Source organism: Mycolicibacterium agri, from assembly GCF_002553505.1.
In the GTDB taxonomy this organism is placed as follows: domain Bacteria; phylum Actinomycetota; class Actinomycetes; order Mycobacteriales; family Mycobacteriaceae; genus Mycobacterium; species Mycobacterium agri.
The window spans coordinates 1-57671 of record NZ_PDCP01000020.1 but is presented as its reverse complement, the minus strand read 5'-3'; the positions used below and the strand labels follow the sequence as shown (position 1 = coordinate 57671).

Annotated in this window: 50 protein-coding genes (1 of these 50 running past the window's edge); 20 read left to right on the top strand and 30 right to left on the bottom strand. The window is 67.6% G+C overall.

What is annotated here, in order from left to right; genetic code table 11:
• The 5 genes from CQY20_RS13240 to katG all read left to right on the top strand — a co-directional run.
• Positions 1-1856 carry the 3' portion of an arabinosyltransferase domain-containing protein gene (locus tag CQY20_RS13240; RefSeq protein WP_234816231.1) on the top strand. 1540 nt of this gene lie to the left of the window's left edge, so only the last 1856 of its 3396 coding nucleotides appear in the window; the start codon falls outside the window, past its left edge; it ends in the stop codon at positions 1854-1856.
• Complete coding sequence (locus CQY20_RS13235) at positions 1853-5041, top strand: arabinosyltransferase domain-containing protein (RefSeq protein WP_097940589.1); 3189 nt, start codon at positions 1853-1855, stop codon at positions 5039-5041. The genes CQY20_RS13240 and CQY20_RS13235 overlap by 4 nt, the downstream gene beginning before the upstream one ends.
• Positions 5042-5051: 10 nt before the next feature.
• Positions 5052-5966 carry an MBL fold metallo-hydrolase gene (locus CQY20_RS13230; protein WP_097940587.1) on the top strand — a complete coding sequence of 305 codons (915 nt, stop codon included), beginning with the start codon at positions 5052-5054 and terminating at the stop codon, positions 5964-5966.
• A gap of 67 nt (positions 5967-6033) precedes the next feature.
• Positions 6034-6450 (top strand): Fur family transcriptional regulator, encoded by a 417-nt coding sequence (locus tag CQY20_RS13225; RefSeq protein WP_174814763.1) that lies wholly within the window; start codon positions 6034-6036, stop codon positions 6448-6450.
• Between the two features lie 36 nt (positions 6451-6486).
• Positions 6487-8736, top strand: a complete 2250-nt coding sequence (katG, locus tag CQY20_RS13220) for a catalase/peroxidase HPI (protein ID WP_097940541.1) — start codon at positions 6487-6489, stop codon at positions 8734-8736.
• A gap of 133 nt (positions 8737-8869) precedes the next feature.
• On the opposite strand, the gene CQY20_RS13215 is transcribed toward katG, so the two are convergent.
• From CQY20_RS13215 to glf, 13 genes are all read right to left on the bottom strand, one after another.
• On the bottom strand, positions 8870-10423 hold the full coding sequence (locus CQY20_RS13215; protein WP_097940540.1) for an acyl-CoA carboxylase subunit beta: 1554 nt from the start codon (positions 10421-10423) through the stop codon (positions 8870-8872).
• A complete protein-coding gene (pks13, locus tag CQY20_RS13210) occupies positions 10420-15825 on the bottom strand; it encodes a polyketide synthase Pks13 (protein ID WP_163701124.1) in 5406 nt (1801 codons plus the stop codon). The genes CQY20_RS13215 and pks13 overlap by 4 nt, the downstream gene beginning before the upstream one ends.
• A gap of 21 nt (positions 15826-15846) precedes the next feature.
• Entirely contained in the window at positions 15847-17736 is a 1890-nt protein-coding gene (gene fadD32, locus CQY20_RS13205) for a long-chain-fatty-acid--AMP ligase FadD32 (protein ID WP_097940539.1), read from the bottom strand.
• A gap of 286 nt (positions 17737-18022) precedes the next feature.
• Positions 18023-19030 (bottom strand): carboxylesterase Culp6, encoded by a 1008-nt coding sequence (gene culp6 / locus CQY20_RS13200; protein ID WP_097940538.1) that lies wholly within the window; start codon positions 19028-19030, stop codon positions 18023-18025.
• Positions 19031-19072: 42 nt separating this feature from the next.
• On the bottom strand, positions 19073-19555 hold the full coding sequence (locus tag CQY20_RS13195; protein ID WP_234816230.1) for a DUF732 domain-containing protein: 483 nt from the start codon (positions 19553-19555) through the stop codon (positions 19073-19075).
• A 25-nt stretch (positions 19556-19580) separates the two neighbouring features.
• On the bottom strand, positions 19581-20462 hold the full coding sequence (locus CQY20_RS13190) for an alpha/beta hydrolase-fold protein (RefSeq protein WP_097940537.1): 882 nt from the start codon (positions 20460-20462) through the stop codon (positions 19581-19583).
• A 138-nt stretch (positions 20463-20600) separates the two neighbouring features.
• Entirely contained in the window at positions 20601-21668 is a 1068-nt protein-coding gene (locus CQY20_RS13185; protein ID WP_097940536.1) for an esterase family protein, read from the bottom strand.
• A 127-nt stretch (positions 21669-21795) separates the two neighbouring features.
• Positions 21796-22755, bottom strand: a complete 960-nt coding sequence (locus tag CQY20_RS13180; RefSeq protein ID WP_097940535.1) for an alpha/beta hydrolase — start codon at positions 22753-22755, stop codon at positions 21796-21798.
• Positions 22756-22929: 174 nt separating this feature from the next.
• The gene (aftB, locus tag CQY20_RS13175; protein ID WP_272938810.1) at positions 22930-24939 is read right to left on the bottom strand and encodes a terminal beta-(1->2)-arabinofuranosyltransferase; all 2010 of its coding nucleotides are present in this window, start codon (positions 24937-24939) and stop codon (positions 22930-22932) included.
• Entirely contained in the window at positions 24917-25825 is a 909-nt protein-coding gene (locus CQY20_RS13170) for a decaprenyl-phosphate phosphoribosyltransferase (protein ID WP_097940583.1), read from the bottom strand. The genes aftB and CQY20_RS13170 overlap by 23 nt, the downstream gene beginning before the upstream one ends.
• Positions 25826-25863: 38 nt before the next feature.
• On the bottom strand, positions 25864-26388 hold the full coding sequence (locus tag CQY20_RS13165; RefSeq protein WP_097940534.1) for a phosphatase PAP2 family protein: 525 nt from the start codon (positions 26386-26388) through the stop codon (positions 25864-25866).
• Positions 26381-28270 (bottom strand): glycosyltransferase, encoded by a 1890-nt coding sequence (locus CQY20_RS13160; RefSeq protein ID WP_097940533.1) that lies wholly within the window; start codon positions 28268-28270, stop codon positions 26381-26383. Before CQY20_RS13160 ends, CQY20_RS13165 begins: the two co-directional genes overlap by 8 nt.
• Entirely contained in the window at positions 28267-29469 is a 1203-nt protein-coding gene (glf, locus tag CQY20_RS13155; protein WP_207767274.1) for a UDP-galactopyranose mutase, read from the bottom strand. The genes CQY20_RS13160 and glf overlap by 4 nt, the downstream gene beginning before the upstream one ends.
• A gap of 158 nt (positions 29470-29627) precedes the next feature.
• Between glf and CQY20_RS13150 the strand changes: the two genes are divergently transcribed.
• Together CQY20_RS13150 and CQY20_RS13145 are read left to right on the top strand one after the other, a co-directional pair.
• Positions 29628-30557: a hypothetical protein gene (locus CQY20_RS13150; RefSeq protein WP_097940531.1), complete on the top strand. Its 930-nt coding sequence runs from the start codon at positions 29628-29630 to the stop codon at positions 30555-30557.
• A 229-nt stretch (positions 30558-30786) separates the two neighbouring features.
• On the top strand, positions 30787-32382 hold the full coding sequence (locus CQY20_RS13145; RefSeq protein ID WP_097940530.1) for an N-acetylmuramoyl-L-alanine amidase: 1596 nt from the start codon (positions 30787-30789) through the stop codon (positions 32380-32382).
• On the opposite strand, the gene CQY20_RS13140 is transcribed toward CQY20_RS13145, so the two are convergent.
• From CQY20_RS13140 to CQY20_RS13125, 4 genes are all read right to left on the bottom strand, one after another.
• On the bottom strand, positions 32383-33198 hold the full coding sequence (locus tag CQY20_RS13140) for an HAD family hydrolase (protein WP_097940529.1): 816 nt from the start codon (positions 33196-33198) through the stop codon (positions 32383-32385).
• 42 nt (positions 33199-33240) lie between these two features.
• Entirely contained in the window at positions 33241-34017 is a 777-nt protein-coding gene (locus tag CQY20_RS13135) for a lysophospholipid acyltransferase family protein (RefSeq protein ID WP_097940528.1), read from the bottom strand.
• A gap of 5 nt (positions 34018-34022) precedes the next feature.
• The gene (locus CQY20_RS13130; RefSeq protein WP_097940527.1) at positions 34023-34796 is read right to left on the bottom strand and encodes a lysophospholipid acyltransferase family protein; all 774 of its coding nucleotides are present in this window, start codon (positions 34794-34796) and stop codon (positions 34023-34025) included.
• Positions 34797-35004: 208 nt separating this feature from the next.
• Complete coding sequence (locus CQY20_RS13125) at positions 35005-35478, bottom strand: hypothetical protein (RefSeq protein WP_133119070.1); 474 nt, start codon at positions 35476-35478, stop codon at positions 35005-35007.
• 230 nt (positions 35479-35708) lie between these two features.
• On the opposite strand from CQY20_RS13125, the gene CQY20_RS13120 reads away from it, so the two are divergent.
• Complete coding sequence (locus CQY20_RS13120; protein ID WP_097940525.1) at positions 35709-37259, top strand: MBL fold metallo-hydrolase; 1551 nt, start codon at positions 35709-35711, stop codon at positions 37257-37259.
• On the top strand, positions 37256-37594 hold the full coding sequence (locus CQY20_RS13115; RefSeq protein WP_097940524.1) for a hypothetical protein: 339 nt from the start codon (positions 37256-37258) through the stop codon (positions 37592-37594). Before CQY20_RS13120 ends, CQY20_RS13115 begins: the two co-directional genes overlap by 4 nt.
• Here CQY20_RS13115 and CQY20_RS13110 read toward each other — a convergent pair.
• The 3 genes from CQY20_RS13110 to serS form a co-directional block, all read right to left on the bottom strand.
• Positions 37591-38166 (bottom strand): hypothetical protein, encoded by a 576-nt coding sequence (locus CQY20_RS13110; RefSeq protein WP_097940523.1) that lies wholly within the window; start codon positions 38164-38166, stop codon positions 37591-37593. The genes CQY20_RS13115 and CQY20_RS13110 overlap by 4 nt on opposite strands.
• An 11-nt stretch (positions 38167-38177) precedes the next feature.
• Positions 38178-39329 (bottom strand): zinc-dependent alcohol dehydrogenase, encoded by a 1152-nt coding sequence (locus tag CQY20_RS13105; RefSeq protein WP_097940522.1) that lies wholly within the window; start codon positions 39327-39329, stop codon positions 38178-38180.
• Between the two features lie 97 nt (positions 39330-39426).
• Positions 39427-40683 (bottom strand): serine--tRNA ligase, encoded by a 1257-nt coding sequence (gene serS, locus CQY20_RS13100; RefSeq protein ID WP_097940521.1) that lies wholly within the window; start codon positions 40681-40683, stop codon positions 39427-39429.
• Between the two features lie 82 nt (positions 40684-40765).
• On the opposite strand from serS, the gene CQY20_RS13095 reads away from it, so the two are divergent.
• The 3 genes from CQY20_RS13095 to CQY20_RS35455 are packed head-to-tail and all read left to right on the top strand — an operon-like array spanning position 40766 to position 42928.
• Positions 40766-42310, top strand: coding sequence for a septum formation family protein (locus tag CQY20_RS13095; protein WP_097940520.1), 1545 nt, complete (start codon positions 40766-40768; stop codon positions 42308-42310).
• A 4-nt stretch (positions 42311-42314) separates the two neighbouring features.
• Positions 42315-42665, top strand: coding sequence for a metallopeptidase family protein (locus CQY20_RS13090; protein ID WP_097940519.1), 351 nt, complete (start codon positions 42315-42317; stop codon positions 42663-42665).
• Positions 42666-42718: 53 nt separating this feature from the next.
• Positions 42719-42928, top strand: a complete 210-nt coding sequence (locus tag CQY20_RS35455; protein ID WP_097940518.1) for a hypothetical protein — start codon at positions 42719-42721, stop codon at positions 42926-42928.
• Here CQY20_RS35455 and CQY20_RS13080 read toward each other — a convergent pair.
• A complete protein-coding gene (locus CQY20_RS13080) occupies positions 42883-43569 on the bottom strand; it encodes a histidine phosphatase family protein (RefSeq protein WP_097940517.1) in 687 nt (228 codons plus the stop codon). The two genes, CQY20_RS35455 and CQY20_RS13080, sit on opposite strands and share 46 nt — an antisense overlap.
• Positions 43566-44513: a prephenate dehydratase gene (pheA, locus tag CQY20_RS13075; RefSeq protein WP_097940516.1), complete on the bottom strand. Its 948-nt coding sequence runs from the start codon at positions 44511-44513 to the stop codon at positions 43566-43568. Before pheA ends, CQY20_RS13080 begins: the two co-directional genes overlap by 4 nt.
• A gap of 113 nt (positions 44514-44626) precedes the next feature.
• Here pheA and CQY20_RS13070 point away from each other — a divergent pair, with 113 nt between their 5' ends.
• The 3 genes from CQY20_RS13070 to CQY20_RS13060 are packed head-to-tail and all read left to right on the top strand — an operon-like array spanning position 44627 to position 47451.
• The gene (locus CQY20_RS13070; protein ID WP_097940515.1) at positions 44627-45430 is read left to right on the top strand and encodes a DUF2470 domain-containing protein; all 804 of its coding nucleotides are present in this window, start codon (positions 44627-44629) and stop codon (positions 45428-45430) included.
• A 5-nt stretch (positions 45431-45435) separates the two neighbouring features.
• Positions 45436-46200: a CPBP family intramembrane glutamic endopeptidase gene (locus CQY20_RS13065; protein ID WP_097940514.1), complete on the top strand. Its 765-nt coding sequence runs from the start codon at positions 45436-45438 to the stop codon at positions 46198-46200.
• Positions 46201-46221: 21 nt separating this feature from the next.
• Positions 46222-47451: an LCP family protein gene (locus CQY20_RS13060; RefSeq protein WP_097940513.1), complete on the top strand. Its 1230-nt coding sequence runs from the start codon at positions 46222-46224 to the stop codon at positions 47449-47451.
• A gap of 17 nt (positions 47452-47468) precedes the next feature.
• Here CQY20_RS13060 and CQY20_RS13055 read toward each other — a convergent pair whose 3' ends face one another.
• The 3 genes from CQY20_RS13055 to CQY20_RS13045 are packed head-to-tail and all read right to left on the bottom strand — an operon-like array spanning position 47469 to position 49784.
• A complete protein-coding gene (locus CQY20_RS13055; protein WP_097940512.1) occupies positions 47469-48305 on the bottom strand; it encodes a glycerophosphodiester phosphodiesterase in 837 nt (278 codons plus the stop codon).
• Positions 48306-48309: 4 nt separating this feature from the next.
• Positions 48310-49416, bottom strand: a complete 1107-nt coding sequence (locus tag CQY20_RS13050; protein WP_097940511.1) for a DUF4328 domain-containing protein — start codon at positions 49414-49416, stop codon at positions 48310-48312.
• Positions 49417-49439: 23 nt separating this feature from the next.
• A complete protein-coding gene (locus tag CQY20_RS13045) occupies positions 49440-49784 on the bottom strand; it encodes a rhodanese-like domain-containing protein (protein ID WP_097940510.1) in 345 nt (114 codons plus the stop codon).
• Between the two features lie 359 nt (positions 49785-50143).
• On the opposite strand from CQY20_RS13045, the gene CQY20_RS34840 reads away from it, so the two are divergent.
• The gene (locus tag CQY20_RS34840) at positions 50144-50296 is read left to right on the top strand and encodes a hypothetical protein (protein ID WP_165789256.1); all 153 of its coding nucleotides are present in this window, start codon (positions 50144-50146) and stop codon (positions 50294-50296) included.
• A gap of 76 nt (positions 50297-50372) precedes the next feature.
• Here the strand turns inward: CQY20_RS34840 and sodN are convergent, their stop codons facing one another.
• On the bottom strand, positions 50373-50795 hold the full coding sequence (sodN, locus tag CQY20_RS13040) for a superoxide dismutase, Ni (protein ID WP_097940509.1): 423 nt from the start codon (positions 50793-50795) through the stop codon (positions 50373-50375).
• 22 nt (positions 50796-50817) lie between these two features.
• On the opposite strand from sodN, the gene CQY20_RS13035 reads away from it, so the two are divergent.
• From CQY20_RS13035 to CQY20_RS13020, 4 genes are all read left to right on the top strand, one after another.
• Positions 50818-51159, top strand: a complete 342-nt coding sequence (locus tag CQY20_RS13035; protein WP_371871051.1) for a S24/S26 family peptidase — start codon at positions 50818-50820, stop codon at positions 51157-51159.
• A gap of 114 nt (positions 51160-51273) precedes the next feature.
• Positions 51274-51807: a peptidase gene (locus CQY20_RS13030; protein WP_097940508.1), complete on the top strand. Its 534-nt coding sequence runs from the start codon at positions 51274-51276 to the stop codon at positions 51805-51807.
• 260 nt (positions 51808-52067) lie between these two features.
• Positions 52068-52775 carry a TMEM165/GDT1 family protein gene (locus CQY20_RS13025; protein ID WP_097940581.1) on the top strand — a complete coding sequence of 236 codons (708 nt, stop codon included), beginning with the start codon at positions 52068-52070 and terminating at the stop codon, positions 52773-52775.
• Positions 52776-53164: 389 nt separating this feature from the next.
• Complete coding sequence (locus CQY20_RS13020) at positions 53165-53563, top strand: helix-turn-helix domain-containing protein (protein ID WP_097940580.1); 399 nt, start codon at positions 53165-53167, stop codon at positions 53561-53563.
• 50 nt (positions 53564-53613) lie between these two features.
• On the opposite strand, the gene CQY20_RS13015 is transcribed toward CQY20_RS13020, so the two are convergent.
• From CQY20_RS13015 to CQY20_RS13000, 4 genes are all read right to left on the bottom strand, one after another.
• The gene (locus CQY20_RS13015) at positions 53614-54783 is read right to left on the bottom strand and encodes a hypothetical protein (RefSeq protein ID WP_097940507.1); all 1170 of its coding nucleotides are present in this window, start codon (positions 54781-54783) and stop codon (positions 53614-53616) included.
• Positions 54780-55271, bottom strand: coding sequence for an ImmA/IrrE family metallo-endopeptidase (locus CQY20_RS13010; protein ID WP_097940506.1), 492 nt, complete (start codon positions 55269-55271; stop codon positions 54780-54782). The genes CQY20_RS13015 and CQY20_RS13010 overlap by 4 nt, the downstream gene beginning before the upstream one ends.
• A gap of 66 nt (positions 55272-55337) precedes the next feature.
• Positions 55338-55814, bottom strand: coding sequence for a hypothetical protein (locus CQY20_RS34495; RefSeq protein WP_133119069.1), 477 nt, complete (start codon positions 55812-55814; stop codon positions 55338-55340).
• A gap of 486 nt (positions 55815-56300) precedes the next feature.
• Positions 56301-57509 carry a vWA domain-containing protein gene (locus tag CQY20_RS13000; RefSeq protein ID WP_097940504.1) on the bottom strand — a complete coding sequence of 403 codons (1209 nt, stop codon included), beginning with the start codon at positions 57507-57509 and terminating at the stop codon, positions 56301-56303.
• Positions 57510-57671: the final 162 nt, after the last annotated feature.

The following is a 57671-nucleotide window of genomic DNA, read 5'->3' as shown; positions in this document are numbered from 1 at the left end:
CCGAATCGGCCCGCATCAAGTACAAGGTCGGCCCGACGATCGCGTGGTACCAGGAGTTCCTGCGCTACTACTTCCTCACCGTCGAGGACAGCGCCGACTCGTCGGTCACCCGCCGCTTCGCCGTGCTGGTGATGATGCTGTGTCTGTTCGGCATGATCGCGGTGCTGCTGCGCCGCAAGCACGTGCCCGGCGTCGCGTCCAAGCCGGTGTGGCGGCTGATCGGCGCTACCGCCATCGGGCTTCTGCTCTTGACGTTCACGCCGACGAAGTGGGCCGTGCAGTTCGGCGCGTTCGCCGGGCTGGCCGGCGCGCTCGGCGCGGTCACCGCGTTCGCGTTCGGCAGGGTCGGCCTGCACACCCGGCGCAACCTGGTGCTGTACATCACCGCGCTGCTGTTCATATTGGCCTGGGCCACATCGGGTATCAACGCGTGGTTCTACGTCGGCAACTACGGGGTGCCGTGGTTCGACAAGCAGCCGGTGATCTTCGGCGTGCCCGTCACGTTCATCTTCCTGGTGCTGGCGATCGCGACCGGCCTGCTCGCCGGCTGGCTGCACTTCCGGATGGACTACGCCGGACACACCGAGGTCGCCAACACCGGCCGCAACCGCGCACTGGCTTCGACGCCCCTGCTGGTGGTTGCGGTGATCATGGTGATCCTCGAGGTGGGCTCGATGGCCAAGGGCGCCGTGCAGCGCTACCCCGTCTACACCACGGCCAAGGCCAATGCGCTTGCGCTGGCCTCGGGCCTGCGCAAGGACAGCTGCGCGATGGCCGACGACGTGCTGGTGGAGCCGGACCCCAATGCCGGTATGTTGCAACCGGTTCCGGGCCAGCGCTTCGGCCGGTACGGCCCGCTCGGCGGCGAGAACCCGATCGGCTTCAACCCCAACGGCGTCAGCGACACGCTGGAACCCGCCGAACCCGTCACGGCCAATCCGGGAACGGTGAACTCCGACGGGTCACCCAACGAGCCCAACGTCGGCGTCGGCTATGCCGCGGGCACCAGCGGCGGCTACGGGCCAGAGGGCATCAACGGGTCGCGCGTGTTCCTGCCGTTCGGCCTCGACCCGCAGCGCACGCCGGTGATGGGCAGCTACGACGAGAACACCGTCGCCGCCAAGGCCACCTCGGCCTGGTATCAGCTGCCGCCCCGCAGCCCGGACCGCCCGCTGGTGACCGTCGCTGCGGCGGGGGCGATTTGGTACTACGAGGAGGACGGCTCGTTCAACTACGGGCAGTCGCTGAAGCTGCAGTGGGGCGTGCACCGGCCGGACGGCTCGTTTGAGGCACTCAACCAGGTGCAGCCGATCGACATCTTCATGCAGAAGGCATGGCGCAACCTGCGTTTCCCGCTGGCGTGGGCGCCGCCGGAGGCCAACGTGGTGCGCATCGTCGCCGACGACCCGAACCTGTCCGACGACCAGTGGTTCGCGTTCACCCCGCCGCGGGTGCCGGTGCTTGAGACCGCGCAGCAGATGATGGGCTCGGACACGCCGGTGTTGATGGACATCGCGACCGCCGCCAATTTCCCGTGCCAGCGTCCGTTCTCCGAACACCTTGGCGTGGCTGAACTTCCTGGGTACCGCATTCTTCCCAACCTCAAGCAGACCGTGGTGTCGTCGAACCAGTGGCAGTCGCTGGAGGACGGCGGCCCGCTGTTGGTCACGCGGGCGCTGTTGCGGTCCGACTCGGTGCCGTCGTACCTGCGCGACGACTGGTATCGCGACTGGGGAGCCATCGAGCGCTACCACCGGCTGGTGCCGGAGTCAGAGGCACCCGACGCCGTCATCGACCAAGGCTCGACGACGGTCAACGGGTGGGTTCGCAACGGACCGATCAGGGCGCTGCCATGAGTGACATCCGGGTGACGCGCTTGGTCGCGACGATCGCGGGCCTGATCGGGTTCGTGCTGTCGGTCGCCACCCCGCTGCTGCCGGTGGTGCAGACCACCGCGACGCTGAACTGGCCGCAGGGCGGTCAGCTCAATGACGTTACGGCGCCGCTCATCTCGCAGGTGCCGGTGTCGATGACGGTGACGGTGCCGTGCGACGTGATCCGCTCGTTGCCGCCGGACGGCGGCACGGTGCTCTCCACCGCCCCCAAGGAGGGCAAGGAGGCCACGCTCAACGCGCTGTTCGTCAACGTCAACGAGGAGCGGGTGGACATCACCGACCGCAACGTCGTGATCGCGAGCGTGCCGCGGGAGCGTGTGGTCGGCACCGGCGGCGCGCCAGGCTGCGAGCGCATCGAGATCACCTCGACCGACGAAGGAACGTTCGCCACATTCGTCGGGCTCACCGACGAGGACACGGGTGAGGAACTGCGCAGCGGGTTCGCCGACCCGAACCTGCGCCCGCAGATCGTCGGCGTGTTCACCGACCTGACAGGGCCCGCGCCGCCCGGCCTGTCGCTGTCGGCCACCATCGACACCCGGTTCTCCACCAAGCCAACGGTTTTGAAGCTGGCCGCCATGCTGGGCGCGATCGCGGCCACCGTCGTCGCGCTGGTCGCGTTGTGGCGCCTGGACCGGCTCGACGGCAGGCGCATGCACAGCCTCATTCCGGCACGCTGGCGCACGTTCACCGCCGCCGACGTCGTCGTCGTCGGCTCCTTCCTGTTCTGGCATGTGGCGGGCGCCAACTCATCCGACGACGGCTACATCCTCGGCATGGCCCGGGTCGCCGACCACGCCGGCTACATGTCCAACTACTTCCGGTGGTTCGGCAGTCCCGAGGACCCGTTCGGCTGGTATTACAACCTGCTGGCGCTGATGACCCATGTCAGCGACGCCAGCATCTGGATCCGGTTGCCGGATCTCGTTTCCGCACTGGTGTGTTGGCTGCTGCTGTCGCGTGAGGTGCTGCCGCGGCTGGGTCCGGCGGTGGCGTCGTCGAAGGCGGCGGTGTGGGCGGCCGGGCTGGTGTTGCTGGCGGCGTGGATGCCGTTCAACAACGGGCTGCGGCCCGAGGGTCAGATCGCCGTCGGCGCGCTGATCACCTACGTGCTCATCGAGCGGGCCATCATCTCGGGCCGCATGACGCCCGCAGCGCTGGCGGTGGTCGCCGCGGCGTTCACGCTCGGCATCCAGCCGACAGGGTTGATCGCGGTGGCGGCGCTGGTCGCCGGCGGTCGCCCGCTGCTGCGGATTCTGGTGCGCAGGCACCGCGTCGTCGGCACGTGGCCGCTGGTGGCGCCGCTGCTTGCGGCGGGCACCGTGGTGCTGACCGTGGTGTTCGCCGACCAGACACTGGCAACGGTGTTGGAAGCGACCAGGATTCGCACTGATATCGGCCCGAGCCAGGCCTGGTACACGGAGAACCTGCGTTACTACTACCTGATCCTGCCGACGGTGGACGGCTCGCTGTCGCGCCGGTTCGGCTTCCTCATCACGGCGCTGAGCCTGTTCGTGTCGATGTTCATCATGTTGCGCCGCAAGCGGGTTCCCGGCGTCGCGCGCGGCCCGGCGTGGCGGCTGATGGGAATCATCTTCGGCACCATGTTCTTCCTGATGTTCACCCCGACCAAGTGGGTGCATCACTTCGGGTTGTTCGCCGCCGTCGGCGCGGCGATGGCGGCGTTGGCCACCGTGCTGGTGTCGCCGAAGGTGCTGCGCTGGTCGCGCAACCGGATGGCGGTGGTGGCGGCCGTGCTGTTTCTGCTGGCGCTGTGCTTCGCCACCACCAACGGCTGGTGGTATGTGTCCAGCTTCGGCGTTCCGTTCAACAACGCGATGCCGAAGATCGCTGGAATCACGGTCAGCACAATCTTTTTCGCCTTGTTCGCCGTCGCCGCCGTCTATGCGGTGTGGCTGCATTTCGCCGCCCGCGACCGCGGCGAGGGCCGCTTCGCGCGTGCGCTGACCTCGGCGCCGATCCCCATCGCGGCGGGCTTCATGGTGGTGGTGTTCGTCGCGTCGATGATCGTCGGCGTGGTGCGGCAATACCCGACCTACTCGAACGGCTGGGCCAACCTGCGCGCCTTCGTCGGCGGCTGCGGGCTTGCCGACGACGTGCTCGTCGAACCCGACCCCAACGACGGCTTCCTGAATGCGCTGCCGGGCGATTACGGTCCGCTGGGCCCGCTCGGCGGCGAGAACCCCGTCGGCTTCACACCGAACGGTGTGCCGAATCGCATTGTGGCAGAAGCGATCCGGATGACGCTGCCGATGCCCGGCACCGACTACGACTGGGATCACCCGGCCAAGCTGGAGACGCCCGGTGTCAACGGGTCGACGGTGCCGCTGCCCTACGGGCTCGATCCTGCGCGGGTGCCCGTCGCCGGCACCTACGTCGAGGGCCCGCAGCAGCAGAGCACGCTGGCCTCGGCGTGGTACGAACTGCCGCCGCCCGACGACGCGCACCCGCTGGTGGTGATCACCGCGGCGGGCACGATCACCGGCAACAGCGTGCTCAACGGCCGCACCGAGGCCGAGACCGTCGAGTTGGAGTACGCGCTGCCAGGCCCCGACGGCGCGCCGGTGCCTGCGGGCCGTCTGGTGCCCGACGACCTCGGCCCCGCGCCGTCGTGGCGCAATCTGCGGTTCGCCCGCTCCGACATTCCGGCCGACGCCATCGCGGTCCGTGTCGTCGCCGAGGACCGGTCGCTGACGCCGGGCGACTGGATCGCCGTCACGCCGCCGCGCGTGCCGGAACTGCGTTCGCTGCAGGAATACGTCGGCTCCGACCAGCCCGTGCTGATGGACTGGGCGGTGGGCCTGGCGTTCCCGTGCCAGCAGCCGATGCTGCACGCCAACGGCGTCACGGAGGTGCCGAAGTTCCGCATCACGCCGGACTACAACGCCAAGCGCAAGGACACCGACACGTGGCAGGACGGCGTCAACGGCGGCCTGCTGGGCATCTCCGACCTGCTGCTGCGCGCGCACGTGATGGCGACCTACCTGTCGCGGGACTGGGGCCGCGACTGGGGTTCGCTGCGCAAGTTCGACACGATCGTCAACGCCGAGCCCGCCGAGATCGAACTCGGCACCGCCACACGCAGCGGCCTGTGGAAGCCCAACAAGATTCGCGTCGGCCCCTAGGATGATCGCCGTGCCCGATCGCGTGCGACTGGGTGCCGCGAGCGTCACCCGCATACTCGAGTTGCGGCTCGGCCTGCCGCTGTCCATGTTCCCCAACACGCCGCAGGAGGCGTGGCAGGAACTGGCGCCCGAGCTGAGCCCCACGTTCTGGGACACCGTCAATTGGCATGCGGCGGTGCAGACGTGGGTGATCGAGGTGGACGGCCTCACGGTGCTGGTCGACACCGGCGTCGGCAACGGCCGCGACCGCCCGGCGATGCCGTACCTCGCCAACCTCGACACCGATTTCCTGGAATCACTCAACGCCGCGGGCATCAGTCCTGAGTCGGTCGACGTCGTGGTCAACACCCACATCCACACCGACCACGTCGGATGGAACACCCGACGCGACAACGACGAATGGGTGCCGACGTTCCCGAACGCGCGCTACCTCATGCCGGAAGCCGACTACCGCTACTACCACCCCGAAAACGCCGAAGCGCGGGGACCCGGCCGCTCCGAGGAGCATCAGGCGCGGCTGGATGCGAGCCGAATCATGTTCTGCGACAGTATCCTTCCGGTCGACAAGGCGGGCCAGATCGAACTGTGGTCCGACGATTATCAGATCAGCGACTCGTTGCGGCTGCGGCCGGCGCCGGGCCACACCCCCGGCTCGTCGGTGCTCTGGCTCGATGCGGGCAAGCCGGCGGTGTTCGTCGGCGACCTCACCCACAGCCCGATGCAGTTGCACAGGCCCACCGACTCGTGCGTGCTCGACGAGGACTTCGCCGAGGCCGCGACGACGCGTCGGCGGGTGCTCACCGAGGCGTCGCGGCGGCGTGCCGCCGTCATCCCCGCGCACTATCCCGGCCACGGCGGGATGTCGGTGGTGGCCCGTGGCGACGCGTTTCAAGTCGACGACTGGCTCGAAATAAGCGCTCTGTAGAAATCTTGACTTATTCCAGAAAAGGGGCAAGACTCTTGGCGTGCCCACGGGGGAAGACTTTCAGCAGATGCTGCGGGGAGCCGCCCTTCGCGTGACGCGACCGCGCATTGCGGTGCTGACCGCGGTGCACGCTCACCCGCACGCCGACACGGATTCGATCATCCGCGCCGTCCGCGCGGATCTTCCCGACGTGTCTCACCAGGCGGTCTACGACTCGCTGAGCACGCTGACGGCGGCCGGCCTTGTGCGCAAGATTCAGCCGTCCGGTTCGGTGGCCCGCTATGAGTCACGCGTCGGCGACAACCACCACCACGTCGTCTGCCGGTCCTGCGGCGCCATCGCCGATGTGGATTGCGCCGTCGGCGAGGCACCGTGCCTGACCGCTTCCGACGATGTCGGCTTCGCCATCGACGAGGCCGAGGTCATCTACTGGGGCCAATGCCCTGACTGTGCGACAGCACTGAACGTGCGATCACAACCGTGATCACAGCCCGAAAATCACAATCCCGGAAGGAACGCTGTGTCATCTGATACATCTGACGCTCGCCCGCCACAGGCCGACACGAAAACGGCCAGCCACAGCGAGAGCGAGAATCCGGCGATCGACTCGCCGAAGCCGAAGTCACACGCTCCGCTGACCAACAGGGACTGGTGGCCCGACCAGGTCGACGTCTCGGTGCTGCACCGGCAGAACGAAAAGGGCAACCCGCTCGGCGCGGACTTCAACTACGCCGACGAGTTCGCCAAGCTCGACCTCGAAGCGTTCAAGCGCGACGTCATCGAGCTGATCAACACATCGCAGGACTGGTGGCCTGCCGACTACGGCAGCTACGCGGGCCTGTTCATCCGCATGAGCTGGCACGCCGCGGGCACGTACCGCATCTTCGACGGCCGCGGCGGCGCCGGGCAGGGTGCGCAGCGCTTCGCCCCGCTCAACAGCTGGCCCGACAACGCCAACCTGGACAAGGCGCGCCGGCTGCTGTGGCCCATCAAGCAGAAGTACGGCAACAAGATCTCCTGGGCCGACCTGATCGCCTACGCCGGCAATGCCGCGCTGGAGGCGTCGGGCTTCAAGACGATGGGATTCGCGTTCGGCCGTGAGGACATCTGGGAGCCGGAGGAGATGCTGTGGGGCCAGGAGGACACCTGGCTGGGCACTGATGCGCGCTACGGCGGAACCAACGACAGCGACCGCAAGCTGGCGGAGCCGTTCGGCGCCACCACCATGGGCCTGATCTACGTCAATCCCGAAGGCCCGGAAGGCAAGCCGGACCCGGTCAAAGCCGCCCACGACATCCGCGAGACGTTCGGCCGGATGGCCATGAACGACGAGGAGACCGCGGCACTGATCGTCGGCGGGCACACCCTCGGCAAGACGCACGGCGCCCATGACGGCGACATGGTGGGCCCGGAGCCCGAGGGCGCGCCTATCGAGCAGCAGCAGCTGGGCTGGAAGTGCCCGTTCGGCCAGGGCAACGGGCCGGACACGGTCACCAGCGGTCTCGAGGTGGTCTGGACGCCCACGCCGACGAAGTGGGACAACAGCTTCCTCGAGACGCTGTACGGCCACGAGTGGGAGCTGACCAAGAGCCCCGGCGGCGCATGGCAGTTCGAGGCCAAGGACGCCGAGGCGATCATCCCGGATCCGTTCGGTGGTCCGCCGCGCAAGCCGACGATGCTGGTGACCGACCTCTCGATGCGCGAAGACCCGATCTACGGCCAGATCACGCGCCGCTGGCTCGAGCATCCCGAGGAGCTCGACGAGGCCTTCGCCAAGGCGTGGTACAAGCTGATGCACCGCGACATGGGGCCGATCAGCCGCTACCTCGGCCCGTGGATCCCCGAGCCGCAGCTGTGGCAGGACCCGGTGCCCGAGGTCGACCACGAGCTGATCGACGAGGCCGACATCGCGTCGCTGAAGAGCAAGCTGCTCGACTCCGGCCTGACCGTGCAGCAGCTGATCAAGACGGCGTGGGCGTCGGCGGGCAGCTTCCGCGGCACCGACAAGCGCGGCGGCGCCAACGGTGCGCGGATTCGCCTTGAGCCGCAGAAGAATTGGGAGGCCAACGAGCCGACCGAGCTGGCTCAGGTGCTTCCGGTGCTCGAGCGGATCCAGCAGGAGTTCAACGCCTCGGCCACCGGCGGCAAGAAGGTGTCGCTGGCGGACATCATCGTGCTCGGCGGTTCCGCCGCGGTCGAAAAGGCCGCCCGGGACGCCGGATACGAGATCGACGTCTACTTCGCACCTGGTCGCACCGACGCCACACAGGAGCAGACCGACGTCGAGTCCTTCGCGGTGCTCGAGCCGCGGGCCGACGGGTTGCGCAACTTCTTCCGTCCGGGTGAGAAGGCGCCGCTGGAGCAACTGCTCGTGGAGCGGGCCTACATGCTCAACCTGACGGCGCCGGAGTTGGCGGTGACCGTCGCCGGTCTGCGGGCGCTCAACGTGAACCACGGCGGCAGCAAGCACGGTGTCTTCACCGACCGGCCGGGCGTGCTGTCCAACGACTTCTTCGTCAACCTGCTCGACATGAGCACGGAGTGGAAGCCGTCGGAGACCGCCGAGAACGTCTACGAGGGCCGCGACCGCAAGACGGGCCAGCTCAAGTGGACCGCCACCGCCAACGACCTGGTGTTCGGTTCGAACTCGGTGCTGCGCGGCATCGCCGAGGTCTACGCCCAGGAAGACAGCAAGGCGAAGTTCATCGAGGACTTCGTCGCGGCGTGGGTGAAGGTCATGAACAACGACCGGTTCGACCTGGCCAAGTAGTCACCAGATATGCGACACCCCGCGAGTCGAAAGGCTCGCGGGGTGTCTGTTTTTCAGGCTTTCAGCCGCTCGTCTGTGAATCTGGCGACGCTTTAGGGGCGAATACCGTCGCCAGATACACAATCCGGCACAACTAGATGGGCAGCAGGCCGTGCTTGCGCTGCACGCGGCCGTGCTTCTGCTTGTCGCGCAACAGGTGCAGCGACTTGCGCAGCAGCAGCCGGGTCTCGTGCGGCTGGATCACCGCGTCGATGAAGCCGCGCTCGGCGGCGATCCACGGCGTGGCCATGTTGAGGTTGTAGCCCTCGATGAACTGCCGCTTGACCTCTTGCGCCTCAGGCGAATTCGGGTCGGGAAACCGCTTCATCAGCAGCTGGGCGGCACCGTCGGCGCCAATCACCGCGATGCGCGCGGTGGGCCAGGCGAAGTTCAGGTCGGCCGACAGCTGCTTGGAGCCCATCACCGCATACGCGCCGCCGTAGGACTTGCGGATGGTGATCGTCACCTTCGGCACGTCGGCCTCGACGACCGCGTTGAGGAACCGGCCGCCGCGCTTGATGATGCCGCCCTTCTCCTGCTCGACACCCGGCAGGAAGCCCGGGGTGTCGACGACGAAAACCAGTGGCAGGTTGAAGGAGTCGCAGAACCGTACGAACCGCGCCGCCTTGTCCGAGGCCTCGTTGTCGATCGAGCCGGACAGATACATCGGCTGGTTGGCCAGCACGCCCACCGGGTGGCCGTCGACGCGGGCGAACGCGGTGATCATCGCCTGGCCCTGCTGCGCGGCGACATCGAAGACGTCGCCGTCGTCGAAGATGCGTAACAGGATCTCGTGCATGTCGTAGGCGGTGTTGTCGGAGTCCGGCACGATCGAGTCCAGCTCGAGGTCGTGCGGGGTGATCTCCGGCTCGAGCCCGGGATTGACGATCGGCGGATCGTCGAATGTGTTGGGCGGCAGGAAGCTCAGATAGTCGCGGACATACTGGAACGCCGCCGCCTCGTCCTCGACGACCTGGTGGATGTTGCCGTAGCGGGCCTGCGCGTCGGCGCCGCCGAGCTCGTCGAGCGTGACTTCCTCACCGGTGACGTCCTTGATCACGTCGGGGCCGGTGACGAACATGTAGCCCTGATCGCGCACGGCCACGATGAGGTCGGTCTGGATCGGCGAATACACCGCTCCGCCAGCGCATTTGCCCAGGATGATGGAGATCTCCGGCACCATACCGCGCAGCAACTCGTGGCGGCGGCCCAGTTCGGCGTACCACGCCAGCGACGTCACAGCGTCCTGGATGCGGGCGCCGCCGGAGTCGTTGATGCCGATGATCGGGCAGCCGACCATCGCCACCCATTCCATCAGGCGGGCCACCTTGCGGCCGAACATCTCGCCGACCGTGCCCTGAAACACCGTCTGGTCGTGGCTGAAAACCCCGACCGGGCGGCCGTTGATGGTGCCGTGACCGGTGACCACGCCGTCGCCGTAGAGCGCGTTGGGGTCGCCCGGCGTCTTGCACAGCGCGCCGACTTCGAGGAACGAGCCGGGGTCGAGCAGCGCGTGAATCCGGGCGCGGGCACTCGGGATGCCCTTCTTCTCCCGCTTGGCGACGGCCTTCTCGCCACCGGGTTCCTTGGCTATCTCGAGCTTCTCGCGAAGTTCGGCCAGCAGTTCCGCGGTGGTCTTGGTGGTCACTTCGCCTGCTTCTCCTCAGACTCGATGCGTGCGATCGCCTCGCTCATGTGCGCGCCGACCTTCGCAATGTACGGCTCGTCGATCGCCTGGATGTGCTCGCCCCCGATGTGGACGACCTCCAGGTCCGAGACGTATTGCCCCCAGCCGCCGTCGGGCTGGCGCTTGGCATAGCGCGGCTCGAAGAAGATCGCATCGTCGTGGTAGCGGTCGGCCATGTACAGCGTGACGTGCCCGTCGTACGGCTTGATCTCGGCCGTTTCGAGCAGCCGGTTGTCCAGATACGACGTGCGCTGGTGCTCGATCACGCCGCCGGGGATCTGCACGCCGCTGGCCTTGACCGCGTCAAGCACGAACTGCACCTGACCCTCGTCGTCGAGCTCCTCGAGTTGCTCGTACGGGATCGCCGGGATCTGCACGTTGAAGGTGCGTTCGGCGAAGCGGGCATAGCGATCCCAGCGGGCGCGGGTCTCCTCCTTGGTCTGCGGGACCTCTTCGCCCGGGCGCACGGTGTCGATCAGCCCGACGAACCGCACGTCGGCGCCGGCCTGCTTGAGCCCGATCGCGCACGCGTACGCCATCGCGCCACCGAGCGACCAGCCGGCCAGGATGAATGGGCCGTCGTGCATTTCCATCAGCTTCGGCACGTACTGCGCGGCGCGCTCCTCGACGGACCCCTCGACGCGCTCGATGCCGTACACCGGGGTGTCGGCGGGCAGCCGCTTCACCAATGGCTCGTACACCACCGTCGAGCCACCGGCGGGGTGGAACACGAAGACCGGGATCCGCTTCGAGCCCTCCTTCGGTGCACGCAGCGTGCGGACGAACCCGTCGAGCTCACCGGCCTCGAGGTGCTCGCGCACGATGGTCGCCAGCGCCTCGATCGTCGGCGAGTTCTTCACGTCGTCGACGGTGATGGGGCCCTCGGCGCGCTCCGAAAGCCGTTGCGCGATCTTCTCGGCCGTCTCGTCGTCGACCTCGGGCAGCGCGTTGAAGATGCCGCCGGGCGACTTGCCGGTGACGATGGCCCACGTCGCGAACGTGACACGCTCGGCGGCCTCGCGCGGCGGCACATCGGCGCCCAACGCCTCGGTGACCGCCTCCTGCGTCAGCACCTGCGCGGCCAGGGCGGCCGGGCTCTGCTGATCCTGATCCGGGCCTGCCGGGTTGGTCGGCGGCGGCGGAATCGACGGCCCAGACGGACCCGACGGGTCGGTGGGCGGCGGCGGTATCGGCATGTCGGAAGCCGGTGCCTCGGCCTGCGTCTGCGGCTCGGCCTGCGTTTGCGGCTCGGCCTGCGGGTCGGGCGCGGGCGCCTGCACCGTCGTCGGGTTGGCGCCGCTGAGCAACGCGGCCTGCTCGGCGGCGATCTCCTCGGGCGTCTGCGTCTTCTGGTGCTCGTGGATGCGCTCCACCTCGTCGCGGTGCTCGATCGCGTACTCGATGAGCTTCTCGACGTTGTAGAGGTTGGCGTCGCGCACCGCCGTCAACTGGATCGGCGGCAGGTCGAAGTCGTACTCGACGCGGTTCTTGATCCGCACCGCCATCAGCGAGTCGAGGCCGAGCTCGATCAGCGGCACCTCCCACGGGAGATCCTCGGGCTCGTAACCCATTGCGGCGCCGACGATCGTGGCGAGCCGGTCGTGCACGGTCTCACCGGAGTCCGGCGACCACTTCTCGAAGGTGGCGCCCATGCCGACGCCTGCGGTCAGGTTGTCGGAGAGGATCTCCGCGTCCTCGGCGGGCTGCTCCTCGGTTGCGGGCGAGGCCGAAACCTGGCCCGCGACGGCGGTTCCGGTGGCGACGGCGGCGGGTAGTGCTGCGGCCTGACCGGCGCGGCTGACGATCGCGTCGTACACCAGAGTGAACGACTCCTCGATGCGCGCATGCACCTGCACACTGGCGCCGCCGGGGTGGCGCGTCAGCGTCGTCACCAGCCGCGCACCTTCGCCCGGCACCGCGCGCTGCTCGGATGCCGTCAGCTGGGCATCCGGAAGAACCTGTGCCGCAGCGGCTTTCACCAGCGCAGCGAGATCGGTCTGACCCTTCGGCGCGTACTCCCACACGTGCCTGCCGTCGGGCATGGCGACGTGGTTGCCCGGCATCACCGTCGAGCTGTCACCGGTGAAGCGCGCCTCCAGCCAGTACGGCTTGCGACGGAACCGGGTCGGCGGGATGTCGGCGTACTCGCCGCGCGGGAACAGCGTGCGGAAGTCCAGATCGTGGCCGTGCACATAGAGCTGTGCCATCGCCGCGGTCATCGACTCGACTTCGTCCTGCTTGCGCGCGAGCGTGGCGATCAGCTGGGCGTCGTGCAGACCCGCGGCGGCGGTGGTCAGGCCAACCTGCATGAGCGCCACCGGATTCGGTGCCAGCTCAAGGAATGTGGTGTGGCCGTTGTCGACGGCGTTGCGGATGCCCTGCGTGAAGTAGACGCTGTGGCGCAGGCCCTTCTTCCAGTACTCCACGTCGTGGATCGGTCCACCGCCCGGCCGGATGTAGCTGCCCTCGTGCACGGTGGAGAAGTAACCGGTCGTCAGCGGACGCGGCTGGATGCCCTGCAATTCGGCGGCCAACTCGCCGAGCAGCGGATCCATCTGCTGGGTGTGGCTGGCGCCCTTGGTCTGGAACTTGCGGGCGAACTTGCCCTCTTTCTCAGCCCGCTCGATGATCGCGTCGACCTGCTCTGGCGGACCGCCGATCACCGTCTGGGTCGGCGCGGCGTACACGCACACCTCGAGATCGGGATAGTCGGAGAACACCGTCTTGATCTCATCGGCGGAGTACTCGACGAGCGCCATCAGGCGGATGTACTCGCCGAACAGCATCGCCTCGCCCTCGCCCATCAGGTGCGAACGCGAGCAGATGGTGCGCGTGGCGTCTTCCAGCGACAGACCGCCGGAGAAGTAGGCGGCCGCGGCCTCACCGAGCGACTGGCCCACCACCGCAGCGGGTTTCGCGCCGTGGTGCTTCAACAACTCACCGAGTGCGACCTGAATCGCGAAGATCGTGACCTGAGTGGTCTCGATGCCGTAGTCCTTGGAGTCGTCGAGGATCAGTTCGACGATCGAGTAGCCGAGCTCGTCCTGGACGAGCGCGTCGACCTTGTTGATCCACTCGGCGAACACCTCGTTGCGCAGATAGAGGTTCTTGCCCATCTTGCGGTGCTGGGCGCCGAAACCGGCCAGCACCCACACCGGGCCGTTGGTGACCGGGCCGTCGGCGCTGTAGGTGTTGGGGCTCTGCTTGCCGTCGGCCAGCGCGCGCAGCGCCTTGATCGCCTCGTCGTGGTCGTGCGCCATGACCACCGCGCGCGAGCGGCCGTGGTTGCGCCGCGACAGGGAGCGGCCGATCGACTCCAGCGAGGAGGCGCGGCCCTCGGGGCTGTCCATCCAGTCGGCCAGCTCCGCGGCGGCCTGCCGCTTGCGCGACGTCAGGAACGCCGAAACAGCCAGCGGCACAACTGGAGTGGGCTGCTCGCCGGCTTCCAGCTCTTCACGGGCGACCTCGAGCAGGCGCTTGGCCTCGTCGGTCAGGCCGGGCAGGTCCGGCTCGGCGTCCTCGGTGGCGTGCGCCGGGCGGTCAAGCGCATCGTCGTCGTCATCGTGGATGAACTCGCCGTACTCGTCCATCCGCACACCGCCGACGTACACGGCGTCGGCTTCCGACGCGGCGTGTTTGCCTTCCGAAACCTCTTCCGGCTCTTCTGGTTCGGGCTCCTCCAGGTCCGACGGCAGCACCTCGCGCAGGACCATGTGCGCGTTCGCGCCGCCGAAGCCGAAGCCCGAGACGCCGGTGATGGCGTGGCCGCTGTAGCGGGGCCAGTCGGTGACGGTGTCGGCGACCTTGAGCCGGATCGCCTCGAAGTCGATATAGGGGTTGGGCCCGCTGTAGTTGATCGACGGCGGGATCTTGCCGTGCTTGAGCGCCAGCGCCATCTTCGCCAGGCTCGCCGCGCCCGCGGCCGACTCCAGGTGTCCCACATTGGATTTCACAGCACCCAGCAACGCGGGCTTATCGGCGGGGCGGCCCTTGCCGACGACGCGGCCCAGCGCGTCGGCCTCGATCGGGTCACCGAGGATGGTGCCGGTGCCGTGCGCCTCGATGTGGTCGACGGTGCGCGGGTCGATGCCTGCATCCTTGTACGCCTTGCGCAGCACATCGGCCTGCGCGTCGGGATTCGGCGCCAGCAGGCCGTTGGATCGGCCGTCATGGTTGACCGCGCTGCCCGCGATGATCGCGTAGATCTCGTCGCCGTCGCGGCGAGCGTCGGAGAGGCGCTTGAGCACCAGCATGCCGCCGCCCTCGGACCGGGCGTAGCCGTCGGCGTCGGCGGAGAACGACTTGATCCGGCCGTCGGAGGCCAGCACACCGCCGACCTCGTCGAAACCGACCGTCACCAGCGGGGTGATCAACGCGTTCACGCCACCGACGATCGCGACGTCGGCCTCGCCCGAGCGCAGCGCCTGCACACCCTGGTGCGCGGCGACCAGCGAGCTGGAGCAGGCGGTGTCGACCGCCACCGACGGGCCGCGGAAGTCGTAGAAGTACGACACCCGGTTGGCGATGATCGAACTGGCCGTGCCGGTGATCGCATACGGGTGTGCCACCGATGGATCCGACATCGCCAGGAAGCTGTAGTCGTTGGTGGAGCTGCCGATGTAGACCCCGACGCTCTGGCCGCGCAGCGACGACGCCGGAATTCGGGCGTTCTCCAACGCTTCCCACGTCAGCTCGAGCGCCATCCGCTGCTGCGGATCGATGTTGTCGGCCTCCATCTTCGACAGCGCGAAGAATTCGGCGTCAAAACCCTTGATGTCCTTCAGGTATCCGCCCCGGGTGCGGGCCTTGGCGACCCGCTCGGCGATCCGCGGCTCGGACAGGAACTCCTCCCACCGGCCTTCGGGCAGATCGGTGATGGCGTCGCGGCCCTCGAGCAGCGCCTGCCACGTCTCGTCGGGAGAGTTCATGTCGCCGGGGAAGCGGGTGGCCAGACCGACGATCGCGATGTCCTCGACGTCGCGGTCGCGCGACCAGTCGAAGTCGGGACCCTCGTCGCCCTCCGGCTCCGGCTCGCCCTCGATGATCACCGTGGCCAGCGATTCGATGGTCGGATGGCGGAACGCGACGGTGGCCGTCAACGTCACACCGGTGAGGTCTTCGATGTCGCTTGCCATCGCCACGGCGTCGCGGGACGACAGCCCCAGCTCGACCATCGGCGTTGAGTCGTCGATCGAGTCGGCGGGTTGCCCGGTGGCATTGGCGATCCAATTGCGCAGCCATTCGCGCATCTCGGCGACGGTCATGTCGGTGCGTGCCGGGGTGACCGGGCGTTCGGGCGCCAGCTTGAAGCCTTCGTCGTCCGCTCCGGGCGCGTGCTGCGAATCCGGTTGGTTTTCAGTCATTTTTGAATATCAGCCTGGGTTCTAGTCAGTTTCGTCCGGGAAGGCATTGGCCACCTTCCCGCTGCGCAGGCTGCCGTCCAGATACGCAGCGCGGCAGGCACGCCGGCCGATCTTGCCGCTCGAGGTGCGCGGGATCGCGCCTGCCGGGGTCAGCAGCACGTCACGCACCGTGACACCGTGGCGCACCGCGATCGCTGCGCGGATGTCGTCGGCAATCGGCGCCATGTCCATCCTGTGAGCGCCGGGGGCGCGTTCGCCGACGATCACAAGTTGTTCGGAGGTGTCCTCAGGATCGCGCTTGAGACCCGAGTGCGCGTTCTCGAACACCTCGTCGGGCAGTTGGTTGGCCTGCACCGAGAACGCCGCGACGAAGCCGGGGCGCAGCGCCTTGGTCGCCTCCTGCGCCGTGTACTCGAGGTCTTGCGGGTAGTGGTTGCGGCCGTCGATGATCACCAGATCCTTGACGCGGCCGGTGATGTAGAGGTCGCCCTGGTAGTAGGCGCCGTAGTCGCCGGTGCGCACCCACGTCGCGTCGTCTTTGGCGCCTTCGGCGTGGCTCGGGTTGGTCCGCGATTTGAGGATGTTCTGGAACGTCTCGCGGGTCGCTTCCTCTTTACCCCAGTAGCCGGTGCCCATGTTCTGGCCGCTGATCCAGATCTCCCCGATCTGGCCGTCGGGCAGCTCGGTGGCCGTCTCGTGGTCGACGATCACGGCCCACTCCGCGACACCGACCTTGCCTGCGGACGCCTGCGGGACCGCCTTCGGCGAGTCGGCGGGCACCTCGACGAAGCGGTGGTTGTTGAGCTCGTCGCGATCGACGTTGATGATCTTGGGCGGTTCGTGCATCGGCGTGGTGGAGACGAACAGCGTCGCCTCGGCCAGGCCGTAGGACGGCTTGATCGCTTCGGGCTTGAAACCGAACGGCCCGAACGCCTCGTTGAACTTGCGCACGGTCGCCGCCGAGATCGGCTCGCTGCCGTTGAGGATGGCCTTGACGTTGGACAGATCCAGCGGCGGCTCCCCCTCCTTGGGCACCGCGCGCGCCGCGGCGTGGTCGAACGCGAAGTTCGGCGCCACCGAATAGCTCTGCCCGGTGTCGCCTTCCTTGCGGGCCAGCTCGCGGATCCAGCGGCCGGGCCTGCGCACGAATGCGGCCGGCGTCATGAAGGTGACGTAGTGGCCGATCATCGGCGACAGCATCACGGTGATCAGGCCCATGTCGTGGAAGAACGGCAACCACGAGACACCGCGGTCGCCCTCCTCGCCCTGCAGGGCCTCCATCACCTGCACCACGTTGGTGGCCAGATTCAGGTGGGTGATCTGCACGCCGGTGGGGACCCGGGTGGATCCGGAGGTGTACTGCAGGTAGGCGATCGTGTCGGGCTGCACGTCCATCGGCTCCCACGTGGCGCCGACCTCGTCGGGCACCGCGTCGACCGCGATGACGCGGGGCCGCTCCTTGGCGGGACGGCTGCGGAAGAACTTCCGCACCCCTTCGGCCGAGTCGGTGGTGGTCAGGATCGCGGTGGGATGGCAGTCGTCGACCACGGCGTGCAACCGGCCGACGTGGCCGGGCTCGCTCGGATCGAACAGCGGCACCGCGATGCGGCCCGAATAGAGAGTGCCGAAGAAAGCGATGAGGTATTCGAGGTTCTGCGGGCACAGGATGGCCACCCGGTCGCCGGGCTCGGTCACCTGCTGCAGGCGCGCGCCGACGGCACGGTTGCGGGTGCCGAAGTCGGCCCACGTCAGGTCCTTGTTGACCCCGTCGCGCTCGGTGGAGAAGTCCAGGAATCGGTAGGCGAGCTTGTCTCCACGAACCTTGGTCCACCGTTCGACGTGACGAACCAGGCTTCCGTTGTCGGGGAACCTGATCTGTCCGTCCTTGATGAACGGGTTATGGAACGGCATCGCACTCTCCTGTCAGAACCGCACTCGTCGCAACGCGTGTTCTCGCGTGGACCGTCGGGCCGCTGCGGGCGTCGTTGAGGACTCCGTTGTCCTCTCGGATCGAAAAACCCCGCGTGATGTTACCGAGGGGTTAGCATCCGCTGCCGGGTCACGAGGCGCCCGTCGGCTAGCACGTGATGGTACGCCTGTGACCAGGTTTTTCCGCCCAGCCGTAAGTCGTCAGTCTTAGTTTTTTCTTAATGTTATTCGACCGCTAGCCGCACGCCAAATCCCGTCTGATCACGTGTCAGCCATGTTTTGGATGCGGCGCGGCATCGATGATCTGCTTGGCCCAATCCAGCGTCCACGCCGTGGCGGGCGCTCCGCCCAGATTCCAGAACTGCGTGGTGTTGTACATCGCGTGCACGGGTTGGCCCGCCCCGCCGCCGAGGATCTCCATCGTTCTTGGCAGGTTGGCGATCGAGAACGCCTCCTGCGGCGCAGAGCAGATCAGGTCGCCGGCCGCGCAGATCTCGTTGGTGCGGTCGTTGAGCACACCGAATCCGCCGGGCCGCGGGCCGGTCATGGTCAGCCCCATCTGCGACAGCATCGGCACCTCGTGCAGCGTGATCTCGGCGCCCTGGCCGGGCGGGTTCGGGCCGACGTCCACACCGACGCCTGCCTGCCTGCGGCCGTCGGCGATGAGCGTCACGCCCAGCACAAGGTCGGCGTCGACGGGACCGCGCCCGTTGCCGATGTCGCTGGCGATGTCGCCGGCGATCACGGCGCCCTGTGAGAAGCCGATCAGCACATAGCTGGTCAGCGGGCAGCGGTTGTTCATGTCCGTGATGGCCTTGACGGCGTTGCGCGTGCCTTCGGCGCGGCTGTCGTTGTAGGACATCTGCTTGTCGGCCGACAGCGGATTGTGGAACTGCGCGGTGTAGGGGACGGTGTAGATCTCGAGCCGGTCGGTGCCGTACTGCTCACGCAGCGGGTTGGTGACGTTGAGCAGCAACGCTATCGGGAACTGGACCGGGTTGAACGGGTCGAGTGTCGGCGACGACTCCCAGGTGCCGGGGATCGAAACCAGTTGCACGTCGGGGCAGCTGGCGTCCTGGAACTCCGGGCGCGGCTTCTTCGTCGGCGACGCCCCGGTGGGCGGCACCGCGCTGGGCGGCACGGCGGTCTCGGTCTTCTCGGGCTGGCGGATGACCACGATCACCACCACGACGACCAGCACCACGACGAGCGCCATCGCGCCCGCCGCGATCAGGGCGAGCAGCCGGTGACGCTTGCGGCGACTATTGGTGGCCATTTAGTTGTCGTGCTCCTTATGTGCCTATGTGCGCGGTAGTGGTCAGCAGAGTCGCTCGGTGGCGATCCGAATGTAGTCGGCGGTCGCGGCGTTCACCTGTGCCGGTGACGGCGCCACCGCGTTGAGTTGTGTCTTGCGCACGTCGTTGCGGACCAACGGCTTCACGTAATCCCACACAGCCTGATCCGATTGCTTGGCCGCCCGCGCCTGACACACATACGACCCGATGCTCAACGCCAGAAGTTCGCTCGACGGCCGGATGCCTGCGGCTTTCAACGCGTCGAGATACGCACGCTGCTGCGCGGTCACCGTGAAGGTGTTCGGCGCGGCGTCCTCCGGCGGCAGCGCGCCGCCCTTGGCCTGAGCACGCGAGTGCACCACCGACGGCGAAGGTACCGCCATCGTCGGCAGCATCGCGTCACCTGCCGAGCAGCCGGTCAGCACCGCGGTGAGCGGTGCGACCAGAGAGGACGTGACGGCGAAGCTCGTCGACCATTTCGGCCGTCGCCGAACCGTGTGCAGCACGACTCCAAGGTACCGGCGCTTTAAGTTACTTGATCGTGGCGACGAGTTCGCCCGACATGGCCGCCAGCTGCGGTCCCCACGTCGACCAGTCGTGCTGGCCGTCGGGCGGGAAGTCGAAGTGCCCGTTGTGCCCGCCGACGACGCGATAGTGCTGGTAGAAGCTGCGCGCGCTGCCCTGCGCCTGCTCGCAGTAGCCGATCATCGCGGCGGGATCGCTACAGGTCAGCGTGCCGGGGCTGAACACCCACAGCCGCGTGTTGTTGTCCGCCAGCAACTGAATGTGCACGTCGGGGTCGTGCCACTTCCAGCGGCCCAACTGTGGCAAACCCCACATGTTGCGAATGTCCAGGCCGCCGAAGCGCAGCAGGCCGTCGGTGATGGCGCCGTTCATGTAGGTGTTCGACGGGGTGAGGAAGCCCGACAGCGAGCCGGCGTAGCGATAGCGGTCGGGGTGGAACGTGGCCATGGCCATCGCGCCGTAGCCGCCCTGCGCGGCGCCGACGATGCCGTGCCCGTTAGGCGCGAGCCCCTTGTTGGCGGCCAGCCAGTTGGGCAGCTCGTCGGCGAGGAACGTCTCCCACTGCTTGCTGCCGTCCTGCTCCCAATTGGTGTACATGCTCCACGCGCCGCCCGCGGGTGCGGCCACCGAGATGCCTTTGCCGGCGAGCGTGTTCATGGCGTTGCCCGCGGTGACCCAGTTGCTCACGTCCGGCGCGGCGTTGAACGCGTCGAGCAACACCACGGCGTGCGGTCCGCCGGCCTGGAATGCGACGGGGATGTCACGGCCCATGGCGGCCGACGGCACCATCAGGTACTCGACGCCATCGGCCTTGGCGACCGGCGTGGTGGCTGACCAGAGGCCCGCAGCCAGCATCACGCTCAAGATCGCTCTGACAAAGACACGCATCTGCCCCACCTCACGTCGTTGGCCGATCCCCCGCGCAATGCAGTGAACCACATCACCGCGCGCCGCGGAAACGACTGACGGCGGCGACTCCCCGTGGGAAATCGCCGCCGTCCGTCGCTAATCGGTTGCGGGAGCCGCTCAGCCGCCCGTGGTGGCCGACGCGTTCTCCGTCTCCGCCGCCGGCGCCTCGTCCGTGGCGATCGGAGTGCTCGGCTGCGGGGTGGCACCCAACACCCGCTGGATGTCGGGCTTCATCTGCTGCAGCTGCTGGCCCCAGTACTCCCAGCTGTGCGTGCCGGCCGACGGGAAGTTGAACACGCCGTTCTTGCCGCCTGCCGCGATGTACTTCTCCTGGAACGTCTTGTTCGTGCGGAGCGTGAAGCCCTCCAGGAACTTGGCGTTGAAGTTGTCGCCTGCGATCTGACCGTTGATGTCACCCGGCTTGCCGTTACCGCAGAACACCCAGACGCGGGTGCCGTTGGCGACCAGCTTGCTGATGTTGACCATCGGGTCGTTGCGCTTCCAGGCCGGGTCGCTGGACGGACCCCACATGTCCTCGGACTTGTAGCCGCCCGCGTCACCCATCGACAGACCGACCAGCATCGGCCACCAGCCCTCGGAGAGGTTCAGGAAGCCGGACAGCGACGCCGCGTACTGGAACTGCTGCGGGTAGTAGATCGCCAGCGTCAGCGCGGACGAACCGGCCATCGACAGACCCACCGCCGCGTTGCGGTTCGGGTTCACGCCCTTGTTGGCAGCCAGGTAGGCGGGCAGCTCCTGGGTCAGGAACGTCTCCCACTTGTAGGTCTGGCAACCCGCCTTGCCGCACGCCGGCTCGTACCAGTCGCTGTAGAAGCTGGACTGGCCGCCGACCGGCATGATCGTGGCGAGACCGGAGTCGACGTACCACTCGAACGCCGCGGTGTTGATGTCCCAGCCGTTGAAGTCATCCTGCGCCCGGAGCCCGTCGAGCAGATACACGCCCGGTGCGTTGGGGCCGCCGTTCTGGAACTGAACCTTGATGTCACGTCCCATCGCCGCTGACGGAACCATCAGATACTCGACCGGCAGACCCGGCCGTGAGAACGCCCCCGCAGTCGCCGAGCCCCCGACGGCACTGACCAGGCCGGACAGCACGGCGGCCACGACGGCCGCAATCGTGAGCCGGCGCGTCCAGGCGCCGCGCATCTTCCCAACGAACTTCATGCTTCATTCATCCCATCTGTCGTATGCCGCACCCGTGATTCGAGGTCCACTCGGCACGGGTGCCCGTGTAGTCAACCACACCTCGGTGTGATATCTCTCCTCAGCTTGTGTCGTCCCTGGTCACTCCTCAGCCGTTGAGGGTCGTGATCAGGTCTGGTTTGAGGGCCTGCAACTGCGCGCCCCAGTACGGCCAGGCGTGGTTTCCCGCGGCCGGAAACTCGAAGGTCGCGTTGCGTCCACCGGCCTTTTTGTAGGCCGCCTCGAACTCTTTGTTGCTCTGCAGGGCCAGTCCCTCGAGGCTGCTGGCGTTGAGCGCCTGACCGGGATCGGCGCCCAGGTCGAGCTCGGTGGCGCCGCCCGGTGCGCAGTAAATCCACAGCCGGGTGCCGTTGGCCACGATGCGCGAGACCTGCTTGACGGGGTCGTTGCGTTTCCAGGCGCCGTCCCACGGCGGACCCCACATGTTGTCGACGTTGTAGCCGCCCGCGTCGAGCATCGCGACGCGAATCGCCTGCTGCATGAACACCGCCGACGGGTTCAGGAAGCCGGACAACGATGCGGCATAACGGAATTGGTCGGGGTGATACGCCGAAAGGATCAGCGCGGCACCGCCCGACATCGACAACCCGACCACGCCGTTGCCGGTCGGCGAGACCTGCTTGTGCTCGGCCAGCCATGCGGGCAGCTCCGAGGTGAGGAAGGTCTCCCACTTATATGTATAGGGCTGGTTGTTGAAGCTCGACGGCGAATACCAGTCGGTGTAGAAGCTCGACTGCCCGCCGACCGGCATCACCACGGCGACGCCGGAGTCGTGAAACCACTCGAACGCCGCGGTGTTGATGTCCCAGCCGTTGTAGTCGTCCTGCGCGCGCAGCCCGTCGAGCAGGTAGACCGCCTTGCCCTGGCCGCCTTGACCGCCCGGCTGGAACTGCACGTGGATGTTGCGGCCCATCGCCGTGGAGTACACGTCGACGTACTCCACCGGCAGGCCCTCGCGCGAGAACGCCTGGGCCGCAGGCGGGCCCGCCACGGTGATCAGGGCGGCCGACGTCAACAGCGCGGCCAGCGCGACGAGAAGGCGACGCATCTGTTCGTCTAACCGTCCATTTCGTGGTTCATCGCCGCGTGGCAGCGGTCGAGGTGGCGGGTGTTCGTCCGCTTATCGCCCTTGAGGGCCGTGGCGTTACGAAAGCGGCGTTCGGCAGGCATTCCGAAAGCAGAAGAAAAGCAGAACAACCCTCGTGCTGACAAATCGGCGAGGTCAGGGCCCCGCGGCGGGCATCCCGGTGTACGGCGGATTGCGCGGCGGCGGGACCTCCAAACCGCATCGAAGGAGCTCGTAGAGCGGCACGCGGTCGATGCGGTACCTGGTGAATTCATACGCGTGAACCAGATTCGACAGGAACCGGCGCGGCCCCATCGGCGCACGGATCGCGGTGAGCATGGCCTCGGTGGCCGGACACTTCAGCGCGGCCTCGGCTTGCGCCACCCAATCCTCGTCGAGGTATCGCGGGATGTAGGGATAGGTCTTCAAGAACGGGCCTTCGGCGACGGCCCAGTCCGGGAACAGGTTCTTGTCGTGCCCGATGCGCCCGTCCTCCAACCGCGCGGTGTGCGCGGCAAGCGGATTGGCGAGGCCGATCTGGTCGATGACACGGACATCGAGGCCGACGTTCATGCCGGTCATGCCGAGATTGGTGAAAAACACTGTGTGCGGGCCGATATAGGCCTTGCGCTCCTCGGGCGGCATGTCCGGCGGCGGCGGTATGGCGGGCACCACGTCCCACTGGTCGTAGTTGCCCGACGGCAACAACAGCGCGCCGTCTGGGGTGTTCTCGATTGCCTCAAGCACCGCGCGCATCCGCGGGTAGTCGAGGTAGTCGGCGGCGGTGAGAGGGTGCGGATGGCCGGTGGCCTGCGAGTAGAAGCGCCGTTCGTCGACGATGCCGCTGTAGGTGACACGGGTGGCGTCATAGCCCATGCCGGGGGAGTTCGCGGCCCACAACGACCAGCCGACGACGGCGAGCCACAGCACCGTCGTCACGCCGGCGAGCTGATATCCCAAGGCGCGGCTGAACTTTGTGCCGTCGGGCAGCACGATCGGAATCACCGCCAAGGGTGCGAGCAGAAGGAACATCGGCGTCAACAGCACCCGGCCGTGCATGAAGTCGCCACCCTGTCGGATCCAGTACAGGCCCTGAAGCAGCCCGCTGACGAGGATGAACAGCACCACCGCGGGCGGACTCTGCACCGCACGGGCCAGCCGGCTGTAGTTGTACGGCACCGTCCTGCGGATCCACCACGGGCGGCTGCGGGTGGTCAGCAACAACGCACCGAGCGCCGCAAGCAACAGCACCGGAATCCACAGCATGTAGGGGGCGTCGAAGTTGGTCAGATACACCCAGCCCTGCGCCCACTTGGTGCCCGACGCGTCCTTCGCCAAAGCCGTTCCGGGAAACAGCAAACCGTAGTAGCCCATCCGGAAGATCTGGTAGGCGACGGGCAGCAGACCGCCCGCGACCACGATCAGCACACGCCTGCGCCAACCCCGCGCCGCGATGAGCATCATGATCAGCGCCAGCCCGCCGATCAGTGCGAGCTCCGGCCGCACCAGCACCGAGAGGCCGGCGAGAAACGCCAGCCAGCCGTCGAAGACTCTGCTCACCGCGTTGTCGTCGGTGCTGTTCTCCGGATTGCTGCGCAACGCCTGCGACCAGCACACCATCATCCACCACAGCAGGCCGAGATAGGCCAGCACCAAACCGTTTTCCAGCCCGGAGGTGGCGAAGTCGCGGGCGGGCGGCACCGCGATATAGACCAACGCACCCGCGGGCAGCAGCAGCACGCGGCGGCCCTGCAGGCTCGGCGCGTACAGCCGCGCGGCGCCCAGCATCAGGAACACGACACCCGCGACGCTGAGCGGGAGGGCCAACCACAACGCCACGTACTCGATCTGGGTGGGCCCGCCGATGAGGGCGCCCAGATAGTTCATGTAGGTCCACAGCGTGGACGTGTTCGCCTCGATGCGCTCGCCCTTGTTGAACACCGGACCGTTGCCCGCCAACAGGTTTCGCACCGTGCGCAACACGATCAGGCCGTCGTCGGCGATCCAGCGGCGCTGCCACGCCCCCCACGCGAACAACGCGGCGGTCACCACGACCGAAAAGCCGAGGCTGATTCGTGCGGTGATGTCGAACGGGAACGCGGGGCCGCGCTGAAGCCTGCTGATGACAGGCCCCGGCGCTACGTCAGCCGAAGAAGACAGCGGCACCGATGGTTCCGATCCACGCAACCGCAAGAAGCTGAAGAACCCGGTCCTTCAACGCGATCTCCTCCGGTTCCCCGGCCAGGCCGCCGTCGACGTCGACAGCGTAGCGCAGGATCGCGATCGTGAACGGGATCATCGTGATGGCGTACCAGGATGCGCCTGCGCCATCGCGCTCAAAAGCCCACAGGCCGTAGCAGACCACCATCGCCGTGGCCGACAAGGTCCACACGAAACGCAGATAAGTCGAGGTGTACGACTCCAGCGACTTGCGGATCTTGGCGCCTGTCTTCTCGGCCAGTTGCAGTTCGGCGTAGCGCTTGCCCGCCACCATGAACAGCGAGCCGAACGTCATCACCAGCAGGAACCACTGCGACAGCGGGATCGCCGCCGCCACACCGCCCGCGATCGCCCTGATCAGGTACGCCGAGGAGACGATGCAGATATCAAGGACGGCTTGATGTTTCAGGCCGAAGCAGTACGCCAGCTGCATCGCGATGTAGACCGCGATCACGGCGGCCAGGTTCGGCGTCGCCAGAAACGACACGGCCAGCGCCGCCGCCGCGAGCACCACCGCACCGCTGTAGGCCAGCCACTCCGGCACCACGCCGGCGGCGATCGGCCGGAATCGTTTGGTCGGGTGCGCGCGGTCGGCCTCGACGTCGCGGGCGTCGTTGACCAGATACACCGCCGACGCCGCCAGCGAGAACGCCACGAACGCGATGGATACGTTGACCGCGACATCGCGGAAGTCGTAGGACACGTCGCTGCCGAAGGCCGCGACCGGCGCGATCAGCACGAGCAGGTTCTTCACCCACTGGCGGGGACGGGCCGCCTTGATCAGGCCGGTGACCACGTTGCTCGGTGGGCCCTTGACCGGTGGTTCGCTCATCTTCGCCGCCCTGGATGCACTGCTGTCACTTGAGATGCTCATGAGTCTCCCTCGGCCCGGTCGGCAAACACACCCACGGCCTTGGCTACGGCCGCGCCGACCACCACGCCGGTCACCACGTCGCTGGGATAGTGCACGCCGAGGACCAGGCGAGACAACGCCATCGGTGGCACCAGCAGAACGGGCAGCGGCAGCCCCGTCGTCCGCGCCATCAGCATCGACGCCGCCGTTGTGGAGGTGGCGTGCGCGGACGGGAAGCTGAGCCGGCTCGGGGTGCCGACGTTGACGACGACACTCGGATGATGCGGGCGCTCCCGCCGCACCACTCGCTTGATGACGACCGCGGCGGCATGTGCGATGAACGCACCGAGCCCCGCGGTGATCCATGCGCGACGCTTGGCGGGTTGCGCCAGTGCCCCGAGGCCCGCGAGTGCGACCCATCCGAGGCTGTGCTCACCGAAATGCGAAAGGGCGCGGGCGGTTTGAAGCACACCGGGCCGGTCGGCCAATGCCGACTGCACCGCGACGAGCGCGGCTTCCTCACCGCGCAACCCCTCAGCCATGAGCGTTTTCCGAGAAGACGGCCTCCCACTGCTGCACGCCGGACAGCATCGGGAGCGCATCGCGGTAGACCTTGCGCATCTCGTCGAAGCGTCGCAGCAGCTTGCGCTGCCTGCGCAGCGACTCACGCAGCAACGCAAACATTTTCGCCCGGTCGCGCTGCCGGTACACCACACCGCGGCTGTCGGCGGTGGTGACCGTCACGCCGTCGACGGTGCACAGCAGGAACCAGCGGGAGTCCTGGGTCGGCACATTCAGCTGAGGCCGCTGATGATGAGCGGGGTCTTCCTTCTTCAGGTTGTGCAGCACCCCGCGCATCAGCCGAATCACCTTGCCTGGCGCGGTCCTCGGCTCGCCGACCCGGCCGACCATTCCCGACGGCTGCGGCAGCTCGGTGGCCGACGGCAGGATCACCGCGTCGGGATAGTTGCGGCGCAACTCGTGCACCTCGGGCAGCGCGGAACCCAGGATGGAGAAAATGTGCTCAGGCCCGGCCAGAAAGTCGTCCATCGCCTTGTTCTGCACGGCGACGGTCGAATACTCAAGGCAGAGAAGGTGTTTCAGTGTAGCCTTGAGATGGCTGCGGACCAGCCCTCGCACGTCGCCGTCCCAGTGCAGTGCGGCGACGATCAACCTGTTGCGCAGGTGGAAGTAGGCCTGCCAGTCGATGGCGTCGTCCTTGTCACTCCACGCCATGTGCCAGATCGCCGCACCCGGCAGGGTTGCCGTCGGATAGCCGTGTTCGGCGGCGCGCAGCCCGTAGTCGGCGTCGTCCCACTTGATGAACAGCGGCAACGGCTGGCCGAGTTCGTCGGCCACCGCACGCGGGATCATGCACATCCACCAGCCGTTGTAGTCGACGTCGATGCGGCGGTGCAGCAGCTTGGAGTCCGAATAGCGGTCGTAGAGCGGATGGCGGGCGAAGTCGTGGTCGTACTTGGTGTGCGGCGCGTTGGTCCACATGAAGTCGTGCCTGCCGACCACCTCGCCCATCACGTGCAGATGCGCCGGGTCCTGCAGGTTGAGCATCTGCCCGCCGACCAGCATCGGCGTCTTGGCGAACCGGTTCAGCGCCAGCATCCGCAGGATCGAGTCGGGCTCGATGCGGATGTCGTCGTCCATGAACAGGATCTGTTGGCAGTCGGTGTTTTTCAGCGCTTCGTACATCGCGCGGCTGTAGCCGCCCGAGCCGCCGAGGTTGGGCTGGTCGTGGATGGACAGCCGGTTCCCCAGACGCTCGGCCGCCTCGGCGAACTCGGGATGGTCGCGGACCTTGGCGGTGCCCTGGTCCGGCACGATCACCGCGCCGATCACCTCGTCCACCAACGGATCCGACGTCAGAGCGCGCAGTGCGCTGACGCAGTCACCGGGCCGGTTGTACGTGGTGATGCCCACCGCGATGTTGGCCGTACCCGGCGCGGGCACCGGCGCATACCACCCGGCGTTGTGCAGCGTGACCGGGCTGTCGGTGGTGATGTCGAACCAGATCCAGCCGCCGTCTTCGAAGGGCTCGAGCCCGATCTCGAACTCGGTGGCCTTGAGCTCGTCGCCCTCGTGTTGGAAAGGCTTGCCCTCGACGAAGATCCGCGCGCCGTCGGCCTTGCTGCGATACACGTCGACGCGGCCCGTGCCGGTCAACTCCGCGCGCAGCACCACCGATTTGAGCGTCGACCACCGCCGCCAGTAGCTGGCCGGGAAGGCGTTGAAGTACGTCGCGAAGGACACCTCCGACTCGCCGCCGATCTGCAGCGCGGTCCGCGACGCGGCATGTGCGCGGCGGGCGTTGGTGCTCGATTCCTCTATATAGAGCTTGCGGACGTCGAGCGGTTCGCCGGGGCGCGGGAGGATGATGCGGGCGAGCAGGCTGACCGCATTGCCGCTCATTCCGCGCCGCTTTCGGTGAGCGGGGTCCCGTCGCGCAGGTGCGGGGCCAGCACGTTGTCGTACATGTTCAGCGCGCTGGCGATGGCCATGTGCATGTCCAGGTACTGGTAGGTGCCCAGCCGTCCACCGAATAGCACCTTGGCGTCCGCGGTTTCGGCTTTGGCGCGGGCGCGGTAGGCGGTCAGCACCGCGCGGTCGGCTTCGGTGTTGATCGGGTAGTACGGCTCGTCGTCTGCGTCGGCGAATCGCGAATATTCCCGCATGATCACCGTCTTGTCGGTGGGATAGTCCCGTTCGGGGTGGAAGTGGCGGAACTCGTGAATGCGGGTATAAGCCGCGTCCAGGTCGCTGTAGTTCATCACCGGGGTGCCCTGGAAGTCGCCGGTCGGCAACACCTCGAGCTCGAAGTCGAGTGTGCGCCAACCCAATCGGCCTTCGGCGTAGTCGAAGTAGCGGTCCAGCGGCCCGGTGTAGACGACAGGGGCGTCGGGGTTGGCGCCCCGCAGTTCGTCGCGCACGTCGAACCAGTCGGTGTCCAACCGCACCTCGATACGGTCGTCGGCGGCCATGTTCTGCAGCCACTTGGTGTAGCCGTCGACCGGCAGTCCCTCGTAGGTGTCGTTGAAGTAGCGGTTGTTGAACGTGTAGCGCACCGGCAGCCGGGTGATGTTCGACGCAGGCAGCTCCTTCGGGTCGGTCTGCCACTGCTTGGCGGTGTAGTTCTTGATGAACGCCTCATACAGCGGCCGGCCGATCAGCGAGATCGCCTTCTCCTCGAGGTTCTGCGCGTCGGCGGTGTCGATCTCGGCGGCCTGCTCGGCGATCAGCCTGCGAGCCTCGTCGGGCGTGTAGTACTTGCCGAAGAACTGCGACACCAGGCCCAGCCCCATCGGCAGCGGGTAGGCCTGCCCGTTGTGCAGCGCGTACACCCTGTGCTGATAGTTGGTGAACTCGGTGAACTGGCGCACGTAGTCCCACACCCTCTTGTTGGAGGTATGGAACAGGTGCGCGCCGTACTTGTGCACCTCGATGCCGGTCTGCGGCTCGGGTTCGGAGTAGGCGTTGCCACCGATGTGCGGGCGCCGTTCGAGGACGAGCACCCGCTTGTTGAGCTGGGTCGCCACGCGCTCGGCGATCGTCAGGCCGAAGAATCCAGAGCCGACGACAAAGAGGTCTACGCGAGCGGTCATCGGCAGCAAGGGTATCCGACCCCGCTGCGCGACCCCGAATCCAACAGACGGTCAAGGTCGCGATTCGCTCACGATTACATATCGTCACTCTAGACCCACTAGTCACACCAGTACCATCAATCACGTATCCGCCCAATACACGTAGTCCAGATATTGAGGAGACTTCCGTGCCGAACCGACGTCGACGCAAGCTCTCAACAGCCATGAGCGCGGTCGCCGCCGTGGCCGTTGTGAGTCCATTCGCAATTTCCGCGATCACCGACTTGACCAAGCCCGCGCCCCAGCAGCGCGAGTTCCGCTCCGCCGCCATGGTGACCGATCTGCCGAACGAACTGATGTCAGCGCTGTCGCAGGGCCTGTCGCAGTTCGGCATCAACCTGCCTGCGATGCCCAGCCTTACCGGCGACTCGTCGATGCCGACGACGTTGACCGCTCCCGGCGGGTTGACCTCGCCCGGCTTGACCTCGCCCGGGCTCACCTCGCCCGGCCTGACGTCTCCCGGGCTGACCAGCCCGGCGGCGACACCGGGTCTGACGACGCCAGGCCTCGGCACCGACCCTGCCGCGGCTGCGCCGGCACTCACCGATCCGGCGCTGACCAATCCCGCGCTGACCGACCCTGCGGCCACGCCGGCACCTGGTGGTCCTGCGGGCATGCCGGGCCTCGGCGGTGAGGCGGCCGCGGGGACCAACCCGGCCCTGAACCCGGCGCTCACGAGTCCGACCGGGGCGACGCCGGGCGGGCTGACCACCCCGCCGGTGACCGGCCTGGACCCGCTGGCGACCACGCCGATCTCGAACGGCACGGGCCTGCCCGCACCGGGTGAGATTCCGATCTCCGCGCCAATCGGGCTCGATCCCGCCGCGGGCACCTACCCAATCCTCGGCGGCGACCCGGGCCTCGGCCTCGGCACGATGCCCGCCAGCACCGGCAGCACCGGCCTGATCGGCGAATTGTCCAATACCGCAAACCAACTGGGCGCCGGCCAGGCCATCGACCTGCTCAAGGGCGTGGTGATGCCGATGATCACATCGGCGATGAAGCCGGCCGCCGCGGCCGCCGTGCCGCCGCCGGCACCGGCCCCGCCGCCCGCATAGTCCTGTCCCCAAGACGGCGCCGCAGAGTCAAGTGGCGGGCTCTGCGGCGCCGCGCCCTGTGCAGATAAATGCCATATCGGCCGTGTCGAAACTCTGGTAACAACTGACCCATACGTAACATCAGTCCGTGCCGGTTCGCCGTTCCTTGCCCGCTCGCCTGCGCAGGGGCTTCTCCGCTCCTCACGTGCGCAGGGGCTCTGCCGCTCCTCGCGGGCAGCGCAGGCACCCGATGCTCTTCACCGCGATCGCGGGCACGATCGTGATCCTGCCGTGGGCACTGCCCAGCACGCCGTACGACGAAGACCGCCGCCCGCTCGCCGAGCAGACCCAGTTGTCGGAGCAGCCGCTGACCGGCGTCGGCGGCGGCGAGACCATCCGCGAGATCCACCAGGACACCCCGTTCAGCCTCGTCGCGCTCACCGCCGCGGATCTGACCGGCACCTCGGCGCGGGTCCGCGCGAAGAAGCCCGACGGCTCGTGGGGGCCGTGGTACGAGGCCGAGGCGCTCGACGGCGTCGGCGACGGAGCGTCAGGGCCGCGCGGCACCGAACCGGTGTTCGTCGGTCTCACCACCACCGTCCAGATCTCGGTCAACCGGCCCGGCCAGGCCGCAGTGGCGGCCCCGGTCCGACAACCGCAGGCAGAGCCCGCGAAGGCCGACCTCGGCTACATTCCCGCCAACACGACCACGCCGTTCGGGCAGAACCTCAACGCGGTGTTGATCAGCCCACCGCAGGCACCGGTCGGTGACCTGCCGCTGCCCAACGCGGTCACCGCGCCCGGCCAGCCGCCGAACATCATCACGAGAGCCCAGTGGGGCGCCGACGAATCGATGAAATGCCCGAATACCGTCTACGACGACGGGGTGCGCGCGGGCATCGTGCACCACACCGCGGGGAGCAACGACTACCGCCCCGAGGACTCCGCGGCCATCGTCCGGTCCATCTACGCGTATCACACGCGCACGCTGGGCTGGTGCGACATCGCCTACAACGCCCTGGTCGACAAGTACGGCCAGGTGTTCGAAGGCCGGGCGGGCGGCATCGACCGGCCCGTCGAGGGCGCCCACACCGGCGGCTTCAACAAGAACACCTGGGGCGTGGCGATGCTCGGCAACTTCGACATCGAACCCCCGACGCCGATCCAGATCCGCACGGTCGGACGGCTTTTGGGCTGGCGGCTGGGCATGGACCACCTCGATCCGAGGGGTACCGTGGTGCTGACGTCGGCGGGCGGCTCGTTCACTAACTTTCCGAGGGGCACCACCCCGACGCTGCCGACGATCTTCACCCACCGCGACGTCGGCAACACCGAGTGTCCCGGCAACGCCGCCTACGCGGTGATGGACCAAATCCGTGACATCGCAGCCCGATTCAACGAGCCGCCGGGGCCGCCGAGTTTGAAAGACCTGCTTCGCGGCGGCGCGATCCTGGCCAAGTGGGAGAAGATGGGCGGCCCGAAGAGCCCACTGGGAGAGCCGAAGTCGCTCGAGGCGGCGGCCGAGGGCGATGCCCGTTACGCCACGTTCGAGAAGGGCGCGATCTACTGGTCCCCGCACACCGGAGCCGAGCCACTCACCGGTGCCATCTACGACGCGTGGGCGGCGCTCGGCTACGAGCGCGGTGCGCTGGGTCTGCCGACCAGCGGCGAGATCGCCGAGCCGCAGTGGATCGTACAGAACTTCCAGCACGGCACACTGAACTTCGACCGCGAAACCGGCGCGGTGACAAGAGTTATCGACGGAGTGCCCGAAGAATTGCCGCCGCTGTCCGACGACGGTCCGCCGGTGCAGTTGGAGCGGATCAAACCGATCGACCCGAGCTGATCACATCCACCACCGTTCCAACACGCGGGCCAGGCCGTCCTCGGTGTTGGGCGCGGTGACCTCGTCGGCGGCCTCGACCGCTTCCGGATGAGCATTGCCCATGGCGACACCGTGTCCGGCCCACCGCAGCATCGGGATGTCGTTGGGCATGTCGCCGAACGCCACGACGTCCCCGGCGCCGATGCCGTGCGGCCGTGCCACCTCCTCGACTCCGGTGGCCTTGCTGATACCCAGCGGCACCACCTCGATGAGGCCGTTGTTGGTGGAGTACGTGATATCGCCCTGCGTACCAATGTGTTTGACGAGCTCGGCCGCCATGTCCGAGCTGCGCGCACCCGCCTTGCGGATCAGCAGCTTGATCGCCGGCGCCGAGAGCAGGTCCTCGACGGACACCTCGGTGTTGTCGGGGTTGAGCCAGGCGTGTTCGTAGCCGGGCGAGCTGACGAACTGCGGGGTGGCCGCGTCGTGGGCGCTGTCTCCGACGCGCTCCACGGCCAGCCCCGCCCCGGGGATGACCCGGGTGGCGATCTCGGCCAGCTCGGCGAGATCGTCGGCCGACAGCGTCCGCGCCGACACGATGCGGTCGATGGACGGGTCGTAGATCACGGCACCGTTGGCGCACACCGCCATCGGAGCGAAGCCAAGATCGTCGACGACAGGTTGCACCCAGCGCGGCGGGCGGCCGGTGGCCAGCACGAACTGCGCGCCCGCCTCCACGGCCGCGCGCACGACGCTGCGCGTTCGAGGGCTGACTTTTTCGTCGTCGTCGAGCAGCGTGCCGTCTACGTCCGTCGCGATCAGCGCGGGCAGTGTCATCGCGGCGATCCGCCTTCGCTTCTCACCTCGGTCATGAGTTGCTCACTTGGCCTGACGCTCTCGTTGCTTGCGGGCCTGCCGCTCCTGTCGTTTGCGCGCGCGCTCGGCGAGCTCGATTTCGTCGAGCCTGCGGGCCTCCTCCATCGTCGGCGCCGAGCCACCGAGGCGCCGCGGCACCCACCAGGCACCCGCAGGATGCTCGTAGGCCTCCTGCACCGCGTGCAGCATCGTGGTCATCGACTCCCGCATCGTCGCGTCGGTCTGCGCGACCGTCTCGGCCGGCGCAATGGGCGCCCCGACCATCACGGTGATCGGGATTTTCGCCCGGCCCAGCGTACGCGGATGGTCCTTGGTCCAACGCCGGTGCGCGCCCCACACGATCAGCGGAACGATCGGGACCTGCGCGTCGATCGCCATGCGGGCCGCACCGGTCTTGAACTCCTTGAGCTCGAAGCTACGGCTGATGGTGGCCTCCGGGTACACGCCGACGAGTTCGCCCTCGCGCAGCCGCTGCACCGCGACCGCGTATGCGCCCGCGCCCGCCTTGCGGTCGACCGGGATCGTCCCGGTGTGCCGGATCAGGAAGTTGACGACCGGAACCTCGGTCATCTCCTGCTTGATCATGAAGCGCAGCCGTCGGTGCCGCTTGTAGGCGGCCAGCGCCGCCGGTGCCCAGTCGATGTAGCTGGTGTGGTTGATCGCGATGACCGCACCACCGCGCTCCGGGATGTTCTCCAGACCGTGGAACGTGATGCGGCTACCCGAGACCGCCGCCGCCGCCGAAACGGCGATCTCCAGCGTGCGGAAAACCGGCTCCATACGCGCTAGCCTGGCGCTTCCGCAGGACCGGGCTGTTGTCGGCGGGCCGCTTTCTCGGCGGCCTCCTCGGCGTCCATCCGGTTCGCCTCGGCCAGTGACGGCGCCCCGCCGCCGAGTCGGTGCGGCACCCAGTACTCGCCGGGCGGGTGCGGGCCGTAGTCGTCTTGCACCTGCTCGAGCAGGTGCTGCATCCGGGAATGCAGCAGCGAGGTCAGTTCGGCGGCGGGCAGCGTCGGCATGATCGGTTCGCCGACGGCCACCGAGATCGAAACCTTGGGCCGCCACATGTTCTTCGGATGCCCCTTGGTCCACAACCGCTGGGCGCCCCAGACGATGTGCGGCACGATCGGCACGTCGCAGGCGATGGCCATGCGCGCGGCGCCGGTCTTGCATTCCTTGATCTCGAAGCTGCGGCTGATGGTGGCTTCCGGATAGACCCCGACCAGTTCGCCTTCCTTGAGCTTCTGGCAGGCCTTCTCGAAAGAGGCCGCACCGTCGGCGCGGTCCACTTCGATGTGGCCGAGCTTTCGCATCAGCGGCCCGCCGATCTTGTGATCGAAGACCTCTTTCTTGGCCATGAATCGCACCTTGCGCCCGCGCTTTTGCATGTACGCGGGCAGGCCCGCGAACGTGAAGTCGAAGTAGCTCGTGTGGTTGATCGCAACGACGGCGCCCCCGGTGACAGGCAGGTTCTCGACGCCTGTGACGGTGAACTTCAACCCCTGCATCCGCCAGATCAGGCGGGCGAGCTGGATGACTGTCCCGTATACCGGTTCCACATCACGAAGCCTAGCGTCGTGACCTGCCCAACCGAACCCGTGCCGCAGCCGCCCGTGGGCGCCGGCTGATCAGGCGGCCACCATGTCGGTCGAATCGGTGGCGAAACCCGCCGTGATCGGACGACAGCAAATCGAGCAGGACGCCGTTTCAGGCCGCTTCGCCCGCGAGTCCGGCGCTTGTTCTATGAATTCGACAGTTGCCAACGCATTACGGACACGTGGGCGGGCAGGGCCCCTGCCAGACTCCGGGATCCTTCTGCCACATGTACGGCTCCTGAGTGGGAGGCGGAGACGGGGCACCGGTGTTCACGAATCGGGATCCCCCGCCGCACTGCGGTATCCCCCCTCCGGGCAGCCCGCCCTGAACCTGGCCGTTCACCCACACGCTGCAGCTGGCGCCGCTGTGCCACGCGCCGGGAGCGAACGGTCCGCCGGGACCGAAACTCCATGTCTGCGCGTAGAAGCTGCCGTCGGCGAACGGCGCGCCGAGGCAATACCTGATGCCGCCTTGGGCACCGGGCTGGCCACCGGGACACCAGCCGGCTGGCCCGTCGGGGATGTGCGGGTCGGGTTCGGCCGATGCGGTCGGCGGCAGGGCGATCGCGGCCGCCGCACCGATCGCGGCCGCGGCCATGGCCACCCACTGTCTGGAAGTAAGGATCTTCCCTGCCTGCTCCGGCATCGCATCTCCCGTCGCCTGTGATAGCTGGCCTGAGCGCTTGTGATGCATTCAAACATGGGCACAACGCCCGAGTCGGCTGAACGAGCAAATTTGCCGTCACGGCAATACTCGTCCCTGCTTGCACCGTTCTACGTAGTGATCAGTGATCGTCGACACCGCGCGTGTGGCATGGCGGGGCCGCGCGGGGGACTAAACTCGACACGAGTTCCCACCCCCAGGAGAGGCAGTAAGTGCAGGTCACCAGCGTCGGCCACGCAGGTTTTCGAATCGACACGCGGGCCGGCAGCATCTTGTGCGACCCCTGGGTCAATCCGGCGTACTTCGCGTCGTGGTTTCCGTTCCCCGACAACAGCACGCTGGACTGGGACGCCATCGGCGACTGCGACTACCTCTACGTCAGCCATCTACACAAGGACCACTTCGATCCGGAGAACCTGCGCGCCCACGTGAACAAGGACGCGGTCGTGCTGCTGCCGGACTTCCCGGTGCCCGACCTGCGCCGCGAGCTCGAGAAGCTGGGCTTTCATCGGTTCTTCGAGACCACCGACTCGGTCAAGCACACGGTCAGCGGCCCGAAGGGCGAGCTGGACGTGATGATCATCGCGCTGCGCGCCCCGGCCGACGGCCCGATCGGTGACTCCGGCCTGATTGTCGACGACGGAGAGACCGTGGCGTTCAACATGAACGACGCGCGGCCCGTCGACCTTGACGTGGTGCATGCCGACTTCGGTCAGGTGGATGTGCACATGCTGCAGTACTCCGGCGCCATCTGGTATCCGATGGTCTACGACATGCCTGAGCGCGCCAAGACGGCCTTCGGCACCCAGAAGCGCCAGCGCCAGATGGACCGGTGTCGCCAGTACATCAGCCAGGTCGGCGCCACGTGGGTCATCCCGTCGGCGGGTCCGCCGTGCTTCCTCGACCCCGAGTTGCGTCATCTCAACGACGACCACGGCGATCCGGCGAACATCTTCCCCGACCAGATGGTGTTCCTGCAGCAGATGCGCAGCCACGGCCACAACGGCGGGCTGCTGATGATCCCCGGCTCGACCGCTGATTTCACTGGCACACAATTGAATTCGCTGACCCACCCGCTGCCGGACGACGAGGTGGAGGCGATCTTCACCACCGGCAAGGCGGACTACATCGCCGCCTACGCCGAGCGTATGGCCCTGGTGCTGGCCGCGGAGAAATCCCGCTGGGCGCCCGCCGAGGGTGAGCCGCTGCTGGAACTGCTGCGGGCCCGGTTCGAGCCGATCATGATCCAGAGCGACCAGATCTGCGACGGCATCGGCTACCCGGTGGAGCTGCGCCTCGGCAAGGAAACGGTCGTGCTGGACTTTCCGAAACGGGTTGTGCGCGAACCGGTTCCCGACGAGAAGTTCCGTTACGGGTTCGCCATCGCACCCGAGCTGGTGCGCACCGTGCTGCGCGACGAGGAGCCCGACTGGGTCAACACCATCTTCCTGTCCACCCGGTTCCGGGCCTGGCGGGTCGGCGGCTACAACGAGTACCTGTACACGTTCTTCAAGTGCCTGACCGACGAGCGCATCGCCTACGCCGACGGCTGGTTCGCCGAGGCGCACGACGACACCGCGACCATCGAGCTGGACGGCTACCGCATGCAGCGGCGCTGCCCGCACCTGAAGGCGGACCTGTCGAAATTCGGTGTGGTGGAAGGCACGACGCTGACCTGCAACCTGCACGGCTGGCAGTGGAACCTGGAGAACGGACGGTGCCTGACGAGCAAGGGCCACGAGTTGCGCTGCGAAAAAATATGACAGCGCCGCGGCAGTACTACGACGACGGCCTGATCCAGCTCGATCAGGAAGCGCTGACGTTGCGGCGTTATCACTTCCCGTCGGGCACGTCGAAAGTGATTCCGCTGCGGTTGATTCGCGGCTACAAGGCCGAACCGCTGGGCATGTTCACGCAGCGGTTCCGCATCTGGGGCAGTTCGGATCTGCGTCGCTGGCTGCCGCTGGACATCTGGCGCCCGATCAAGTCGACGTTGGTGACGCTCGACGTCGAAGGGGCGCGGCTCAAGCCGACGTTCACCCCGCAGCGGCCGAGCGACTTCCTCGCCAAACTCGACGAGCTTCTGACCGACCGCTAGGGCGATTGGCGCGCATAACGCTTCGCGCCCTTGATGACCGCCGTCGCTGCTGCCGCTCCGCCCACAAGCCACGGGCCGCCGACGATCAGCGGGTCCATCCAGGTATGGGCACGGTCCACCCGGTGCGGCCGGCTTCGGTCCTGCCAACCCTTGTGGGTGAACTCGGCCTTGATACCGGACTCGGCGATCGGGTTGTCGGGGTGGCGGCTCAGCACGGACTGCGCGTGGCTTTCGGCGGCGTCGACCCGGTCGGCCAGGATCAGCAGCAGCCAGTGTGCGGCGCGGCCCTCGCTGAATTTGCGGTAGGCGTGCCTGCGGATCGCGCCCGACAATCCCCGCGGCGGCGTGGATGTGCCGAATACCGGTGTGAGCATTTGGTGTTCGATCGAGCGTTCGCGCGGCCACGTCTCCGGCTGGCGTTCGGGAAAGTCCCACCGCGCGCCGGTGTCGAGGCTCTGACACTTCGGCACCGCGGGGCGGTCGGCGGGGTCGAGGTCGGCGCCCCAGCCAGGGATGCGCGCACGCAGTTCCTCGGAGGACGGCACGGGCGGGTGGTCGGCTGTGTAGGTCATGGCGATCTCTTTCAGGCGGCGGTGGAGGGAACGATCACGGGCTTGATGCAGTTGTCCAGCTTGCCGGAGAAGATGTGGTAGCCCTCGGCGATGTGTTCGAGTGGAATACGATGGGTGACAATGTCACTCGGCTTCAGATAGCCGTTCTGGATGTGGGAGAACAGCCTCGGCCACTGCCGTTTGACCGGGCACTGGTTCATGCGCAGCGTCAGGCCCTTGTTCATCGCGTCGCCGAATTTGACCGCGCTGAACATCGGGCCGTAGGCGCCCATCACCGAGACGGTGCCGCCCTTGCGCACGGAGTCGATCGCCCAGTTCAGCGCGATCGGCGAGCCGCCCTGCATCTTCAGCTTCGCGGACGTGACGTGTTGCAGCAGGTTGCCGTCGGCTTCGGCGCCGACCGCGTCGATGACCACATCGGCGCCCAAACCCCCTGTGGTCCTTTTCATTTCCACGACGATGTCGTCGTACTCGGCGAAGTTGACCGTCTCGGCGTGGGCGAACGTGCGGGCCTTCTCCAACCGGTAGTCCAGGTAGTCGACCACGATGACCCGGCCGGCGCCCATCAACCACGACGACGCAGCGGCGTAGAGGCCCACCGGCCCAGCACCGAACACGACCACCACGTCGCCCTCGGCGATGTCGCCCAGCTGCGCGCCGAAGTATCCGGTGGCCAACGCGTCGGTGCACATCAGCGCATCCTCGTCGGACATCCAGTCCGGGATGAGCGCGGGCCCCACATCGGCGAACGGCACCCGCACGAATTCGGCCTGCCCGCCATCGTATCCGCCGCAGGTGTGCGAATAGCCGTAGATGCCGCCGACGGCGGTCGCGTTGGGATTGACGTTGTGACAGTTGGAATACAGGCCGCGGGCGCAGAAGTAGCAGGAACCGCAGTAGATGTTGAACGGCACCATCACGCGGTCGCCGGGCTTGAGGTTCTGCACCGACGGCCCCACCTCGTGCACCACGCCGATGAACTCGTGCCCGAACGTCATGCCGACGCGCGTGTCGGGCATCATGCCGTGATACAGGTGCAGGTCGGAGCCGCAGATCGCGGCCAACTGCACCGCAACGATCGCATCGTTGGGATGCTCGATCGGCGGGATGTCCTTCTCTTCGATCCGCACCTTGTACGGGCCGCGATACACCATCGCTCGCATCTGGGAATCTCCTCCACAACCGGCCTTTTGTGCTCCTCGCGTGCGCGGTGAGTCACCTTGTCCTACCCGGCGTGCGAAAGGAGAAACCTCATCGGGGCTAGCGCGGCTCGAGCACCTCGGTCCCGACGTAGGGCACCAGCGCGGCGGGCACCCGCACGCTGCCGTCGGGCTGCTGGTGGTTTTCCAGGATCGCGACCAGCCACCGCGTGGTGGCCAGCGTCCCGTTCAGCGTCGCCGCCGTCTGCGGCTTGCCGTTCTCGTCGCGGTAGCGAATCGCGAGCCTGCGGGCCTGAAACGTCGTGCAGTTGGACGTCGAGGTCAGTTCGCGGTAGGTCTGCTGCGTCGGGATCCAGGCCTCGCAGTCGTATTTGCGTGCCGCTGAGGCACCGAGGTCGCCCGCGGCGATGTCGACGATGCGGTAGGGCACCTCGATGTTGGCCAGCATCTGGCGTTCCCAGCCCAGCAGCCGCTCGTGTTCAGCCTCGGCCTCTTCGGGTTTGCAGTAGATGAAGCCTTCGACCTTGTCGAACTGGTGCACCCGAATGATGCCGCGGGTGTCCTTGCCGTGGCTGCCCGCCTCGCGCCGGAAGCAGGACGACCAGCCGGCGTAGCGCAACGGACCCGAGGACAGGTCGAGAATCTCGTTCGAGTGATAGCCCGCAAGCGGAACTTCCGAGGTGCCAACGAGATAGAGGTCGTCGGCCTCCAGCCGGTACACCTCCTCACTGTGCGCGCCGAGGAAGCCGGTGCCCTCCATCACCTCGGGCCGCACCAGCACCGGCGGGACGACGAGCGTGAAGCCGTTGTCGGTGGCCAGCCGAACCGCCAGTTGCATGAGTGCCAGTTGCAGCAGCGCGCCGTAGCCGGTGAGGAAATAAAAGCGCGCCCCCGACACCTTGGCGCCGCGCTCCAGGTCGAACAGGCCCAGCGATTCCCCAAGGGCGACATGGTCTTTCGGATCTGTGATGGCCGGGGGCTCACCGACGGTGTCGAGCACGCGGAAGTCGTCCTCGCCGCCTGCGGGGACGCCGTCGATGATGACGTTGGAGATGGCCATCTGCGCGGCGAGGAAGGCCTTCTCCGCGTCGGCCTGCTGCGCCTCGGCGGCCTTGACCTTCTCGGCGAGTTCCTTGGCCCGCTCCAGGAGTGCGGGCCGGTCCTCGGGCGACGCGGCGCCCACCTTCTTACTGGCGGCCTTCTGCTCGGCACGCAGGTTGTCGGCGGCTGTCACCGCGGCACGGCGGGCGGCGTCCGCCTCCAACAACGCGTCGACGAGGCCGGGATCCTCACCACGGGCGCGCTGGGAGGCGCGCACCTTGTCGGGGTCTTCGCGCAGCAGCTTGAGGTCGATCACGGCGCAAACCCTACCGCCGTGAGCACAACCACATAACGTTACATCTGCCTCACTTGTCACAGCACCCGACGCGCCTGTCACAATGGAGCGGATGTTGGATGCACCCGAGCAGGCCGAAGCGCCCGCTGACGAGGCAGACCACCCCGCTCGAAAGGTGATGTGGTGGCGCAGCCTGCACGCCACATCCACCCGTCGCGCACTGCTGTTGACCGCCCTCGGCGGGCTCCTGATCGCCGGCATCCTGACCGCCATTCCGGCCGGTCCCGGCGGCCCCGGGCTGCCACCCAACGCGATCGCACTGGGCCTGCGCGGCGCCGAGACCTTCTCCAAGGCCAACGCGGGCAACTGCCTGAACTGGCCGGACGGCAACCCCGACGGCGCCCAGGTGGTCGACTGCAAGGACGAGCACCGCTTCGAGGTCGCCGAGATCGTCGACATGCGCACCTTCCCGGGCAGCGAGTACGGGCCGGACGCCGCACCACCGTCGCCTGCACGCATCCAGCAGATCAGCCAGGAGCAGTGCCAGCTGGCGGTGCGCCGCTACCTCGGCGAGAAGTTCGACCCGAACAGCAAGTTCACGATCAGCATGATGTGGTCGGGCGATAAGGCGTGGAAGCAGAACGGTGAGCGCCGCATGCTGTGCGGGCTGCAGCTGCCAGGGCCGAACAACACGCAGCTGCCGTTCAAGGGCAAGGTCGCCGAGATCGACCAGTCCAAGGTGTGGCCGGCGGGCACGTGCCTGGGCATCGACCCGGCCACCAATCAGCCGACCGACATCCCCGTCGACTGCGCGACGCCGCACGCCATGGAGGTGACCGGCGCCGTCAACGTCGCCGCCAAGTTCCCCGGCGGCCTGCCTCCCGAGCCCGAGCAGGACAAATTCATCAAGGATGAGTGCACCCGGCTCACCGACGAGTATCTGGCTCCGATCCAGCTGCGCAGCACCACGCTGACGCTGATCTACAGCACGATCTCGCTGCCGAGTTGGTCGGCGGGCAGCCATCAGGTGTCCTGCAGCATCGGCGCCACGCTCGGCAACGGCGGCTGGTCGACGCTGCTGAACAGCGCCAAGGGGCCGCTGCAGATCAACGGCCAGCCCCCGGTCCCGCCGCCCGACATCCCGGAGGAGCGGCTGAACTTCCCGCCGATCCCGATGCCGGATGTCTCCTCGAGCGGTCAGACCAGCACCTACGACCAGAGCGACTCCTCCAGCAACTCGTCCAGCGGCTCGCAGACCACCCAGCACGGCCAGCAGGCGGGCACCACGAACCACGGGGGGCAGTCGACGTCGGCGACGCAGGCGCCGGAGGAACCGGGCAATACGTTCCTCAACGGCGCTCCCCCGGGCGAGGCGCCGCCACCTCCTGGCGACGTGCCGCCACCTCCTGGCGACGTGCCGCCACCTCCTGGCGACGTGCCTCCACCGCCGGGCGACGTCCCACCGCCGCCGCCGGGGGCGCCTCCGGCCCCCTTCGCGGGGCCGCCTCCGGCTCCCGCCGCACCACCGCCTCCGGTCGAGCAGGCGCCGCCACCGCCGGTGCCCGGCCCGCCGCCGCCTGAGGCCGCGCCGCCCGCGCCTGCCCCACCGCCGGGTGAACCGGTCGTGCCGCCGCCACCTGGGCCGTAATCCGATGCCTGTGCGGGTCAGCTCGCAGCGCTTTGACGAGCTGGTGGCCGACGCGCTGGACATGATCCCCCCGGAACTGGCCGCTGCGCTCGACAACGTCGTCGTCCTCGTCGAGGACCGCAATCCCGACGAGCCCGATCTGCTCGGGCTGTATCACGGCGTCGCGCTCACCGAACGGGATTCGTGGTATGCGGGTTCGCTGCCCGACACCATCACGATCTACCGCGAAGCGCTGATGGATGTCTGCGACACCGAGGAGCAGCTGGTCGACGAGGTCGCGGTGACGGTCATCCACGAGATCGCCCACCACTTCGGCATCGACGACGATCGGCTCCACGAACTCGGCTGGGCCTGAATTCCTCAGCGCGGCAACCACGAATTGTCGCTCGGTGGTGCTATCAAGGGGCCATGGATAACGCCTGCCGCGAGTGTCGAGAAGGTCTCGACCACTGCCACGGCACCGTCATCCATCACGCGCTGACGTGGACGGAGTGCACCGAGGACGATTGCGTGACACCCGAGGTGGTGCACGCCTTCAAGATCGACTGCGAGGCCGTCGGGTGTACCTGCGCTCAACCCATGGGGTCGGCGGAGGACAGCGCGTCCTCGACGGGGTGAACGTCGGGCTCGGGATAGAACGGCGGCGCCTTGGCGCCCCAGTGCAGACAGCTCCACCTCCCGTCGGTGATCGGCGCGAGCACGATCGAGCCGGCGTTGCCGAGGTGATGGTCCAGCGCGAAGCTACCGTCGACGCCGGCCAGGGTGGCTGCCACCAGACGAATCGCCGCGCCGTGGCTCACGACCACGATGTCGCGGCGCCACGCGTCGTCGTCGAGATAGCGCACCCGCAGCTGGGTGAGCACCGGGACGTAGCGCTCCAGCACCTCGCGGCCGGTCTCGCCTTCTGGCAGCGGATGGTCTAGATCGCCTTCGTGCCAGCGTTGGTAGATCCGGTTGAACTCCTCGATGGCGGCGTCGTCGCTGCGGTTCTCCAACTCGCCGACCTGCACCTCATGGATGCCGTCGTGCTCGACCGGCCGCAGCCGGCGATGGTTGCCGATCTCGGCGGCGGTCTGCGCGGCGCGTACGGCCACCGAGTGCACGACCATCCCGATCTCGTGTCGCCAGCCCTGCGCGAATCCGCGGGCCTGTTCGCGGCCGAGGTCGGTGAGTTCGGCGCCGGGCGGGCGGGTGTCCAGCCGCCGTTCCGCGTTGCCCTTCGACTGCCCGTGCCGCACCAGGATCAGCCGCCCACTCATGGGCCATCCGCTCCCTGGGGCCGTTTGCCGTCCCGCAGCATCGCCAGCCACTGCGAGGGTTCGTCCAGATTCGGGGGCAGAGCACCTACGGCCGACCCGGTCGGCCACGATCCGAGATAACGCACATCTGCACAACGACGGTGAAGCGCTTTGAGTGCCTCGGCGACGGCGTCGTCGTCGATGTGGCCGACACAGTCGAGGAAGAAGATGTAGGTGCCCAACTCCCTTCTGGTGGGCCGGGATTCGATTCGCGTCAGGTCGATATCGCGGATGGCGAACTCGGTCAGCGCCGACACCAGCGCCCCAGGGACGTTGTCGAGGCGCAACACCACGGAGGTGCGGTCCGCGCCGGTGCTCGGCGGTGGCGGAGCGGGCTGCCCGACGAGCACGAACCGGGTCCTGGCGTTGGGTTCGTCGACGACGCCGGACGCCAGTGCCTCGAGCCCGTACCGTTCGGCGGCCAGCGCCGTGCTCACGCCCGCATCGGCGCGGCCCTCGGCGACATCGCTGGCCGCCGCGGCATTGGAGATGGCCGGAATCAGCCGGGCCGACGGCAGGTTGGCGGCCAGCCAGTTGCGCACCTGCGCGCTGGCGACCGGGAACGCGGCGACAGTACGCACGTCACCCGCGGCTGTGTTGGGGCGCACCGCGATCGTGAACGCGACGTCGAGGGTGAGTTCGGTGAAGATCTGCACCTCCGGGCCGGTGGCGAGGCTGTCCAACGTCGGCAGCACCGATCCCTCGATCGAGTTTTCGATCGGCACGCACGCGTAGTCGGCATCGCCGGAGCGGACGGCCGCCACGGCGGCGGTGGTGCTGTCGGTGGGTAGCGGGTCGACGTCGCTGAAAGCGCCGCCACCAGGCAACATGCCCTCGCCGGCCATCCGGATCAGAGCCGCCTCGGTGAAGGTTCCTTCGGGGCCGAGATAGGCGATGCGGGGCACAAATCAACCCTATCCGGTCACCGTGCCCAGACCCGGGCTGTCGAGAGGTGCGTCTTGCGGGTCGAGTTAGGCAACGCTAAGTTAGGGTCACCTTATCTACAGGAGGGGAGCTTATGGCGGCACCGGCAACGACGACGGCACCGACAACGGCCGAACGGATCCGAAGCACCTGCGCGCGGGCGGGCGGCGCGATGCTGGCCATCGAAGGCGTCGAACCGACCACGTGCGCGGTGCATCACCTGCTTGGCGACGGTTCCTTCGCGATCACCGTTCCGGTGCATGGCGTCGTGGCCGAGATGGCAATCTCCGCTGGCGCCGCGGGGGTACAGGCAGTACTCGAGATGACCGACTATGCGCCGCTTCCGTTGCGCGAACCGGTGCGCTCGCTGGTGTGGATCCGCGGCAGCGTGCACGCCGTACCGGACGGCGAGGTGCCCGCGCTGCTCGACCTGATCGCCGAAGAGAACCCCAATCCTGCGCTACTGCAAGTGAATTCGACTAATCCAGCCGACTGCGACGATCGGCTGACGCTGGTTCGGCTGGAGGTGGAGTCCGTCGTGGCCGCCGACTCGACGGGCGCGGAGTCGATCGGCGTCAGCGCGCTGCTGCAGGCGCGGCCCGACCCGTTCGCCGCGATGGAGTCCTGCTGGCTGCGGCACATGGAGGTTGCGCACCGCGACGTCATCGACCGGCTGGCCGACCGGCTGCCGCCGTCGTTGCGGCGCGGCCGCGTTCGACCGCTCGGCCTTGACCGCTACGGCGTGCAGTTGCGCGTCGAGAACGACGAGGGCGATCACGATGTGCGGCTGGCGTTCCCGAAGCCGGTCGACGACGTGACCGGCCTGTCGAAGGCGATCCGGATACTGATGGGGTGCCCCTTCCTCAACGGCCTGCGGGCGAGGCGCCCGCTACCGTAGCTTCGGTGAGCGCGACCGAGGATCTGACCGGATCCAACCGGCACGCGCTTCGCATCGAGATCGCCGTCGTCCTCGCGGTCACGTTCGGCCTGAGCGCCTACACCGCGATCCTCGACCTCGTCGAGGCGATCCTGCTCAATCTGGCCAAGCAGACCGTCGCGCTCAATCCGCGGCTGTCGCCGTTCGACCTGATCAACCTCGGACTCAACCTGGCGAGGGTCGCGCAACTGGTGGCATGGGGCTGCCTGGGGCTGTATCTGTTGTGGCGCAGCGGCATTGGGCTCGCGCGGATCGGGCTGGGCCGGATCCGGCTGCGGCCCGACGTGCTCGGCGGCATCGGCCTGGCCGCCCTCATCGGCTTGCCCGGTCTCGGGCTGTACATCGCGGCGCGGGCACTCGGCATGAGCGTCGCGGTCGAGCCGTCCACGCAGGAGCACTCGTGGTGGCACATCCCGGTGCTGATCCTGTTGGCCTTCGCCAACGGCTGGGCCGAGGAAGTCATCGTCGTCGGGTATCTGCTGACCCGGCTGCAGCAACTGCGGGTACACCCGATCGTCGCGTTGGTCGCCACCAGCCTGCTGCGCGGCGCCTACCACCTGTACCAGGGTTGGGGCGCAGGCCTGGGCAACCTGGCGATGGGCCTGGTGTTCGGCTACACGTGGCGGCGCACCGGGCGGCTGTGGCCGCTGGTGATCGCCCACGGCGTGATCGACACCGTGGCCTTCGTCGGATATGCCCTGCTCGCGAGCCATCTGGGCTGGTTGAAGTAGCCGAGCACGTACAGTCTTTTTGTGAACGGCGATCGGCAGCCTCCGCCCCGGCGGCGGCGTGAGCCGTCACAGGTGATCCGGCGGGACCCGAACTACCGACCGCCGCCGGCGTGGCCACCCAATCCCGCAACGCCGCAGCGGCGCCCGGCGCCGCCACCCCCGCCGCCGTCCTTCCGGCCACCACCACATCGGCCGCCACCACCGCCGTCGCACCGACCACCGCCCCGGCCACCCAATCGCGTTGCGCGGCAAGCCCCGCCCGCACCGCGGCCACCCCGCAAGAAGGGACGGCTGCGTCGCGTCGTGCTCGCCCTGTTCCTCGTCGCGGTGCTTGGCGTCGTCGGCCTGATCGGCACCGCGTTCTGGGTCGACACCAAACTGCACCGGATCGCGGCACTGCCGGACTACGCCGACCGGCCCGCAGCGGGCAAAGGCACGACCTGGTTGCTCGTCGGGTCGGACAGCAGGCAGGGGTTGTCGCCCGAGCAGCAGGCCGAACTGGGCACCGGCGGCGATATCGGCAACGGGCACACCGACACGATCCTGCTGGTGCACATTCCCGCGTTGTGGTCGGACACCCCGACGACGATGGTGTCGATTCCGCGCGACTCGTATACCGACATCCCCGACTACGGCTCGGACAAGATCAACGCCGCGTTCGCCTTCGGCGGAGCCCCGCTGCTGGCCCAAACCATCGAGCAGGCAACGGGATTGCGCCTCGACCATTACGCCGAAGTCGAGTTCGACGGATTCGCCCGGCTCGTCGATGCCGTTGGCGGCGTGACGATGTGTCCGCCGGAGCCGATCGTCGACCCGTTGGCAGGAATCGATCTGCAGCCGGGCTGCCAGAAGCTCGACGGCCGCACCGCGCTCGGTTATGTCCGCACCCGCGCCACTCCGCGTGCCGATCTGGACCGCATGGTCAACCAGCGCCAATTCATGTCGGCGCTGATGCACCGCGCCGCCAGCCCGACCGTGTTGCTCAACCCGCTGCGCTGGTTACCTATGGCCCGCGCGGTCGGCGACTCGCTGTCGGTCAACACCGACGATCACGTGTGGGATCTGGCCCGGCTGGCGTGGGCGCTGCGCGGTGACGTCACCACCACCACCGTGCCGATCGGCGAATTCACCGGCGGCAATTCGGGTTCCGTCGTGGTGTGGGATGAGGGCACCGCCGAACAACTGTTTTCCGCGTTGAGATCGGACACACCGGTGCCCCAGGACGTGCTCGACGCCGGGGCGATCCCGTAACCGCGTCCTGGTCGCGCTCAGTCGCGGCCCGCACCGGTGAGGCCGTTCTGCAGCCAGTCCTTGGTGCGGCCCGGATGATTGGTCGCCACCCACGCCACCTCGAGGTCACCGCAGTAGCGCACGTCCTCGTAATGGTCGACGGTCCAGCAGTACAGCGCGCGGCCCTGCGCGGCGGCGCGGTCGACGAGTTCGGGATGCTCGCGCAGCGTGGCGATCGAGGGACCGACCGCGGTGGCACCGACGGTGGTGGCCGCGCTGCCGCCCAGGAAGCGGGACGTCTCGCCGAGCAGCACGGTGGGCAGCAGCGGAGCGGCCCGCCGGATCCGCCACACGGCCGCGGCCGAGAACGACATCACCACCGCACGCGACAGGTCGGCCGACGCGGGCGAGGCGATGCCGTAGCGGTGCAGCAGCGCAAGCACCTTGCTCTCCACCAGCGCGCCGTAGCGCACCGGATGCTTGGTTTCGATGAACAGCTTCACCGGGCGATGCCAGTCGAGCACCAGCGAGACAAGCGCGTCGAGCGTCAGCACTCCGGTGTCGCCGTGCGAACCGTCGCCGCGCCAACTGGCATGCCAGGAGCCGAAATTCAACTCCCTCAGCTCGGCCAGCGTCATCTCGCTGACGAGCCCGGTGCCGTCGGACGTGCGATCCACTCGGCGGTCGTGCACACACACCAGATGCCCGTCGCGGGTCAGCCGGACATCGCACTCCACACCGTCGGCGCCCTCTTTCAGCGCGAGTTCGTAGGCGGCCAGGGTGTGCTCGGGACGTTCGGCTGACGCTCCTCGATGCGCCACCACGAACGGGTGACCGCCGGACCCTTGGCCGGCTCCGACGTCGCCCGTGCTCATAGGGTTATGCTGCCGAATTCTGGCCTTCGGACTCAACCGGAACGCCGGATTCGCCGTCCGATGTGTGGTCCGATTCCTGCTTCGATGTCTCGTCCGCCGCGGTGTCGTCGGGGTGCCGTTCCCCCTGCTCGTCGGCCGACCGGTCGGCGACGAGCACCCACCGCGTGGTCGGCTTCTCGACGGGGCTGCGCTCGAAGCCCAGCAGCACCCGGCCCGCCAGGACCACCGCCGCCATGGCGATGAGATACGCCACGATCGTGGTCACGGTGTTGTCGGCGATGCCTTGGGCGTCGGTGGTGAAACTCGTTGCGATGGAAAACACCGACACCGCGGTGCTCATGGCCCACACCACCCACCACACCGTGATCGGCCTGCGCAGGTGCGCCAAGCGGTCTTCGACGCCGGCCAACTCCATCACGAAGACCGGCGCCCAGACCAGGTTCACGAACGGCACCAGACAGCCGGCACGCAGCGCCCATAGAGGGCGATGCTCTTCTCTACCAACGTATTTGAACGCCGCCGCCCGGCGCGCGATCAGCCAGTTCGTCAGCAGGACGAAGGTGGCGAAGATCAGGAAGAGCGCGGCCACGCTGACCAGCACCCCCAACCCGGTGGCCGCCCACGCCACCACGGGGTTCAACAGCACCTCGCGGTTGATGATGAGCAGCACGTAGCGCACCAGGTGCACGAACGCCGCGATGCCGAGCACCGTGATGGTCGTGACCAGGACGGCCCGCAGCGCTGCCGTCGAAGGCCCGCGCCGCGGCTCTGCCTGCTGCTGCTCCGTCTCGGCGGGTTGGACCGGCTCGACCAGCCCCCAGCGGGGGATCTCGGTGTAGCGAGGTGTCGGGCCCGGATGACGCGGGCGGCGGCGCGGCGGCGGCGGAGCCCCCGGACGGACGGCGATCCAGCGGTAGCCCGGTGGCAGCCGGGGCGGCGCGTTCTGGGCGCCTTGCCCGGACGGGCGCACCGCCGGTGCGGTCGGACGCCACTCCGACTGCGGTGGCGTCGCCGACGGGGCCAGCAGGGTGCCATTGCACCGCGGACACCAGACTCGCTGCCGGTCCCGCACATTCCACCGCGTCCCACACTGGGAACACACCTGGATCATTCGACCAGCCTAACGACGGTTGCTCATACGGTGCCGACGCCGCCGCCGTCGGTGATGACCGGCCTGCCGGCGTCGACCCAGGCCTGCATGCCGCCGGCGACGTTGATCGGTGCGTAGCCGTTCTGCGCGAGGTAGCCGGCCACCCGCATGGAGCGGCCGCCGAGGTGGCAGACCACGAACAGCTTGGCGTTCGGATCGATCTCGCTCATGCGGGCGGGCACCTGCCCCATCGGGATGTGGATGGCGCCCTCGGCGTGGCCGCGCTGCCATTCGTCGTCTTCTCGGACGTCGAGGAGGACCACCGACTCGTCGAAGCTGGTCGGCACCCCGGACACCTGTACCTCTCGAACATCTCCTGCGCGGTCCATGCCGTCATGCTACGGAGCGAGGATTTGTCGACACACGTCAAGCAGCAATGTCGCACTATCCACAATTTCCACAGGTTCATCCACAGGCCGGCGAGCCCGGAGGGTGTCTCTGAGCTACCGAATCTGTGAGATTCCTTGGGGTCACTGTGGATAACCTGGGGTCGTTATCGAATAGTGATCAACAGGGCGGGGATCGGTGAGCGAAATGTCTTGCCCTTCTAACTTTTGGTCCGTGATTCGACGGCCAGGCGCCCGATTTCGCCCCGAGCTGACAAAGGTTTATGATCGGCGTCACAACAGGCAGTTGTGAGGGATCTCACGGGGGTGGGTATTTGAACGCGCAGGTCAGGGGCTTATAGATGACGTCGCATCCGTTCGGAACCGGATCCGCCGCCTCGGAGTGGCAGTCGTCGGCGCACGTCTACGCGCGCAGCCAGCTGGTGGCCTTCGTCCGCGCCGGCGTCATCGCGCTGGTGCTGCTGGGCATACTCGCCCTGATCGTCCTGTACTAGGCGTAAAGCGGCCCTGGTCTCTCCCGTCGGAGAGCCAGGGCCGTCTGCTTTGTCGGTCTGTTGTGATCGATCGGCGTCAGGCAGGCGGGTAGACACCCATCTGCTTGCCCTTGTCGGTCTGCCAGAAGATGTCGGCGATCTCGTCGATCGTCTTGAGCAGCTTCTCGGCGACGGCGACATCGAGCGACTTCTTGACATCACCCGCGCCATGCACGCCGTCCCAGAACAGCTGGTGCAGATTCGGGAACTGCTCGAAGTGCTCCTTGGAGAAGAAGTCGGCCCACAGCACCATCAGATGATGCTTGACCTCCTCGGCCTGCCGCTCCTTGATGATGATGGCGCGCGCCTTGAAGTGCTCATCGTCGGAGTCGTGATACTTCTGAATCGTCTTCAGGCACGACAGCGCTTCAATCTTGGCCTGCGCGGGGTCGTAGACGCCGCAGTACAAATCGCAGTGAGCATGGGCAGGAGTTGCGTTGGAGAAAAGTCGATGCAGCATGCCCCTAACCTACCCTTTCGGCATGCGCGGCAACCATCCACTCCGGCATTGGCCGCTGCGCCGCTTCGCCGTTGTCGAGGACTCGATGCGCCCCACGCTGCGCCCCGGCGACGGCTTGTTGGCGCTGCGCGGCGGGCGAATTCGGCGCGGCCAGTTGCGCGTCTTTCCCGACCCCACCCTGCCGTCGCGTTGGCTCGTCAAGCGCGTCGGTGAAGTCCGCGGGACAGGAGCCACAGCGACTTTCGAGGCGCGCTCCGACAATCCGGACGCCCCAGGCGCCGTCGATTCACGGCGGTTCGGCTGGGTGCCCGCCGCGGGTTCATACCGCGTGGTGTGGACGGTGCGGGCAAAGGCCGCCCGTTAGCACTCGCGTCCTCTTGCCTGCTAGGCGCATTTGGATACATCCTGTAGCTAATCGACCCAACGGTGTGTCGGGCAGGTTCCGAAAACTACCGAAAGTCGGAGTCGCGGAGGCGAGATGGACACGGGGTCCGGTCGGGCGATCGAAATCGCCCCATTTCATTCACGGGGATCCCTCAAGGGATTCGTGGTGTCCGGCCGCTGGCCGGATTCCACGAAAGAGTGGGCGCAAGTCTTGAAGCTGGCCGTCCGGGTGGCATCCCTTCCCGGATTGCTGTCCACTACAACGATTTTCGGCGCCCGCGAGGAGCTACCCGAGTCACCTGAGCCAGGCACCGTCGGCCTGGTCGTCGCCGAGGGCCCGGTCGTCGGCGAGAACGCCGTCGCGCCAGGGCATTTCGCCGACCATCAGCCGCCGGCGCTGATCATGCTGCACCCGCCGTCGGAGACGACGCCGTCGCTTCCGGAGTGTTCGGGGGCCGCATCGGGTTGCGTTCTGCTGCCCGGCCTTCCACATCTTGGCCTCGAGCACCGCGCCGCGTGGGTGGAAGCGGAAGCCGATGGCACGGTCACGTCGTTGGTGAGCCGTGTCGGCATCGACCCGATAAGCGATCCCGACACCGCGATCCTCGCGATGCTCCTTGCCGCATAAGGGTTTTCGAACCGCTTAATTCGAAGTTCGAAAACCGAATTACGGGTAGCCGAACTTGCCGCCGGCGGTGGCGGGCAGCCGGATTCGTCGTTATCGTGGGTTCGTCAGCGAAGGGGAGTAGCCCCCAATCGTCGGGTCGACATACTGGCGCACAGCCCGGCCGGCGAACCGCAAGGCACGCGGTGGGCGAGACCTTCGACCGAATGCGTGACAAGACCGAATTCAACTCGGCCGTCGCGCGACGTGTCGAAAGGTTGTGCATGCTTGCCGCCACACTGGTCAGCCTCGGAGTCGTCTTCCTCGCCGAACTCGGCGACAAATCCCAGTTGATGACGATGACCTACGCGCTGCGCTATCGCTGGTGGGTGGTGCTGTCCGGGGTCGCGATCGCCTCATTCCTCGTGCACGGGGTGTCGGTGACCATCGGCCATTTCCTCGGCATGACCCTGCCCGAACGCCCCATAGCGCTCGGCGCGGCGATCGTCTTCCTGCTGTTCGCCATCTGGACGTGGCGGGAGAGCCGCGACAACGGCGACGAAGAGGTCCGCACGGCCGTCGCTCCACGGCATGTCCTGCTCGCGATCGTGTCCTCGTTCGTGCTGGCCGAGCTCGGCGACAAGACCATGCTGGCCACGGTCGCGCTCGCCAGCGACTACAACTGGGCCGGCGTGTGGATCGGCGCGACCCTGGGCATGGTGCTCGCCGACGGTGTCGCTGTCGCCGTCGGTGTCGTGCTGCACAAGCAGCTGCCCGAGCGCTTCCTGCACCGCGCCGCAGCCGTGCTGTTCCTGTTGTTCGGTCTGTGGATGCTGTTCAACGGCGCGCTGGGTTGGCACCTGGCGGCCATCGCGATCACCGCGGCGATCGCGGCGGTCGCGGTCATCGCCGGCGTCGTCGCCGTGATACGCCTGCGGCGGGCGCCCGCGCCGGAAGTCGGGCCGATGGAGCCGTCACCGGACCGGTCGTGATTTCGGGATGGCAATTCCACGATTTGGAGTCCACCCGTGCTTGTCGGGAGGATGTCCGCGGCACCGCGATTCCAGCAAACACCCCCAGGAACACCGAGACGGTTGTTCTCGGTTGCCCGTTCCCACCTCGGCGAGCACATAGCCAATGGTCGTGCGCCCAGGAGCTAAGGTTCTGCTACCTATCCGTCAAAATTTGCTTGCATGCACCGTGAGACATTGATGAGATATGGTCTAAACGTCCTGCTTAAAGCGCTATCAAGCCCCTTGAAGAAAAAGCGGGGTTAACTTTTACGCGGTTTGCACTTGGTTGTTGGCACAACTCTCGCTACGATGATCAGCAAATACGCCGCCTAACTAATCCGCTCTGTCAGCATGTGGAGGTCATATCGATGAGCAAGACGTTCGCCGATCGTCTGAACCGACTGTTCGACACGGTCTACCCGCCCGGGCGCGGTCCGCATACGTCAGCTGAGGTGATCGCAGCCCTCAAGGCCGAAGGCATCACCATGTCTGCTCCGTATCTCTCCCAGCTGCGTTCAGGCAACCGTACGAACCCGTCCGCGGCCACCATGGCTGCCCTTGCCAACTTCTTCCGGATCAAGCCGGCTTACTTCACCGATGACGAGTACTACGAGAAGCTCGACAAGGAATTGACCTGGCTGGCCAATATGCGGGACGAGGGCGTCCGCCGTATTGCGGCAAGGACGGTCGGTCTATCCGCTGAAGCGCAACAGGACCTGGTTCAAAAGGCCGAGGAACTGCGCCGCAAGGAGCACCTCGACGATTAGCCCGCAGGGTCCGCTCATGTGGCACCCGGCGAAGTGATCATCGATCTCCATCACGAGGTGGCTGCGGCTCCCGCCCGGTCCAGCTGCCGATACTGGTTGGCGATAGCGAGGATCCACTCGCGGTCTGAATAGGTGGTCGGCTGGCGCAGCCAGCCCAACCCGGGAAATAGCGCGCGCTTGGTCTGCTCGTCGGTCGCGTCGCGGCCGGCATAGATCCACTCGGCGATCGCGCGCGCTTGTTCCTCGGGTTCGACGTCGGGTGTCTCGATGTCCGACATATCGCTGATCTCCTGCTCGAGGTCGTGATCGGCCGACGCGCCCGCCGCGTCCACCCGATGGCGCAGCGCGGAGTCGGCGGCTGTGGCCTCGAGGAACAGGGCGTCGGAAATCAACGACATCCGCTCGGCCACCCGGAACACCAGCGGCCCGCGCGGCCGCACCCCGATGCCCACATCGGGGTGTCGGCGGCTGAGCTCATCGAGCAGCGGCGCGATGATCCGCAACTCGCGGCGCGCGCCGAACCAGTCCTCGACGCTGGGCAGCAGGGAGCCCGCGGCCACCACCAACATGGCGCAGCCCAGCAGCGTCGCGGCGGCGCCGACCCCGACGAGCTCGGTCGTGCCGACCGCCCGTAGCAGGAAGAACGCGCTGGCCAGCACGATCAACACGATGCCGATCGTGAACACGAACAGCGCCCGCCCGCGCCGGGTGCGATTCGAGTGGCGCATGCCTGCCCACGACACCAGGGTCAGCGCAAGCAGCACATACAGCAGCGGCAGCAGCCACGGCAGCGACGTGTTGTCCGAGCCGAGGTTGCGCCGCAGATACTCCTGCGGCGACATCTCCGGCTGCTGGCCTGCGGCGAAGAAGGCGACCAGGGTCGCGATGGCGATGACCGCCGCGACGGCGTACTGCAGCATCGCGATGCGGCGCAGAGTTGCGGGTTTACGCGGCGACGAGACCGTCGTGATCATCACGCAGCTGCCCGCGGCGCAGGCCACCAGCGCCACCTGGCTCAGGCCCATCGAGATGTTCGGCCAGCGCAGCAGCGTGTCCAGCAGCAGTGTCAGCGGTTGCCAATTCAGCGCCGCGACCAGGCCAAGGCTGCCCAGCGCCAGGATCATGGCGGTGCTCACCAATGACTGCTTGTTGACCAGGGCCCATCCGATGCGCAGGCCGGTGGCAAGTCCCAGCAGACCGGCGATCACCCAGATGATCAACCAAACGCCTCTCCGAGCCGAACCTGCACGATCGAGGAGCGGTCGGAGGGCAGCCTGCCCAGGCGATAGATGAGCAGCGCCGCGAAGTCCTCGGCTTCCTGTTCGGCGTCCTCGCCGCTCGGCCCCATGCAGCCGGTGCGCTGGTTGAGCATGTAGCCGATCAGGTCGAAGCTGGCGACTTCCGTCTCCGCGCGGGCGGCTTGGACGACGGGAACGCCATCGTGACCGAGGACCAGGTGCCCCAGCTCATGGGCCAGGGTGCGGTCCCAGGCGGGAAGCCCCTTCTGGATGAGGAAGACGTCGCGGTCGGCGTACTGACGCCACTGCCCGCACACACCCGGCGGCAGATCGGCCATCTTCAATTCGATCGGTCGATTGCGGTCTGCGCTGACGGCTTCGACAAGGCGGGGCAACGAGATCTCGCCGCGTCGCGGGGCGAGATCCAGCACCGCGCTCACTGCGCGTGTGACGCGACGGCTGGCTGGCATGAGAACCCCCTCTCGACGACTCCACTATGCGCTGCCCGGCCGCGTTGCGGGGGGCAGTTTGTAGTACTACCTCATGAAACGTGCTGAGCCGCCCACCCGCACGGCGTGGCCGGCTTTCGCCTGCCTATATCCAACCAATCCCCCTGCGCCGGTGAGCACGAGAATGCCCACGATTCCGGGCACGGCCACGGCGGCCACCTGCGGTAATCCGGCGGTCCGCAGGTACTCCGTGTAGCCAAGTCGATACGACGATTTCGGTACTGGCGCAGTGCCACCCGCGTTGGCCGGCGGGACACGGCCGGTGGGCGGCGGCGCGGTGACGGCGCGGGGCGCGGGGGGCGGCGGCGGACCTGAGCCTGCCCCGCCGGATCCGGCGCCTCCTGCCCCTGTGCCGACTCCGACGGGCGGCGCGACGATCACCGGCATCGTGATCGGCGCGGGTACGACGGGCGCCGGCGCGACCGCACCCGCGCCCGCATCCAACGCGGCCGGTCCGCCCGGCGCGCCCGGTTGGGAGGGGCGCAGTTCGTCCGGCAGTTGCATCTCGGGGACCTTCGGCGGCCTGAAGCCCGGCAGTCCGACGATCGCGCCGTCGCTACCGCCACCGCCGCTCGCGCCGCCCGCGCCGCTTCCGCCGCTTCCCGGCGGTGGTTGACCGACCGGTGGACCGGGATTTTCATCGCAGGGGTCCTCCGGATTCTGCGGGTCCTTCGGATCGTTGGGCCAGCCGGGATGGTCCTTGCCCGGCCGCGGATGGTGTGGTTTACCGGGCCGTGGATGGTGTGGTCGTGGATGCCAGTGCTTACCCGGTTCAGGCCTCTCGCCTCGCGGCGGTGCCTTGGGCCCTGGACCACCCCACGAGCCCTGGGAGTGGTTGCCGCGCCGCTTGGTATCTCTGTCCGGCTGGCCAACGACATTGCGAGGGGATTCAGCCCGCGAGTCGTGCGACCGCTGCAAGCAGCCCACCCTGGGCGACCGCGCACATGCCTGCGCCCGCCGTCAGCCCGGTGATCAGCACCGCGGTCAGACTCATGCTCGGTAGCCCGATCCCTCGGCCAGCACCGCGAACAGCTCCTGCAACCCAGAAAGCGAATGCGCCGGCAGCACGGCGTCGCAGTACGGCAACGCGGCCGCCATCGCCCCGGCCAGCGGCTGAAATCCCGGGCGCGCGGCCCGCGGGTTGAGCCACACCAGCTGATGCGCACGCCGGCGAACCCGGGCGACCGCTCGCGCCAGCAGCTCCGGCGGATCGCTGTCCCAACCGTCGGAAGCGATGATCACCACCGCGCCGCGCAGCGCATTACCGTGCGACGTGGCCAGCAATTCGGTGACACTCCGCCCGAGGTGGGTACCGCCGTAGCGGTCGGCGACCTTGGCGTTGGCGCGCGCCAGCGCCACCTCCGCGGACCGATGTGACAGCACCGGAGTCAGTCGGGTCAGCGATGTCGAGAAGGCGAAAACCTCCGGCCGCATCCCCTTCTGCTGCAACGCCGCCGCACGCATCAAGTGCAGATAGACGGATGCATAGGCCTGCATCGACCCGCTGACGTCGCACATCAGCACCATGCGCCGGGAGTGCTGGCGCGGCCGGGTCCGCGCGAGTACGACCGGCTCCCAGCCGGTGGCCCGCGACGCTTTCATGGTGCGCCGCAAGTCGATGCGCTTTCCATGCGGATGCGGTTCGCGGCGCAGACTCCGACGACGCGGCCAGCGAGCCACCGCCTGTTCCAGCCAGGAGCCGATCAGGCGTAGATCGGCCGCGTCAAAACGTTCGAACGGCTCCTCGGCGCGCGCGACGAGCCGACTGGGCAGCATCTCGGGAATACCGATGTCGCTGTCGTTGTCCTCGCTCGCTGCTGTGATCGACGCTGGCCGGGTCGCCCACGGCAAACCGCCCTCAGCCTGTGCGTGCTGTCGGCCCCGCACGCCGGGCTCGGGTACCGTCGTGGTGCCGAGACTTTGTTTGAGGCCGGGCGGGTCCAAACCCAGGACGGCGTCGGCGAACAGAGCGTCGAACGCGGCGTCGAAGCCAATCAGGTCCTCCGCCCGGCTAACAAGTGTCAGCCGGGCGGTCCAGTACAGCTGTTCCCGGTCAGTCGGCCAGAACCGGCGCAGTGCCTCGACGAGTCCTGCTGCACTGCTGGCGGACACCAGCAACCCGGCACCACGCAAGCGTGCTACCAGGGCGGCGGCGAAGGCTGCGAGATCGACGCCGCGCAGCAGAAACGGCGAAGCCACCGACGACTACGCGCCTTTGCTTGCGCTGCGCCGACCCAGGAGGAACAGCAACGCCGCCACCAGCAAACCTACCGCCGCGTAGGGCCCGTACTTCAGCAGCGCACCGCCACCGGCGAGGTCCAGCAGGTCGATGGGTTCGGGTTCGGACTGGACTGCGGCAAC

What these genes read in the sequence shown, in the direction of transcription:
- CQY20_RS13090 (WP_097940519.1), top strand. Translation starts at nt 42,315, where the DNA reads ATGCCTGTGCGGGTCAGCTCGCAGCGCTTTGACGAGCTGGTGGCCGAC.
- CQY20_RS13190 (WP_097940537.1), bottom strand. Translation starts at nt 20,462, where the DNA reads ATGCGTGTCTTTGTCAGAGCGATCTTGAGCGTGATGCTGGCTGCGGGC.
- CQY20_RS13140 (WP_097940529.1), bottom strand. Translation starts at nt 33,198, where the DNA reads ATGACACTGCCCGCGCTGATCGCGACGGACGTAGACGGCACGCTGCTC.
- CQY20_RS13045 (WP_097940510.1), bottom strand. Translation starts at nt 49,784, where the DNA reads ATGGACCGCGCAGGAGATGTTCGAGAGGTACAGGTGTCCGGGGTGCCG.
- CQY20_RS13025 (WP_097940581.1), top strand. Translation starts at nt 52,068, where the DNA reads ATGCTTGCCGCCACACTGGTCAGCCTCGGAGTCGTCTTCCTCGCCGAA.
- CQY20_RS13180 (WP_097940535.1), bottom strand. Translation starts at nt 22,755, where the DNA reads ATGCGTCGCCTTCTCGTCGCGCTGGCCGCGCTGTTGACGTCGGCCGCC.
- CQY20_RS13185 (WP_097940536.1), bottom strand. Translation starts at nt 21,668, where the DNA reads ATGAAGTTCGTTGGGAAGATGCGCGGCGCCTGGACGCGCCGGCTCACG.
- culp6 (WP_097940538.1), bottom strand. Translation starts at nt 19,030, where the DNA reads ATGGCCACCAATAGTCGCCGCAAGCGTCACCGGCTGCTCGCCCTGATC.
- CQY20_RS13070 (WP_097940515.1), top strand. Translation starts at nt 44,627, where the DNA reads ATGGCGGCACCGGCAACGACGACGGCACCGACAACGGCCGAACGGATC.
- CQY20_RS13145 (WP_097940530.1), top strand. Translation starts at nt 30,787, where the DNA reads ATGCTCTTCACCGCGATCGCGGGCACGATCGTGATCCTGCCGTGGGCA.
- CQY20_RS13135 (WP_097940528.1), bottom strand. Translation starts at nt 34,017, where the DNA reads ATGGAGCCGGTTTTCCGCACGCTGGAGATCGCCGTTTCGGCGGCGGCG.
- CQY20_RS13170 (WP_097940583.1), bottom strand. Translation starts at nt 25,825, where the DNA reads ATGAGCGAACCACCGGTCAAGGGCCCACCGAGCAACGTGGTCACCGGC.
- CQY20_RS13225 (WP_174814763.1), top strand. Translation starts at nt 6,034, where the DNA reads ATGCTGCGGGGAGCCGCCCTTCGCGTGACGCGACCGCGCATTGCGGTG.
- CQY20_RS13020 (WP_097940580.1), top strand. Translation starts at nt 53,165, where the DNA reads ATGAGCAAGACGTTCGCCGATCGTCTGAACCGACTGTTCGACACGGTC.
- CQY20_RS13010 (WP_097940506.1), bottom strand. Translation starts at nt 55,271, where the DNA reads ATGCCAGCCAGCCGTCGCGTCACACGCGCAGTGAGCGCGGTGCTGGAT.
- CQY20_RS13125 (WP_133119070.1), bottom strand. Translation starts at nt 35,478, where the DNA reads ATGCCGGAGCAGGCAGGGAAGATCCTTACTTCCAGACAGTGGGTGGCC.
- CQY20_RS13030 (WP_097940508.1), top strand. Translation starts at nt 51,274, where the DNA reads ATGGACACGGGGTCCGGTCGGGCGATCGAAATCGCCCCATTTCATTCA.
- CQY20_RS13110 (WP_097940523.1), bottom strand. Translation starts at nt 38,166, where the DNA reads ATGACCTACACAGCCGACCACCCGCCCGTGCCGTCCTCCGAGGAACTG.
- CQY20_RS13095 (WP_097940520.1), top strand. Translation starts at nt 40,766, where the DNA reads ATGGAGCGGATGTTGGATGCACCCGAGCAGGCCGAAGCGCCCGCTGAC.
- sodN (WP_097940509.1), bottom strand. Translation starts at nt 50,795, where the DNA reads ATGCTGCATCGACTTTTCTCCAACGCAACTCCTGCCCATGCTCACTGC.
- CQY20_RS13055 (WP_097940512.1), bottom strand. Translation starts at nt 48,305, where the DNA reads ATGAGCACGGGCGACGTCGGAGCCGGCCAAGGGTCCGGCGGTCACCCG.
- CQY20_RS34840 (WP_165789256.1), top strand. Translation starts at nt 50,144, where the DNA reads ATGACGTCGCATCCGTTCGGAACCGGATCCGCCGCCTCGGAGTGGCAG.
- pks13 (WP_163701124.1), bottom strand. Translation starts at nt 15,825, where the DNA reads ATGACTGAAAACCAACCGGATTCGCAGCACGCGCCCGGAGCGGACGAC.
- CQY20_RS13050 (WP_097940511.1), bottom strand. Translation starts at nt 49,416, where the DNA reads ATGATCCAGGTGTGTTCCCAGTGTGGGACGCGGTGGAATGTGCGGGAC.
- CQY20_RS13035 (WP_371871051.1), top strand. Translation starts at nt 50,818, where the DNA reads ATGCGCGGCAACCATCCACTCCGGCATTGGCCGCTGCGCCGCTTCGCC.
- CQY20_RS13080 (WP_097940517.1), bottom strand. Translation starts at nt 43,569, where the DNA reads ATGAGTGGGCGGCTGATCCTGGTGCGGCACGGGCAGTCGAAGGGCAAC.
- CQY20_RS13105 (WP_097940522.1), bottom strand. Translation starts at nt 39,329, where the DNA reads ATGCGAGCGATGGTGTATCGCGGCCCGTACAAGGTGCGGATCGAAGAG.
- CQY20_RS13160 (WP_097940533.1), bottom strand. Translation starts at nt 28,270, where the DNA reads ATGAGCGGCAATGCGGTCAGCCTGCTCGCCCGCATCATCCTCCCGCGC.
- CQY20_RS13235 (WP_097940589.1), top strand. Translation starts at nt 1,853, where the DNA reads ATGAGTGACATCCGGGTGACGCGCTTGGTCGCGACGATCGCGGGCCTG.
- CQY20_RS13115 (WP_097940524.1), top strand. Translation starts at nt 37,256, where the DNA reads ATGACAGCGCCGCGGCAGTACTACGACGACGGCCTGATCCAGCTCGAT.
- CQY20_RS13165 (WP_097940534.1), bottom strand. Translation starts at nt 26,388, where the DNA reads ATGGCTGAGGGGTTGCGCGGTGAGGAAGCCGCGCTCGTCGCGGTGCAG.
- fadD32 (WP_097940539.1), bottom strand. Translation starts at nt 17,736, where the DNA reads ATGCCGTTCCATAACCCGTTCATCAAGGACGGACAGATCAGGTTCCCC.
- CQY20_RS34495 (WP_133119069.1), bottom strand. Translation starts at nt 55,814, where the DNA reads ATGCAACTGCCGGACGAACTGCGCCCCTCCCAACCGGGCGCGCCGGGC.
- CQY20_RS35455 (WP_097940518.1), top strand. Translation starts at nt 42,719, where the DNA reads ATGGATAACGCCTGCCGCGAGTGTCGAGAAGGTCTCGACCACTGCCAC.